The sequence below is a fragment of the Hymenobacter sp. UYCo722 genome, from assembly GCF_040547115.1.
Lineage (GTDB): Bacteria > Bacteroidota > Bacteroidia > Cytophagales > Hymenobacteraceae > Hymenobacter.
On sequence record NZ_JBEPPC010000007.1, the window covers coordinates 226,793 to 283,859 of the forward strand.

51 protein-coding genes and 1 pseudogene (2 of these 52 cut by a window edge) are annotated in these 57,067 nt (G+C 60.9%); 35 read left to right on the forward strand and 17 right to left on the reverse strand.

The genetic code is table 11. The features are described from left to right. A protein-coding gene (locus ABIB44_RS16575) for a YheT family hydrolase (protein ID WP_354585782.1) crosses the window boundary here: on the reverse strand, window positions 1-295 show its 5' end (the start). It extends 686 nt beyond the left edge of the window; only the first 295 of its 981 coding nucleotides appear in the window; the start codon lies at window positions 293-295; its stop codon lies beyond the left edge, outside the window. 276 nt (window positions 296-571) lie between these two features. Here ABIB44_RS16575 and rpsT point away from each other — a divergent pair, with 276 nt between their 5' ends. Both rpsT and ABIB44_RS16585 read left to right on the forward strand, forming a co-directional pair. Further along, window positions 572-823 (forward strand): 30S ribosomal protein S20, encoded by a 252-nt coding sequence (gene rpsT, locus ABIB44_RS16580; RefSeq protein WP_168674786.1) that lies wholly within the window; start codon window positions 572-574, stop codon window positions 821-823. 201 nt (window positions 824-1,024) lie between these two features. Further along, window positions 1,025-2,530, forward strand: coding sequence for a hypothetical protein (locus ABIB44_RS16585; protein WP_354585783.1), 1,506 nt, complete (start codon window positions 1,025-1,027; stop codon window positions 2,528-2,530). A 100-nt stretch (window positions 2,531-2,630) separates the two neighbouring features. On the opposite strand, the gene pyk is transcribed toward ABIB44_RS16585, so the two are convergent. After that, window positions 2,631-4,070, reverse strand: coding sequence for a pyruvate kinase (gene pyk / locus ABIB44_RS16590; protein ID WP_354585784.1), 1,440 nt, complete (start codon window positions 4,068-4,070; stop codon window positions 2,631-2,633). A 264-nt stretch (window positions 4,071-4,334) separates the two neighbouring features. Next, window positions 4,335-4,763, reverse strand: coding sequence for an IPExxxVDY family protein (locus tag ABIB44_RS16595; protein ID WP_354585785.1), 429 nt, complete (start codon window positions 4,761-4,763; stop codon window positions 4,335-4,337). A 170-nt stretch (window positions 4,764-4,933) separates the two neighbouring features. Here ABIB44_RS16595 and ABIB44_RS16600 point away from each other — a divergent pair, with 170 nt between their 5' ends. From ABIB44_RS16600 to ABIB44_RS16655, 12 genes are all read left to right on the forward strand, one after another. Further along, a complete protein-coding gene (locus ABIB44_RS16600) occupies window positions 4,934-5,170 on the forward strand; it encodes an acyl carrier protein (RefSeq protein ID WP_019948606.1) in 237 nt (78 codons plus the stop codon). Between the two features lie 164 nt (window positions 5,171-5,334). Then, on the forward strand, window positions 5,335-6,585 hold the full coding sequence (gene fabF / locus ABIB44_RS16605) for a beta-ketoacyl-ACP synthase II (RefSeq protein ID WP_354585786.1): 1,251 nt from the start codon (window positions 5,335-5,337) through the stop codon (window positions 6,583-6,585). 168 nt (window positions 6,586-6,753) lie between these two features. Next, window positions 6,754-7,479, forward strand: a complete 726-nt coding sequence (gene rnc / locus ABIB44_RS16610) for a ribonuclease III (protein ID WP_354585787.1) — start codon at window positions 6,754-6,756, stop codon at window positions 7,477-7,479. A 136-nt stretch (window positions 7,480-7,615) separates the two neighbouring features. Further along, a complete protein-coding gene (nadE, locus tag ABIB44_RS16615) occupies window positions 7,616-9,535 on the forward strand; it encodes an NAD(+) synthase (protein WP_354585788.1) in 1,920 nt (639 codons plus the stop codon). 195 nt (window positions 9,536-9,730) lie between these two features. Next, window positions 9,731-10,372, forward strand: a complete 642-nt coding sequence (locus ABIB44_RS16620; protein WP_354585789.1) for an RNA polymerase sigma factor — start codon at window positions 9,731-9,733, stop codon at window positions 10,370-10,372. Continuing rightward, window positions 10,365-10,643 carry a hypothetical protein gene (locus ABIB44_RS16625; RefSeq protein WP_354585790.1) on the forward strand — a complete coding sequence of 93 codons (279 nt, stop codon included), beginning with the start codon at window positions 10,365-10,367 and terminating at the stop codon, window positions 10,641-10,643. The genes ABIB44_RS16620 and ABIB44_RS16625 overlap by 8 nt, the downstream gene beginning before the upstream one ends. A gap of 98 nt (window positions 10,644-10,741) precedes the next feature. Then, window positions 10,742-11,743: a prolipoprotein diacylglyceryl transferase gene (lgt, locus tag ABIB44_RS16630; RefSeq protein ID WP_354585791.1), complete on the forward strand. Its 1,002-nt coding sequence runs from the start codon at window positions 10,742-10,744 to the stop codon at window positions 11,741-11,743. 126 nt (window positions 11,744-11,869) lie between these two features. Continuing rightward, the gene (gene eno / locus ABIB44_RS16635; protein ID WP_354585792.1) at window positions 11,870-13,141 is read left to right on the forward strand and encodes a phosphopyruvate hydratase; all 1,272 of its coding nucleotides are present in this window, start codon (window positions 11,870-11,872) and stop codon (window positions 13,139-13,141) included. Window positions 13,142-13,348: 207 nt separating this feature from the next. Beyond that, the gene (locus ABIB44_RS16640) at window positions 13,349-13,630 is read left to right on the forward strand and encodes a hypothetical protein (RefSeq protein ID WP_354585793.1); all 282 of its coding nucleotides are present in this window, start codon (window positions 13,349-13,351) and stop codon (window positions 13,628-13,630) included. A gap of 18 nt (window positions 13,631-13,648) precedes the next feature. Continuing rightward, window positions 13,649-14,431 carry a CARDB domain-containing protein gene (locus ABIB44_RS16645; RefSeq protein WP_354585794.1) on the forward strand — a complete coding sequence of 261 codons (783 nt, stop codon included), beginning with the start codon at window positions 13,649-13,651 and terminating at the stop codon, window positions 14,429-14,431. 45 nt (window positions 14,432-14,476) lie between these two features. Next, entirely contained in the window at window positions 14,477-14,791 is a 315-nt protein-coding gene (locus ABIB44_RS16650; protein WP_354585795.1) for an FtsB family cell division protein, read from the forward strand. 216 nt (window positions 14,792-15,007) lie between these two features. Beyond that, window positions 15,008-15,517: a hypothetical protein gene (locus ABIB44_RS16655; protein WP_354585796.1), complete on the forward strand. Its 510-nt coding sequence runs from the start codon at window positions 15,008-15,010 to the stop codon at window positions 15,515-15,517. Between the two features lie 51 nt (window positions 15,518-15,568). Here the strand turns inward: ABIB44_RS16655 and hscA are convergent, their stop codons facing one another. Then, a complete protein-coding gene (hscA, locus tag ABIB44_RS16660) occupies window positions 15,569-17,440 on the reverse strand; it encodes a Fe-S protein assembly chaperone HscA (RefSeq protein WP_354585797.1) in 1,872 nt (623 codons plus the stop codon). A 322-nt stretch (window positions 17,441-17,762) separates the two neighbouring features. Here hscA and ABIB44_RS16665 point away from each other — a divergent pair, with 322 nt between their 5' ends. From ABIB44_RS16665 to ABIB44_RS16690, 6 genes are all read left to right on the forward strand, one after another. Then, the gene (locus tag ABIB44_RS16665) at window positions 17,763-19,934 is read left to right on the forward strand and encodes a DUF4331 domain-containing protein (RefSeq protein WP_354585798.1); all 2,172 of its coding nucleotides are present in this window, start codon (window positions 17,763-17,765) and stop codon (window positions 19,932-19,934) included. 111 nt (window positions 19,935-20,045) lie between these two features. After that, complete coding sequence (locus ABIB44_RS16670; RefSeq protein WP_354585799.1) at window positions 20,046-21,380, forward strand: tetratricopeptide repeat protein; 1,335 nt, start codon at window positions 20,046-20,048, stop codon at window positions 21,378-21,380. 48 nt (window positions 21,381-21,428) lie between these two features. Beyond that, entirely contained in the window at window positions 21,429-22,094 is a 666-nt protein-coding gene (locus ABIB44_RS16675) for a HupE/UreJ family protein (protein ID WP_354585800.1), read from the forward strand. Window positions 22,095-22,172: 78 nt separating this feature from the next. Beyond that, window positions 22,173-22,562 (forward strand): hypothetical protein, encoded by a 390-nt coding sequence (locus tag ABIB44_RS16680; protein WP_354585801.1) that lies wholly within the window; start codon window positions 22,173-22,175, stop codon window positions 22,560-22,562. A gap of 152 nt (window positions 22,563-22,714) precedes the next feature. Further along, window positions 22,715-22,954 carry a hypothetical protein gene (locus tag ABIB44_RS16685; protein WP_354585802.1) on the forward strand — a complete coding sequence of 80 codons (240 nt, stop codon included), beginning with the start codon at window positions 22,715-22,717 and terminating at the stop codon, window positions 22,952-22,954. 86 nt (window positions 22,955-23,040) lie between these two features. After that, entirely contained in the window at window positions 23,041-25,353 is a 2,313-nt protein-coding gene (locus ABIB44_RS16690; RefSeq protein WP_354585803.1) for a TonB-dependent receptor, read from the forward strand. A gap of 91 nt (window positions 25,354-25,444) precedes the next feature. Here the strand turns inward: ABIB44_RS16690 and ABIB44_RS20540 are convergent, their stop codons facing one another. Both ABIB44_RS20540 and ABIB44_RS20545 read right to left on the reverse strand, forming a co-directional pair. Further along, window positions 25,445-26,701: a T9SS type A sorting domain-containing protein gene (locus ABIB44_RS20540; protein WP_502916501.1), complete on the reverse strand. Its 1,257-nt coding sequence runs from the start codon at window positions 26,699-26,701 to the stop codon at window positions 25,445-25,447. 6 nt (window positions 26,702-26,707) lie between these two features. After that, window positions 26,708-27,832, reverse strand: a pseudogene (locus ABIB44_RS20545) (alpha-amylase family glycosyl hydrolase); the annotation flags it as partial. Window positions 27,833-28,198: 366 nt separating this feature from the next. Between ABIB44_RS20545 and ABIB44_RS16700 the strand changes: the two are divergent. Next, complete coding sequence (locus tag ABIB44_RS16700) at window positions 28,199-29,047, forward strand: murein L,D-transpeptidase catalytic domain family protein (protein WP_354585805.1); 849 nt, start codon at window positions 28,199-28,201, stop codon at window positions 29,045-29,047. 137 nt (window positions 29,048-29,184) lie between these two features. After that, window positions 29,185-30,033 carry a murein L,D-transpeptidase catalytic domain family protein gene (locus tag ABIB44_RS16705; protein ID WP_354585806.1) on the forward strand — a complete coding sequence of 283 codons (849 nt, stop codon included), beginning with the start codon at window positions 29,185-29,187 and terminating at the stop codon, window positions 30,031-30,033. Window positions 30,034-30,108: 75 nt separating this feature from the next. Here ABIB44_RS16705 and ABIB44_RS16710 read toward each other — a convergent pair whose 3' ends face one another. The 5 genes from ABIB44_RS16710 to ABIB44_RS16730 form a co-directional block, all read right to left on the reverse strand. Continuing rightward, window positions 30,109-30,894, reverse strand: a complete 786-nt coding sequence (locus tag ABIB44_RS16710) for a T9SS type A sorting domain-containing protein (RefSeq protein ID WP_354585807.1) — start codon at window positions 30,892-30,894, stop codon at window positions 30,109-30,111. 134 nt (window positions 30,895-31,028) lie between these two features. Then, on the reverse strand, window positions 31,029-32,090 hold the full coding sequence (locus tag ABIB44_RS16715; RefSeq protein WP_354585808.1) for an Ldh family oxidoreductase: 1,062 nt from the start codon (window positions 32,088-32,090) through the stop codon (window positions 31,029-31,031). Window positions 32,091-32,201: 111 nt separating this feature from the next. Further along, on the reverse strand, window positions 32,202-33,146 hold the full coding sequence (locus tag ABIB44_RS16720; RefSeq protein ID WP_354585809.1) for a Ppx/GppA phosphatase family protein: 945 nt from the start codon (window positions 33,144-33,146) through the stop codon (window positions 32,202-32,204). Window positions 33,147-33,160: 14 nt separating this feature from the next. Further along, window positions 33,161-33,691 (reverse strand): GNAT family N-acetyltransferase, encoded by a 531-nt coding sequence (locus ABIB44_RS16725; protein WP_354585810.1) that lies wholly within the window; start codon window positions 33,689-33,691, stop codon window positions 33,161-33,163. A 98-nt stretch (window positions 33,692-33,789) separates the two neighbouring features. Further along, complete coding sequence (locus tag ABIB44_RS16730; RefSeq protein WP_354585811.1) at window positions 33,790-34,674, reverse strand: class I SAM-dependent methyltransferase; 885 nt, start codon at window positions 34,672-34,674, stop codon at window positions 33,790-33,792. Between the two features lie 160 nt (window positions 34,675-34,834). Between ABIB44_RS16730 and ABIB44_RS16735 the strand changes: the two genes are divergently transcribed. Continuing rightward, entirely contained in the window at window positions 34,835-36,664 is a 1,830-nt protein-coding gene (locus tag ABIB44_RS16735; protein ID WP_354585812.1) for a peptidoglycan D,D-transpeptidase FtsI family protein, read from the forward strand. 42 nt (window positions 36,665-36,706) lie between these two features. After that, window positions 36,707-37,504 (forward strand): diaminopimelate epimerase, encoded by a 798-nt coding sequence (gene dapF, locus ABIB44_RS16740; RefSeq protein WP_354585813.1) that lies wholly within the window; start codon window positions 36,707-36,709, stop codon window positions 37,502-37,504. Between the two features lie 111 nt (window positions 37,505-37,615). Here dapF and ABIB44_RS16745 read toward each other — a convergent pair whose 3' ends face one another. The 3 genes from ABIB44_RS16745 to ABIB44_RS16755 all read right to left on the reverse strand — a co-directional run bounded on the left by ABIB44_RS16745 (window position 37,616) and on the right by ABIB44_RS16755 (window position 39,323). Then, window positions 37,616-38,296, reverse strand: coding sequence for a type 1 glutamine amidotransferase domain-containing protein (locus tag ABIB44_RS16745; protein WP_354585814.1), 681 nt, complete (start codon window positions 38,294-38,296; stop codon window positions 37,616-37,618). Between the two features lie 105 nt (window positions 38,297-38,401). Further along, entirely contained in the window at window positions 38,402-38,836 is a 435-nt protein-coding gene (locus tag ABIB44_RS16750) for an organic hydroperoxide resistance protein (RefSeq protein ID WP_354585815.1), read from the reverse strand. A gap of 34 nt (window positions 38,837-38,870) precedes the next feature. Next, window positions 38,871-39,323, reverse strand: coding sequence for a MarR family winged helix-turn-helix transcriptional regulator (locus ABIB44_RS16755; RefSeq protein ID WP_354585816.1), 453 nt, complete (start codon window positions 39,321-39,323; stop codon window positions 38,871-38,873). Between the two features lie 185 nt (window positions 39,324-39,508). Here ABIB44_RS16755 and ABIB44_RS16760 point away from each other — a divergent pair, with 185 nt between their 5' ends. The 4 genes from ABIB44_RS16760 to secA all read left to right on the forward strand — a co-directional run bounded on the left by ABIB44_RS16760 (window position 39,509) and on the right by secA (window position 46,479). After that, complete coding sequence (locus tag ABIB44_RS16760; RefSeq protein ID WP_354585817.1) at window positions 39,509-40,012, forward strand: GNAT family N-acetyltransferase; 504 nt, start codon at window positions 39,509-39,511, stop codon at window positions 40,010-40,012. 187 nt (window positions 40,013-40,199) lie between these two features. Further along, on the forward strand, window positions 40,200-41,501 hold the full coding sequence (locus ABIB44_RS16765; RefSeq protein WP_354585818.1) for a glycosyltransferase family 1 protein: 1,302 nt from the start codon (window positions 40,200-40,202) through the stop codon (window positions 41,499-41,501). Between the two features lie 66 nt (window positions 41,502-41,567). Further along, on the forward strand, window positions 41,568-42,803 hold the full coding sequence (gene glf, locus ABIB44_RS16770) for a UDP-galactopyranose mutase (RefSeq protein ID WP_354585819.1): 1,236 nt from the start codon (window positions 41,568-41,570) through the stop codon (window positions 42,801-42,803). A gap of 265 nt (window positions 42,804-43,068) precedes the next feature. Further along, window positions 43,069-46,479, forward strand: coding sequence for a preprotein translocase subunit SecA (secA, locus tag ABIB44_RS16775; protein WP_354585820.1), 3,411 nt, complete (start codon window positions 43,069-43,071; stop codon window positions 46,477-46,479). Between the two features lie 71 nt (window positions 46,480-46,550). On the opposite strand, the gene ABIB44_RS16780 is transcribed toward secA, so the two are convergent. Then, entirely contained in the window at window positions 46,551-47,006 is a 456-nt protein-coding gene (locus ABIB44_RS16780; protein ID WP_354585821.1) for a hypothetical protein, read from the reverse strand. Window positions 47,007-47,201: 195 nt separating this feature from the next. Here ABIB44_RS16780 and deoC point away from each other — a divergent pair, with 195 nt between their 5' ends. The 7 genes from deoC (at window position 47,202) to amaB (ending at window position 55,683) form a co-directional block, all read left to right on the forward strand. Next, a complete protein-coding gene (gene deoC, locus ABIB44_RS16785; RefSeq protein ID WP_354585822.1) occupies window positions 47,202-47,870 on the forward strand; it encodes a deoxyribose-phosphate aldolase in 669 nt (222 codons plus the stop codon). Further along, window positions 47,851-48,408: a hypothetical protein gene (locus ABIB44_RS16790; RefSeq protein ID WP_354585823.1), complete on the forward strand. Its 558-nt coding sequence runs from the start codon at window positions 47,851-47,853 to the stop codon at window positions 48,406-48,408. Before deoC ends, ABIB44_RS16790 begins: the two co-directional genes overlap by 20 nt. Window positions 48,409-48,558: 150 nt before the next feature. Further along, on the forward strand, window positions 48,559-49,746 hold the full coding sequence (locus tag ABIB44_RS16795) for a M20 metallopeptidase family protein (protein WP_354585824.1): 1,188 nt from the start codon (window positions 48,559-48,561) through the stop codon (window positions 49,744-49,746). Between the two features lie 97 nt (window positions 49,747-49,843). After that, on the forward strand, window positions 49,844-50,659 hold the full coding sequence (locus tag ABIB44_RS16800; RefSeq protein ID WP_354585825.1) for a hypothetical protein: 816 nt from the start codon (window positions 49,844-49,846) through the stop codon (window positions 50,657-50,659). Window positions 50,660-50,951: 292 nt separating this feature from the next. After that, the gene (locus ABIB44_RS16805) at window positions 50,952-52,457 is read left to right on the forward strand and encodes a S1C family serine protease (RefSeq protein WP_354585826.1); all 1,506 of its coding nucleotides are present in this window, start codon (window positions 50,952-50,954) and stop codon (window positions 52,455-52,457) included. A gap of 328 nt (window positions 52,458-52,785) precedes the next feature. Beyond that, window positions 52,786-53,982: an AAA family ATPase gene (locus tag ABIB44_RS16810; protein WP_354585827.1), complete on the forward strand. Its 1,197-nt coding sequence runs from the start codon at window positions 52,786-52,788 to the stop codon at window positions 53,980-53,982. Window positions 53,983-54,078: 96 nt separating this feature from the next. Continuing rightward, window positions 54,079-55,683 carry an L-piperidine-6-carboxylate dehydrogenase gene (gene amaB, locus ABIB44_RS16815; protein ID WP_354585828.1) on the forward strand — a complete coding sequence of 535 codons (1,605 nt, stop codon included), beginning with the start codon at window positions 54,079-54,081 and terminating at the stop codon, window positions 55,681-55,683. A gap of 91 nt (window positions 55,684-55,774) precedes the next feature. Here the strand turns inward: amaB and ABIB44_RS16820 are convergent, their stop codons facing one another. Then, entirely contained in the window at window positions 55,775-56,320 is a 546-nt protein-coding gene (locus ABIB44_RS16820) for a hypothetical protein (RefSeq protein ID WP_354585829.1), read from the reverse strand. Between the two features lie 56 nt (window positions 56,321-56,376). Beyond that, window positions 56,377-57,067, reverse strand: the final stretch of a protein-coding gene (locus ABIB44_RS16825; RefSeq protein ID WP_354585830.1) for a TSUP family transporter. Its footprint extends 833 nt past the window's final position; 691 of the gene's 1,524 nt are visible here — the last part of the coding sequence; the start codon falls outside the window, past its right edge — the gene reads right to left on this strand; the stop codon is at window positions 56,377-56,379.

Here is a 57,067-nt window from a genome sequence, read left to right on the forward strand (position 1 = left end):
TCCAGGCCAGGGCATCGAGGCCGGCAGCATTGAGGGCGCGCACCATGCCCCGCATATAGGGCCGCGAGGCATCGCCCTCGAGGCCGTGCGACACGATGGCCAGCCCGTCGGTGGGCCGGGGCGCAGGCAGGCGGCTCCAGTCCAGGTTCAGGAAGTCGCCGTCGGGCAGCTCCAGGCGCTCGCGCTGGTAGGCCACTTCGGGCACCGTGCGCCACAGGCTAGGCACAATGGTCTGCAAATGGCCGTTGAACAGGTAAAATGGCGATTGATAGCGGGAATCGGCAACAAGGGGCATGGCGCGGGATATTGAACAACGAGTGGCAGCGCGCTGGGTGGGATTGGATGGTGAGTAAAGTTCGCACATAATCGGCATGCATACTAATTTATGCTGATGAAAGTGGATTTGTTGGGAATGCGGCCATCTTTCTGCGTCGTTATCCTCACAGCTATTTACTTGTGAGGGACTGAAGCCAATATTTTTCCGCAAGGGTTTGAATTTGTCAGCCATATTCGTACCTTTGCCCTCCCAAACACAGAACTCATAGCATAACGCTCCTATATATTCCAACTCATGGCAAACCATAAGTCGGCCCTCAAACGCATCCGCAGCAACGAAGCCAAGCGCGTGTTGAACCGTTACCAGCACAAATCCACTCGTACGGCTATCAAAAAGCTGCGCACGACCACCGACAAAACGGCCGCTCAGGAGTTGCTGAAGAAGGTGACTTCGATGCTGGACCGTCTGGCCAAGAAGAACATCATCCACAAGAACAAAGCTGCTAACAACAAGAGCAAGCTGACAAAGCTCGTCAACGCGCTCTAAGTGCGAGACGAGTTTAGGAGGGCCAGACTGCGCCGCCCCAAGGTCTGGTTCTCCGCTCATCACAGAAGCCCCGCTCGGTTCCGAGCGGGGCTTCTTGCGTGTATGTCAGACTGCGTGCGCGGTGGAGTATAGGTTCGTTCCAGGATAATTAGAATAGGATATCTACCTTACGGGTGTCGTTCCACGTCAATCTATCCAACCATGAAACACGCCTACGCCTGGGCGCGGCCGTTATTGGCCGCGCTATTCCTATTTAGTGGTTTTGGGGCCAGCGCGCAGCAGGCGTGGCGGCCGTTTCGGCCGGGGCTGCTATATGCGTTCAGTGCCCCAGGCAGCAGCAGCGCCCACATGCTGCGGCTCGATTCGGTGTACCGCACCCCCGCCGGCGACTCGGCCTGGACCTTCGGGCGGCTATTGAAAACCACCGATGGCCACGAGCAAAGCACCAATCCCTACGGGACCTATCGCAAAAGCCGCAATAACCTGTTCGGTGCGCGCCTCATCTGGCACCGGGCTTCGTCGGCCTTTCTGCTTGAAAATCTGGCAGAAGGCAACTTTCAGGTGGCTGTGACGCTGGAACTCCGCCCGCAGGCGGTGGTGGGCAGCTCCTGGACAGCCAGCACGGTGCCGGCGCTCACGGCTACGCTCACCAGCCGCAGCCTACAGCAAGTACAGGGAACAGCCGATTCGGTATCGGTTATCACCCTCAGCTCGGGGCAGGTGGTGCGCCTGAGCCGCAGCTACGGGCTACTCGAAGGCCCACAGTGGCTGGGTACGAGCTCGGCCGCGCCCCAATGGACGCAGGCCCGCTTGCCCCAGACCCTAGCGCAGTCGCCTTACAATCCGTTGGCGCTGTTTGCGATGCAGCCCGGCGACGAAATGGGCTATTTGGTGGAGCCGTTCACTATTTCGCCCTTTCCTAGCTATCGGAGCCACATCCTGCGCCGCATTCTTACACGCCAGCAAACGGCCGACAGCCTGGTGCTCACTTATAAGGAGCAGACGCGCACGGAGAATTTTGGAACACCCACCGGCGGAATGCCGGGCATTCAGATTTCTCCGGTTTCCACGCGGCGGTGGGCTTTTTCACTGCGTACGGGCCGCTCGACCCAGTACCCGGCAATGGGGCTGCTGACCGGCGAGTACGTGCCTGCTGCTCCTAATTTGCCGCAGTTGGCAGGACGGGGCATTGTTGGATATAACGGTAGCGGTTGCGGACCGAGCGGCCAGTACCTGGCTTACATCATGATGTTTCCAGGCTTTGGCGCGCCCGCCGGGCAGTTTCACACGGGCATTGACATTGGTTGGCAGCAGTGGTTTTCAGTAGCCTTGGGAATGGGCGACGTTTTTACCGATGATGGGCAAAGTTTGGTGTATTACCGGCGCAGTACGGGCAGCCCGCTCACCTGCGGCTCGCCGATGGATTTCATCAACCTGCTGCCCACCCGCGCTGCGCAGGCCGCCGTGGCCACCCTCGCGCCCAATCCGGTCGCCGAAGTTGCTACGCTCACCCTGATGCAGCCCGCCCGCCCCGGCACCACCCTGCGCCTGACCGATGCGCTGGGCCGCACAGTATGGAGTGCCCCGGTAGCGACCGGCCAAACGGCCGTGGCCGTGCCGCTGGTGGAGCAGCCCGTAGGTATGTACCTACTGCACCTGAGCGGACCGGAGGGCCTGGCGGCTAGTTGGAAGCTGAACCACGAATAGAAGCGCAAAAAATCAGCCCCAACAAACCAGCAAGGGCCCGCAACAGTTGTTGCGGGCCCTTGCTGGTTTGTTGGGGCTGATTATCGCAAAGCAGCTAAGCTTACGCAATGCTCACCTTCACCATGTTGGCTTTGCCCTGTTCCTGGATGGGCATGGAGCCGGTGGTGATATACACGTCGCCGGTTTCGAGGTGGCCGGTGGTGGTGAGCACGTAGCGGATATCGGCCACGGTGCTGTCGGTGCTGATGAGGCGGTCGTAGTAGAAGCCGCGCACGCCCCACACCAGACTCAGCACGGTGAGCAGAGGGCGATTGTTGGTGAAGATGAAAATGTTGGCCTTCGGGCGGTACTTGGCCAGCTGGAAGGCCGTGTAGCCCCGGTGCGTCATGCCGGTAAGGGCTTTCGCGCCGGTATTCTTGGCCAAGTGGCACGAAGCTGAAATTACGCTGTCGGCCATGAAGTTGGGGCCGTCGGGGTCGACAGGCCACCACTTGTGGAACAGCTGCGGGCTGCGGCTTTCCACGCTCAGGATGGTGCCCACCATCGAGCGAATGACCTCGGCGGGGTAGGCCCCCACGGCGGTTTCGGCCGAAAGCATCACGGCATCGGCCCCGTCGAGCACGGCGTTGGCCACGTCGCTGGTTTCGGCGCGGGTAGGGCGGGGGGCCGTAATCATCGACTCCATCATTTGGGTGGCCACGATGACGGGCTTGCCGGCCGCGTTGCATTTGGCGATAATCATCTTCTGGGCCATGGGCACCTCCTCCATCTTCACCTCCACACCGAGGTCGCCGCGGGCCACCATCACCGCGTCGGTGAGGGCGATGATTTCGTCGATGTTGCGCAAGCCGTCGGGTGTTTCAATCTTGGCGATGACGCGGGTGTTCTTCCCGGCCTCCGCAATCAGGTTTTTGATGAAGCGGATGTCGTCGGCCTTGCGGGCGAAGCTCAGTGCTACCCAGTCCACGTCGTGCTCCAGGCCGAATTTCAGGTCCTCGATGTCCTTTTCGGTCATGCTCGGGGCCGACACTTCGGAGTCGGGCAGGTTGATGCCTTTGCGGGGCTTCACGAGCCCGCCGTACACTACTTCCACGTCCACTTCCTTGTCGCGGTCGGTGCCCAGTACTTTGAGCTCAATCTTGCCGTCGTCAATCAAAATCTGGTCGCCGGCCTTCACGTCGCGGGCCAGGCCCAGGTAAATCGTGCTTAGGCGGGTAGCCGTGCTGGTTTCCTTTTCGCCGCACACCAGCTTGATTTTGTCGCCGGCTTTAATTTCCACACCGCCGCCCTCTACTTCACCGAGGCGGATTTTTGGCCCCTGCAAGTCCTGCAACAGGCCCACCGATGTTTTCATGTCCTTGTTCAGGCGCCGCACGGTGTTAATCACCGACAGGTGGTCTTCGTAGGAGCCGTGCGAGAAGTTGAGGCGGAATACGTCGACCCCTTCCCGCATGAGAATGCCGAGGCGCTCGTAAGTATTGGAGGCAGGGCCGACGGTGGCCACAATCTTGGTTTTGTTGAACGAGGGGAGGGTTTCCATGCGAAGCGGAATACAGAAATGTCAGTACAAAAAAACACCCCGCCCGAGCCAGGAGGGGATGCTGGCACCACGCGCCAACTAGGAATATCAGCGAATGGGCACAGGCGCTAATGGCCGCCAACCTGACGGCCAGCCAGGGCAAAAGTCGTTTAATTAAACCGAAAACCCTATGGTTTTTGGTGCCAGTTACCGGTCTTTCTTCGGGCAAACGTTTGTATCGGAGAAGAAAAACCCGCTGCCCGGCCGCCAGCGTCGCCCCCGTGCTCAGAGCAGTAGGTTTTCCTTGTACTTCAGCGTATTCGGGTCGAACTGGCAGGCGTACTGCACGGCATCGAGGGCGGTGAGGCGCTGGAGCAACTCGTCGTCGGCCAGCGCCCCGGCTCCATTCGTGACGGCCAGCAGGTAGTCGTACTCCTTTATATCGGGGGCCAGGAAGGGCTTCTTGAGGTTGGAAGGGGCAATAGAGCGGTTGCGCAACAGGCGGCAGGTGAGGGTTTCGGTGGTGTAGAGGTAGTGCGTGAACACCAGCCGGCCCCGGCTGAGCAGGTTGAGCAGCAGCTCGGGCTGCTTCACAAAGCGCAGGCGCAGGGCTTGGTTCAGCGTCCAGGCCAGGGTGTAGTCGCGGGTGCTGCTCACCAGCCCGAACAGGGCGAAGTCGCACTCATAGTCAACATCCAGGGTAAAGGTCTTCATGGGAGCGGCCGCCAAAAACGGAGGCATCCGCAGGCAGGCAGGGGGCAAAGCTACGGCCCGCAACGAGCAGCCGCCATAATGTTATACCCGTGATTCGAAAGCACGGCCGTGGGTTAGATGAAAATTCTCTCGTTACTTTGCGCAGTAGTTTTCCCTAAACCCCCACGGAAATGTCTGAAATCGCAGAAAAAGTAAAGGCCATTATTATTGATAAACTGGGCGTTGAAGCCTCCGAGGTTACCCCCGAGGCCAGCTTCACCAACGACCTGGGTGCTGACTCGCTGGATACCGTCGAGCTGATTATGGAGTTCGAAAAGGAGTTTAACGTGAGCATCCCCGATGACCAGGCCGAGAACATCGGCACCGTGGGCCAAGCCATCAGCTACCTCGAAGAGCACGCCAAATAGTTTCTTCCATTCCTAGCCCAGCGCGTTATTCGAGCCGATTCTACTCGTCCGTTTTCCCGCTTTGCCCGGAATAGCTCCCTCATTCTGCGCATACCGGCCGGCTAGCCGCCGGCCGGTTTTGCTGTTTATTCCCTTCTCATCTTTCGCGCCCCTGGCGCTTGCTTATGTCGTCCATCCGACGCGTTGTCGTTACCGGCCTTGGGGCCATCACGCCACTGGGCAATACGGCCCCGGCTTACTGGGAAGGCCTGCGCACCGGCACGAGTGGGGCCGCCACCATCACGCGCTTTGACCCGGCCAAGTTCAAAACCCGCTTTGCCTGCGAGGTCAAGGACTACAATCCTGACACCTATTTCGACCGCAAGGAGCACCGCAAAATGGACCTGTTCACGCAGTTCGCGGTCATTGCGGCCGACGAGGCCATCGCCGATGCCGGCCTGCTCAACGGCAGCGTGGATAAGGACCGGGTGGGCGTAATTTGGGGTTCCGGCATCGGCGGCCTGAAGTCGTTGCAGGAAGAATGCTTCGCCTTTGAGAAAGGTGACGGCACACCCCGTTACTCGCCGTTCTTTATTCCGCGCATGATTGCGGATTCCTCGTCGGGCAACATCTCCATTAAAAACGGCTTTCGTGGCCCGAATTTCGTGACCACGTCGGCCTGTGCCTCGTCGAACGATGCCATTATCGCAGCCTTCAACAACATTCGCCTCGGCCTGGCCGATGCGGTGGTAACCGGCGGCTCCGAAGCCGCTATTACCGAGTCGGGCGTGGGCGGCTTCAATGCCCTCAAGGCCATGAGCGAGCGCAACGACGACCCGGCCTCGGCCTCGCGGCCTTACGACCAGGACCGCGACGGCTTCGTGCTGGGCGAGGGTGCGGGCGCGCTGGTGCTCGAAGAATACGAGCACGCCAAGGCCCGCGGGGCCAAAATGTACGCCGAGCTGATTGGTGGCGGCATGTCGTCGGACGCCTACCACATTACTGCGCCCGACCCGAGCGGCGAAGGCGTGGTGCTGGTGATGAAAAACGCGCTGCGCGACGCCGGCATCCAGCCCGAAGACGTGGACTACATCAACACCCACGGCACGAGCACGCCACTGGGCGACGGGGCCGAAATCAAGGCCATCGAAAAAGTGTTTGGCGCGCACGCCGAGAAGCTGAATATCTCTTCGACCAAAAGCATGACCGGCCACCTGTTGGGCGGGGCCGGTGGCGTAGAAGCCGTCGCTTGCCTGATGGCCATGCAGCACGGCTTGGTGCCACCCACCATTAACCTGCACACGCCCGACCCGGAAATTAACCAGGCACTGAATTTTACGCCCAACGTGGCGCAGAAGCGCGATGTGCGTGTGGCAATGAGCAACACGTTTGGCTTCGGCGGGCACAATACGTCGGTGATTTTCCGCAAGTTGTAGGTTTGCCGGTTATCGTTTTTTGTAGAACGTCATGTTGAGCGTAGCCGAAGCATCTCTACCGCGTAAGTAACTCTATCGATTAGATTACTATTGCACGCGAGATGCTTCGGCTACGCTCAGGATGGCGTTCTTTATTTCTGATTTCTTCATCATTTCCCTTCCCACCCTTTGTTCAGCTTCGTTTCCCGGCTTTTTGCTTCCGATAAATCGTTTCGGCAGGCGGTGGCGACCGTGACGGGCCAGACGCCCAAAAATGCGCGGCTCTACCGGCTGGCGTTCACGCACTCGTCGGCGGTGCGGCAGCTGCCGGGCGTGGGCAAGCACCAGACCAACGAGCGGCTGGAGTTCCTCGGCGATGCCGTGCTGGGTACCGTGGTGGCCGAGTACCTGTTCAAGAAATACCCCTACGAGCAGGAGGGCTTTCTGACGGAGGTGCGCTCGCGCATCGTGAACCGCGAAAGCCTGAATGGCATCGCCCTAAAGCTAGGCCTCGATAAGCTGGTGCAACTGGATGCCGCGCAAGGCCGTGCCGCCCGCTCGCGCTCGGTGAATGGCAACGCGCTGGAGGCGCTGGTGGGCGCGGTATACCTCGACCTGGGCTACAAATCGGCCCGAAAATTCATTCTCACGCGTCTTGTGAAGGGCTTTGTGGATGTGCATACCATCACGACTACCACGGCCAATTTCAAGAGCAAGCTCGTGGAGTGGGCTCAGCGCCAGGGCAAAGTCCTGCGCTACGACATCGCGGGCGAGGCCCGGCCGGGCGGCATGATGGAGTTCACGGCCTCGGTGCTGTTGGATGAGGAAGTGGTGGCCACCGGCATGGGCCTGAGTAAGAAGCAGGCGGAGCAGCTGGCGGCGGAGCGGGCGCTGATGGAACTGGGCGTTTCTTAAATTAAAAGTTAAAAATGATGAATTGAAAGGTGGGGGCGGGTGGCTGTAGAACCAGCGTGGAGTGTTGCCATTGGTGCTGCTTCGCAACAAATGCCCTGATTTTTAATTTTTAATTCATCATTTTTAATTCAGACCAATGCGTATTGCTGGAGCCGCCCTCAACCAGATTCCCATCGACTGGGAAAATAACCTGCGGAATATTAAAACTGCCATCGAGCAGGCCAAGGCGGCGGGCGTGGAGCTGCTGTGCCTGCCCGAACTGTGCCTGACCGGCTACGGCTGCGAGGACTTGTTCCTGAGCGAATGGATGCCCGAGGCGGCCCTGGCGCATTTGCAGCAGGTGCGGCCGTGGACGCAGGGGATTTGCGTGGTGGTAGGCCTGCCGGTGCGCCTGCCAGGCCGCACTTACAACACGGCGGCAGTGCTGCGCGACGGGCAGATTCTGGGTTTCGTGGCCAAGCAGTTTCTGGCCAACGACGGGGTGCACTACGAAACGCGTTTCTTCGCGCCGTGGGTGGCGGGCGAAACCAGTTCCGTGAGTTGGGAGGCGGAGACGTGGCCGCTGGGCGACCTGATTTTCGAGCACCATGGCGTACGCTTCGGCTTCGAGATTTGCGAGGATGCCTGGCGGGCCGATGACGTGCGCCCCGCCTGCCGCCTCAAGGGCCGGGTGGATTTGATTGTGAACCCCTCGGCCAGTCACTTTGCCATGAGCAAAACCGACGTGCGCTACCAGCTGGTGATGAAGGCGTCGCGCACGTTCGACTGCACCTATCTCTACGCCAACCTGCTGGGCAATGAGGCCGGCCGCATCATCTTCGACGGTGAAATTTTGGTGGCCCGCAACGGCCATTTGCTCAAGCGCAACCAACTGCTGAGCTTCAAGGAAGTGGATTTGGAATGGGTGGACGTGGATTTCACCACGCCACCGGAGCCGGCGGCCGAAATTGTGCCGCTGCCCGCGCCCGATGAGTACAAGGAGCTGAACCAGGCCATGAGCCTGGCCCTGTTCGACTACCTGCGCAAGGCGCGCAGCCGCGGCTTCGTGCTGAGTTTGAGCGGCGGGGCCGACTCCAGCTTCTGCGCCGTGGGTGTGGCCGAAATGGTGCGCCTGGGTGTGGAGGAACTGGGCCTGGCCGAATTCAAAAGACGCAGCGGCTGCTTTCAGGAAGCAAAAAAAGAAGTGGTACAAACCGGCGCAGGCGGCGCGGCGGCGCAAGTAGTGCAGGATGAACCTCACGAAAACCAGCAACCAGTAACTAGTAATCAGGAACTGGTTAACCAGCTGCTTACCTGCGCCTACCAGGGCACGGTCAATTCTTCCGACGACACCTTTATCTCAGCCAAAGAGCTGGCTGACAGCATCGGAGCGCGCTTCTTTAACTGGGAGATTGATGAGGAAGTAGCTGGCTACGTGGGCAAAATCCAAGGGGCGCTGGGCCGGGAGCTGACTTGGCAGACCGACGATTTGGCCCTGCAAAATATTCAGGCGCGGGTGCGGGCCCCCGGTATCTGGATGATGGCCAACGTGCTGAACTGCCTGCTCATCACCACTTCCAATCGCTCGGAAGCCAGCGTGGGCTACTGCACCATGGACGGCGACACAGCCGGCAGCATCTCGCCCATTGCGGGCGTCGACAAGGACTTCGTGAAAAAGTGGCTGCGCTGGGCCGAAACCGAGCTGGGCTACGCCGCCCTGCGCCACGTGAATGCCCTGCAGCCCACTGCCGAGCTACGCCCACTGGCCGACAAGCAGACCGACGAGCGCGACCTGATGCCCTACACGCTACTGAACCGCATCGAGCGCCTGGCCTTCTACAACCGCCTGAGCCCGCGCCAGGTGCTGGCCACACTGGACGGCGAAGAAACAGGTTTCGACCACGAGCAACTGCGGGTTTTCGTGCGCCGCTTCTACACGCTCTGGAGCCGCAACCAGTGGAAGCGCGAGCGCTACGCCCCCAGCTTCCACCTCGACGACTACAACGTGGACCCGCGCTCCTGGCTGCGGTTTCCGATTCTCAGTGGCGGCTTCGCGGAGGAGTTGGCGGGCTTGTAGCGTATGCACCAGCTTACACTGGTGACGGAACGTGCGAAAAACATGTTGTAAATCAGTAGATTATGCGGGTTATGGCGATGGTGGCGCAAGTTTTTGGCGCTAAACGGTCCTAATCCCATGTAACCTTAATGAGCACGGCAATCATCCATGCCGTGCGTTGCAAAGGCCCGTTTTTAACTTCCTGTTCCGGCTTCCGTGGCTTACACCATTCCGCAGTTTATTGCTTCTGAGTTGTCGGATTGCGCCCACATGCCCATACCGGCTACCGATGCCGATGCTGACCTAGTGGCGCAACTACAGCGCGGGAGTGAAGCGGCGTTTCGCACGTTGGTTGAGCGCTACCAGGCCCGCATTTACCGCACGGTATTCGCCTTGCTGCGGAACCCGGAGGAGGCCGAGGACGTGGCCCAGGAAGTCTTCGTGGAGGTGTACCAAACCATTGGCCGGTTTCGGGGCGAGGCCTCTCTGAACACCTGGCTTTACCGCCTGGCTACCTCGCGCGCCCTGAAAAACCTGCGGCGCGCCCGGACTAAAAAGCGGTTTGCCTATTTCACCAGCCTGTTGGGTTTCGACAACGACGTGCTGCATGAGCCGCCCGACCACGCCCACCCGCTGGCGCTGCTCGAGGGCCAGCAACAGCTTCGGTTGCTACTAGCCCATATTGCCCGGCTGCCCGACCAGCAGCAAGTCGCCTTCACCCTGCGCCACGAGCAGGAGCTGAGCTACGAGCAAATCGCGGCCGTGCTCGGCACCACCGTGGCCGCCGTCGAATCCCTGCTGTTCCGGGCCCGGCACACCCTCCGCAAACACGTTCAACCGTCTTTTCGCCATGTCTGATTCTGCCGCCCGCCCCGATACCGACCAGGAATGGGAAGCGCTGATGCGCCAGCTGCGCACTCAGCCCCCGGCGCAGCCCCGGCCGTTCTTCTACAACCGCGTGCGGGCCCGGCTCGCCACCGAGGCTCGCCGCCCCTGGCTGCCGGGCTGGGTACGCCGGCCCGCCTACGCCGTGCTGCTCGGCGCACTGGTGCTGGCCCTGAGCGGCGACGACGCGGGCCTTACTTCGGGGGCCGCCCCGCCAGCAGCCCACGCGCCAGCGCCGCGCTGATTTCGCTACCGCCGCCAACGCCCCAACCACCTTTTTGGCTGCCCGGTGTCAAGGCGGGGGCTGAGTACCTTTGACCTTCTATTTCATTTTCGCTCCGCATGCATCCTGTTCTCGACGCTATTCTTTGGAATGTAAACCCCATCATTGCTCATATCGGCTGGCTTACGCTGCGCTGGTACGGGCTGTTTTTCATGCTGCCCTTCGTAGTGGGCACGTTCGTGCTTACGCACATCTATCGCTCCGAGCGGGTGTCGCCGCAGTGGGTCGATGTGATTACGATTTACATGCTCATCGGCACCATTGTGGGCGCGCGGCTGGGCCACATGCTGTTCTATGACTTTGAAGCGCTCAAGGCCGACCCCCTGGTGGTGTTCAAAATATGGCAGGGCGGGCTGGCCAGCCACGGCGCAACCATCGGTATCCTGCTGGCCTGCTGGCTTTTTGCCCGCAACAACAAGTTCGACTACCTGTGGGTGCTCGACCGCATTGTGATTGTGGTGGCGCTGGGCGGAGCCTGCATCCGCACGGGGAACCTGATGAATTCTGAAATCGTGGGCAAGCCGAGCAGCGCGCCGTGGGCCTTCACCTTCCCGCGCGATACCGACCACCTGCTGCCCGTGACGCGGCCAATGCCGGCCGGTGCCGTGCAGGTGGCCGCCGTGCCGGTGCGCTTCCGCGATGGCACTACCAGCTACCAGCCGCAACCCGAAGGCACGCCCGTATCCGCCGATTCGCCGATGGCCGTACCGCGCCACCCTACCCAGATTTACGAGGCCCTGTTCTGCGTGTTTCTACTGGCGCTGCTTTACGCGATGTGGAACCGGACGAAGGAGCGCACGCCGCGCGGGCAGCTGTTCGGGCTGTTCGTGGTGCTGCTCTTCACGCAGCGTTTTCTGGGAGAGTATTTGAAGGAAAACCAGGTAGCTTTTGAGAATGGCCACCTCTTCAACCAGGGGCAGTTGCTGAGTATTCCGCTGATTTTTATTGGTATCTGGGTGCTGTGGCGGGCTGGCAAAGACCCCGAAAACCCCTACGGCTACGCCCCGCGCGATTTGGGCAAGGCCGGCGACTCGCCGGCCCCGGTCGCGACTGCCCGGTAGCCGGCCTGCCGACTTCGCGCACACGTTTGCCTAGAAAGCGGGCCTGAAATTGCTGCCGGAATTCCCCGAATCCCGTCCGATTCCCGTAGGTTTGTGGCTCATTCAATTGATTAAAACCGAAACGCTATGAGCTTCATTTCGCAAATTCACGCTCGCCAGATTTTTGATTCGCGCGGTAATCCGACCGTAGAAGTAGACGTCACGCTCGACTCGGGCGTGGTGGGCCGCGCCGCCGTGCCTTCGGGTGCCAGCACCGGCAAGCACGAGGCCGTGGAGCTGCGCGACGACGACAAATCTATGTACATGGGCAAGGGCGTGCTCAAAGCCGTGGAGAACGTGAACAGCAAGATTGCCGCCGAGCTGGTGGGCTTCTCGGTGTACGAGCAGTCGCTGCTCGACAAAATCATGATTGAGCTCGACGGCACGCCCAACAAGGCCAACCTGGGGGCCAACGCCATTTTGGGCGTGAGCCTGGCCGCCGCCCGCGCCGCCGCCCAGGATGCCGGCATGCCGCTCTACCGCTACGTGGGTGGGGTAGGGGCCAGCACGCTGCCCGTGCCGATGATGAACATCCTGAATGGCGGCTCGCACGCCGACAACTCGATTGACTTCCAGGAATTCATGATTATGCCCACCGGCGCTTCGTCGTTTTCGGAGGCGCTGCGTTGGGGTACCGAGATTTTCCACCACCTGAAAGATGTGCTCAAGAAGCAGGGCTTCAGCACCAACGTGGGCGACGAGGGCGGCTTTGCGCCGAACATCAAGTCGAACGAGGACGCCATCAAAATTGTGTTGCAGGCCATCGAAAAGGCCGGCTACCGCCCCGGCGAGGACGTGTTCATTGCCATGGACGCGGCTGTGTCGGAGTTCTACGAAGATGGCGTGTACCACTTCAAGAAGAGCACCGGCGACAAGCTGACCTCCTCCCAGATGGTGGACTACTGGGCCGACTGGATGAAAAAATACCCCATCATCAGCCTCGAAGACGGCATGGATGAGGACGACTGGAGCGGCTGGAAGAGCCTGACCGAGCGCGTGGGCCAGCAAACCCAGCTGGTGGGCGACGACCTGTTTGTAACCAATGTGGACCGTCTGCAGCGCGGTATCGATGAGAACATCGCCAATGCCATCCTCATCAAGGTGAACCAGATTGGCACCCTCACCGAGACGATTGCCGCCGTGAACCTGGGCCGCCGCAACGGCTACAAATCCATTATGAGCCACCGCTCGGGCGAAACGGAGGACAGCACCATCGCCGACCTGGCCGTGGCCCTGAACACCGGCCAGATTAAGACCGGCTCGGCCTCGCGCTCGGACCGGATGGCTAAGTATAACCAGCTGTTGCGCATCGAGGAAGAGTTGGGCGAAGTAGCCTACTTCCCCGGCAAGAAAATGTAGCAACAAAGCCGACGAATTTGCCGGCGCAAAGTCCACCCAATGCTTATTGGGTGGGCTTTTTTGTGGCGCTGCCACTGATGGCTGGTTAGTGTAAAATTGAATGTCGGAACTCGCCATATACTTTTGACGCAGCAATAGTTGTCTGCGCGGGCGGCGTATTTAACCATTGCCCTTGCCCGACATATAAGTCCTTCTCGTCTACTCCCGATGAAAAAAATGATTACCCGCAGCCTATTGCTGTTGCTGAGCTGGCTACCCATGCTGGCCGCCGCCCAGACCCGGCCAGATTTGGTGATAGTAGCCCCGTTCAGCTTGCCCGCCAACGTGCTACCGGGCGGCAGCTACCCGATGTCGGCCGTGATTAAAAACCAGGGTGCCGGAGGCTCCCAGTTCAACTGCATTGGCTATTATCTGTCGGCCGATGCCGTGTGGGATGCCACCGATGCCTATCTCGGGGCGAGCTGCCAGGGCCTGATTTTTACGGGGTAGTCGGGCACGTGCAGCATCATGGCCACTATTCCGGCGCTGACGCCGGTGGGCAACCGCTACCTCCTGCTGGTGGCCGACCCGCTGAACGCGGAACAGGAATCCGACGAAACGAATAACGTGGTCAGCTTCGCGGTGACGATAGCCGGTGGCAGCAATCCTTCGCTGCCCGATTTGGAATTGTGGCGGCCGTCGTTGTCGTTTGCCGCCGTGCCGGCCGGGGGCAGCACCGGGGCCTTCACCTTCATTTTCAACCGGGGCCCGGGAGTTGCGGGGCCCTATGAAATTGGCTATTACCTATCGGCTGACACGGTATTCAGCGCCAGCACCGATGTGTTTTTGGGCCTGGTAACGGGCAGCCTGACGACGCCCGGCGGCACCATCCATTTTGCTCCCGTGCTCACGGTGCCGGCCACGACTGTCCCGGGCAACTACTACCTGGTGCTGATGGCCGACCCGCGCAATGTCATCACCGAGACCAACGAAAACAATAATTCCCGGGCCTTGCCCTTGCGTGTTACCGGCCTGGCTACGGCCGTGGCTCAACCGGCCGCCGCCACCCTGGCCCTCTACCCAAACCCCGCGCCCCGGGGCAGCGCCCTTCGCATCGTGATGGCTGATTGCAGCAGCCCGCGCCTGGAGGCAGCTTGCTACGACGCCATGGGACGCTTTGTAGGCCGCCAGTGGGTGGGGGATGTTGGTCGCAATCTAGCTTTTGATACGAGCCAACTGCCGGCCGGCGTGTACATGCTACGCCTCACGGGCAGCGGACTGCATCTGACGCACCGCATACAAATTGAATAGGGCTCTGGAAGTGCGAAAAAACTTATCCTTCTTATCTTTAGCCCGATGAATCTACCTCCCTATGTGATGCCGGTGCTGCGCGTGGTGCGCAGCTTTTATTTTCTGACCGGCGTGGGCTTTCTCGTGTGGATGCTCGTGTTTGATGCCAACGACTTGGGCAAGCAGGCCGACATCTACCGCAAGTGGCAGGACCTGCGCGGCGAGAAGCAGTACTACCTCGATAACATTGAGGTAGTGAAGAAGGACCGTGCCGAACTAATGAGCTCGCCGGCCCTGCTCGAAAAATTTGCCCGCGAGAAATACCTCATGAAGCGCCCCGGCGAGGACGTGTTCGTGCTGGTGCCCGCTACCACCGAATAATCTCCGCTTAAGTCCGCGCCCGCCGGGAGTAGCAGCGCCGCGCATACGGCGCACTTATTACGTGCTTTTCGTGGTCGGCCCGATGATTATCGTGGCCGAAAGCAACGAAACCAAACTGGCTCGGCGGCTGGTCCCGCCGGCTGGTTGTTACAGTCTAGTGGCGGGGGGGAAGGGTGATTTTCAGCTAAAACCACTGCCGCCGCTTAATTTTTAGCCATGGTTACCCGAACTATTTGTCTGCCGCGCACCGTGGCGGGCCGCGTCTTTGGGGCGCTGTTGGCCGGAGGGCTGCTGGCTCATTGGCCGGCCAGCGGCCAGCAAGTGCCGGCCGCGCCGAAGCATAGTCAGGCGCAGGTGGCCGGACAGTTTTTGCGGGCGGTGCTACGGGCCGAGTACGTTGCGGCCTACCGCCGGCTGGCTCCGGAAGTGCGGCGGGCCGTAAGCCCAGCCGCCTTCGGAGCCGCCGCCCGGCCCTTGTGCAAGATGGGCCGCCGCGCCGCGCCCCTGGAGCTCTACAAGCTGGGGGTGCGGCTGGGCGACGGCGGGGCTTCGCGGCTGTTCTACAGCTTCGCCTTCGCCGCCGACTCGGTGCTACCGCAGCCTTCGGTACTATTCGAGGTCACGTTTCGCGACACCGCAACGCGCAACATTCTGGGGTTTGGGCTGGGGCGCGTAACGCGCCGGACAGTGCCCGAACCAGGCCCGCGCCCCAGTCCGCACCGGTAGGTCGTCCCTTCAAAAAGGGGGCTGTTAAAAGGACGAACCTCCGACAGGCATTTAGCCGATTTTCTTGCCAGCCATAGCCTGCTGAATGGAAATATTCATCACCCGCTCGGCGTAGGGGCGGGTCAGTTCGTCGAGCTCGTCCATGGCTTTCAGAATCGGGTCGCGGTCGGTGCCGGCCAGTGCCGTGCGCACGGTGGCCACTTGGGTTTCGGTAGCAGCCAACTCTTCGGCAGTGAGGTGCGGGCGGTTTTTGCGGGTGAAGCTATCCACCTGGTACAGCAGCTGCTCGGCGGCGGTGCGCGCCTCGATAAGCAGGCGGGCGGCCACATCTTCCTTTGCATTCACCAGCGAGTCCATCAGCATCTGCTCCACCTGCTCGTCGGTAAGGCCGTACTGGGGTTTGATTTCGACTTGCTGACGGGTGTTCGAGCGCAGCTCGATGGCTTCGACCTGCAGAATGCCGTCGGCGTTTAACAGGAAGTTTACGTCGACCTTGGGCAGGCCCGCCGGCATGGCTGGCAGGCCCGTGAGCGTGAATTCGCCCAGCTTGCGGTTCTGGCTCACGAGGTCGCGCTCGCCCTGGTACACGGCCACTTTCAGGTTCACCTGGCCGTCGACGCTGGTCGTGTACTGGCGGCCGGCTTTGGTCGGAATCTTAGAATTACGCGGAATGATGGGGTCCATCAGCCCGCCTAACGTTTCGATGCCCAGCGTAAGCGGCGTCACATCCAGCAGCAGCACATCGCGGCGGTTGCCGGCCAGAATATCGGCCTGGATAGCCGCGCCCAGGGCCACCACCTCATCCGGATTCAGCGAACTGTTGGCCGGCTGGCCGAAGAACTTCGACACCTCGTCGTACACCAGCGGCACGCGCGTAGAGCCGCCCACCAGCAGCACGGCGTCGAGCGGGCTCGTCAGCTTTGCATCGGCCACGGCTTGGCGGCATGCCGCGATGGTACGTGCCACTAGCGGCCCGATAAGGTCATTGAACTGTGCCCGCGTCAATGTCACGGTCGTATTCCGGCCGGCCTCATCGGTGAGATGGGTCGTGAAATCGTCGTGCTGGCTGAGGTATTTCTTGGCCATTTCAGCCGCCAGGCGCAACTGCTGTTGCAGGTGCGGGTTGGTCCGGAAAGCTTCCGGCAGACCGAAGGTGGCCATCCAATGGTCTGCCACGGCGCGGTCGAGGTCATCGCCACCGAGGTACGTATCGCCGTTGGTACTCAGTACCTCAAAAATACCCTGCTGAATACGCAGAATGCTGATGTCGAAAGTACCCCCGCCGAGGTCGTATACGGCCACCGTTTTTTCCTCCTCGGGGCTTAGGCCGATGCCGTAGGCCAGGGCGGCGGCGGTGGGCTCGTTCACGATACGCAACACCTCCAGCCCGGCCAGACGGCCGGCGTCGCGAGTGGCCTGGCGCTGCGAGTCGTTGAAATAAGCGGGAACCGTTATCACGGCGCGGTTGACGGGCGTTTTCAGGGCGTGTTCGGCGCGGGCGCGCAGCTCGCGCAAAATGTCGGCCGATAGTTCGATGGGGGAGTAGAACCGGTCTTCGACCCGGATTTTTACCAATCCCTCGGCGTTGTCATCAATCACTTTATAGCCCAATTGGCTGGCATGCGTGCCTAGGTCGCGGTAGCTTTTGCCCAGCAGGCGCTTCACCGAATAAATGGTGCGGGCCGGGTCGGTGAGCAGAAACTCACGAGCCTCATTGCCCACTACCGGCGCGGCCCCGTCGGCCGGGAAGTGCACTACCGAGGGCACGATGGTGCCGCGGCCCAAGTCGTTGATGGCGGCCGGCTGGCGGGTTTCGGGATGCACGTAAGCCACTAAGCTGTTGGTAGTACCGAGGTCGATGCCCACGATAATTTCTTCCTGTTGGAAGCTGCCGGTGGCAAGGTTGATAGCTACAGTAGCCATATAGTTGTGGGGCCATTCTGGCGAAGGGCTCGAAAAGAGTAAGTGAAAATAGCGCGCTGAAGCGCGCTACAAAAGTAACGCCTAATGGCCCGGGCAGTGGAACGCGGGGCCTTTGCCGCCAGAACGAGTTGGCAGGCCAAAATTTTATCTGCCGAATCCTGAAAAATTTCAAACCGCAAACAAAGCTCCGCTCGTAAGCAAATAACAGAAACGGATTCAGAAGACCTGTTAGCGGATTTGTAGAGGAATATATGCCTTTACACTTTCGCTTAAATTCCCCCCTAATTTCCATTTCATCCCAAACCCCCACTTTTCCTTTTTTATGAAAAACCTACTTACTCGCCCCCTTTTCCAGGCAGCTCTGCTCGCAGCCTCGGCAGGAGGAGTGGTGGCCCTGAGCGGCCAGCACAACAAGCTGGAGGCCTCAAGCCACCGCGAAGCCCCGCTCATCGCCGACGACCCTCTTGCTGACAATACCGACCTGTACGCGTTTCGCTCGCCCGATTTTGCAACGAACGATGCCAACGCCAAGGTAACCATCATCGCCAACTACATTCCGTTAGAGATTCCTCAGGGTGGTCCTAACTATAACACGTTCGGTGAGAATGTTCGTTACGAAATCCACGTAAAAAACAACCAAGCTACCGCCGGTGACAACATCACCTACCGCTTTACTTTCACCCGGACCAACGAAGACCCCACCACGTTCTTCAACATCCGGTTGGGCAAGCAAAACCTGAAAACCACGTACATCGTCGAAAAAAGCCTCGATAACGGTGCTACTTTCACGAACGTAACCGTTGGAACGGGCATTGTACCTCCTACCAACATTGGGCCGCGCTCTATCTCGCAGACTACGCCGGTGGCCGTGGGCCTCGGTACGCCTTACAACACGCTGATGACCAACGCCATCATGACGCTTGGTGACGGCACGAAAGTTTTCTGTGGTCCGACCGACGACCCGTTCTTCGCCGACCTGGGTGGCATATTCGACCTGGGCGGTATCCGTACTCCTAGCGCCGCTCGCGACGGCCTCGCCAAAAAGAACACGCACGCCATTGCCCTGCAGATTCCGGTATCGGTTTTGCAGAAAACCGGCACCCCGGCGCTGACCACTACCACCAGCATCCTGGATTCAAACTTCATCATTGGGGTCTGGGCTTCGGCCAGCCGTCCGGCCGTCCGTACGCTGTCGGCCACTGGCGCAGCACCCACGGTATCGGGCAACTACGTGCAGGTTTCGCGCTTGGGTATGCCGCTTACCAACGAGGTTATCAACAACATCGGTGCTAAGGATGCCTGGAACGCCGTGACGCCTTATGCCGAAGCAGCCGTAACCGACGACTACCTTTCGAACCCCGAGCTTGGCCTGTACATGGCTGACAATACTCCCGTAGCTCCGGCAGCGCCTAAAGTGGCCGGCCAGACTTACTACGGCGAAGCCATCCCCGGCCTCGGCCCGCTGCGCATTCAGACCAAATCGCTGGCTGGCCAGACGGGTCTGCCCGCCGCTGGTTTCGACTTCCGTAACGGTGCTAATGGCTTGAGCATTCTGCCCAACTCTGCTCTGACTGGTACGGCGCTTGCGCCTGCGCCCGCTGGCTATGGTGCATACCTGCTGCGTACTGGCAAACCCCGCTCCGTTGATATTCTGCCCATATTCCATACAGGGGTGCCGAATGCTATCCCTTACCAATTGGCGACCGGCAAAGCCGGCAACCCGCTGGCTGCAGGCAAGCCGTTCATCAACAACTTCCTGCTGGCCAATGCTACTGCTGCTAACCCCGGTGGCGACATGCTGCGCCTGAACATGGCCGTACCCCCTACGCCCCGTAACTCGGCCGCGTTTAGCTCGGAAGGCCTGTTGGCCGCCGCCGTGGCTGGTCTGACGGTAGCACCTTACAAGGACAACTCGAACATCGAGTTTATCCCGAACATGGACGGCTTTCCTAACGGCCGCCGTCTGGAGGATGACGTAACCCGCATCGAACTGCAAGCAGTAGGTGGTGTAGTGCTGGCCGCTATCGGCCTCTGGTACGATGATTACACGCCTACTACTACCAGCCCGGTAACTGCGCAATTGGGCAACGTGCTTGGTTTCAATGCCGGCATCACGGCCAACGATACCACGTTCAAAGCGGCTTTCCCTTACTCGCAAACCCCTTGGAGTGGTACCAATGCCCAGCGCACGGTGCTGTCGCAGCGTTCAGGTCTCGGTTTGTCGCCAAACGCGGTTAAAGCTCAGGCTTATCCGAACCCCTTCCTCGACCGCACCACCCTGCGCTTCGAGTTACCAGCTAAAGGCAGCATGACGCTGATTATCAGTGATGTGACCGGCCGTAAGGTTGCTACCATTGCAAAGGACAAGGCTTTTGCCCAAGGGGTAACGGAACTGACCTGGCAGCCCGGCCGCGACATTGCACCCGGCCAGTACATCGGCACGCTCTACAACGGCAAAACCGTTGTGCAGTCGGTACGCATTGAGCGCCAGTAGTTCGCTGCTAGCTTTTAACTGAAAAAGAGCCGTCGTTAAGTCCTGATTAGGGCTGGCGGCGGCTCTTTTTGTTATTTTTGATTTTCTAACCATCCATCTTCCTTTGCTGTTTTGAAAAAGTATCTATACCCCATCTTACTTGTAGTCTTCGGTGGACTGGCGGCAGCTATTTTCTTCTTTAAAAAACCCGCCGTGCGCACGCCCGAATTCATCGAACGTCAGGGCAGCCTTGCCGCCGGGAAGGAGTGGCTGAATACCAAGGCTGCCATCGAAGGCTTGCTGGCTAAGCTGCGCAGTAATCCCTACGACCAAAAAAGCCGCCTGCTGCTAGCGCAAGCCTACATGCAGGAAGGCCGGGTAACCGGTAATCACCCTTACTACGATGGGGCCGCGACAGAATTGCTGGACCAAGTCCTCAAAGCTGAGCCCGAGAATTTTGAGGCATTGTGCTGCAAGGCCTCTTTGAGCCTTACTCAGCATCATTTTGCACAGGGCCTGGGCCTGGCCGAGCAGGCCGTGAAGCTGAACCCCAACAGCGGTTTCGTATATGGCCTGCTAACCGATGCCAACGTGGAAATGGGCCACTACGACGAGGCCGTGAAGATGGCCGACAAGATGAATGCCGTGCGCCCCGACCTACCCGCCTATGCCCGCGTGAGCTACCTGCGCGAGATTTACGGGGACATGCCCGGCGCAATTCAGGCGATGGATATGGCAGTGAAGGCTGGCTACATTGGCCTGGAGCAAACGGAGTGGACCCGCGTGGCACTGGCCCATCTCTACGAGGTGAGCGGCGACACGGCCAAGGCCCGGGGATACTACCAAATGGCTTTGTATGCCCGCCCCGGCTATGCCTATGCCCTGGCCGGCCTGGGCCGCATGGCCGCCGCCCGCAAAGACTTCCCGATGGCCATCAAGCTTTATCAGGAAGCCCGCATCACGGTGAAAGATTATGCTTTTGCCGATGAACTGACTGACCTGTACCGCCAGAACGGCCAGCCTGATGAGGCGAAGAAAATGGCCGATGAATCCATCGATATGCTGGCCAACGCCGCCAAGGAAGCCGATAGCAACGAGCAAATGGGCCACTACGCTGACCGCGAGCTAGCCTACGCCTATTTGAAAACCAACGAGCTGGACAAGGCACTGGAGCACGCCAAAATAGAGTACGCCCGCCGGCCCGATAATATCGACGTGAATGAAACCATGGCTTGGGTACTCTACAAGCGCGGCCAGTACGCCGAGGCCCACAAATACATGCAGGTAGCCCGCCGCACGGGTTCAAAAAATCCGGTGCTGTTGGGCCGTGCCGGCCTCATTCTGACCAAGCTGGGTAAAAATGCCGAGGGGCAGGTCCTAATTGAAAAATCGCTGAAGACGGCACCCTACCTCAACCCCGAAGTAGAGGCCGAAGGCAAGAAGCTGCTGGCGGTAGCGGCGCGCTAGCAGCGTGCGCCGCCCGGTGTTTTGCTATTTTGCCATCAGCTCATGACAATGTCTCGTTTCCTGCGAAGTACGCGGCTTTTGCCGCTGCTGGTGCTGCTGGCAGTGCCGGCCGCCGCGCATGTGCTGAACACGGACCTGAGCAAGCTGTCGCGCACCGAGATATTTGGTACTTACCTACAGCTGGGCTTCACGCACATCATTCCGCTGGGGTTCGACCATATTCTGTTCATCATCAGCCTCTACATTCTGGAGCCGCGCCTGAAGCCGGTGCTCATGCAGGCCACGGCCTTCACCGTGGCGCACTCCATCACGCTGGGGCTGGCCATGTATGGGCTGATTTCGCCGCCTTCGGCCATTATTGAACCGATTATTGCGCTGTCCATTCTGTTCGTGGCCATCGAGAACATCATCACCGATAAGCTGAATCCGTGGCGGCTGGTTATCGTGTTTGGCTTTGGGCTGGTGCATGGCATGGGGTTCGCCAGCGCCCTCACGGGGCTGGGACTGCCGCAAAAGGACTATTTCGGCTCGCTCATTTCCTTTAACGTGGGCGTGGAGTTGGGCCAGGTTTCGGTGATTTTGCTGTGCTGGGCGCTGGTCGGCCGTTGGGCCGCCGGCAAAAGCTGGTACAAGCAGCGGGTGGTTATTCCGGTGTCGGTAGTGATTGGGCTGGTAGCGGCTTACTGGACGATAGAGCGCGTGTTTTTTGCCTAAATAAATAATCGAGAATCTTTACATCCTTGCCGGGCCATTTCGCCGTAGATTGTGCGAATCCCGGTCCGGCCTGCTCCCATGATTTCGCGCCCCTTCCTCACGCTGCTGCTGCTGCTCAACTACCTACTGGTAGTGGGGGCCGGCCTCGTGGAGCGCCCGGCGCGGGTGATTGACCGGCCCTTTGCCTACGTGCACAGCCACGATTGCCAATTGCGCCACACGATGCGCCTGGGCTGTTTCGATGATTGTAATGGTGTGCAGTACACGGTGAGGAAAAATGGCGAGCGTCTGCCTTTGCAGCAGCTGCTCACCTCTTTTAAAGGCTTGGATACGCACTGCCTGGCCGATTGCCGGGTCGTGTTCGAAAGGCCCTTTTTCACGGCCTCTGAGGTCCGGCAGGTGGCCCGTGGGCTAGCCGTGCCGGCTGGCTACTGGGGCCAGATTGAGTTGCCGCCCCGTCGGGGATAAGTTGGGTTTTGGGTTCGTTTGGGGTTCGGTTTGAATCCAGACGGGGCCACGGAATACGGTTGCTATTCGGTAGCCGTGCCGCTTCATCTTATCCAGTAATCCGACGCGGCTTGCCGGGCCATTGTGCCTGGGCGCGTTCAACTCCTCATTCCATGATTTTTCGGGCCAACTCCCTCCAACCCGTAGCGGGCGCTACGGGCGTTATCTCCCGCGTGCAATTGCCCACGGCGGGCCGCATTGCCATTTCTTTGTTCGATGCGGTTAGTAGCCGCCCATTGCCGCCCCCAGTTGATAACGCCCTGCGCGGCCAGCAGCGCGGCCACCTGGCGCGGCAGCAAGGCCAGCACCGGGCGCAGTGCCGCGCCAACTGCATGAGCAAGGCCAATTTCTAGTCGAAACAACCCTCTCCCAACTTAAATGTGCCGCTTGGGGGCCACGCTTCGGCGGGGCTCTCGGGTAGCCTTGGTTTCGAACTAGTATGAAAAAAATCACTACTTCTCTAGGCGCTTGGGGATTGATTCTCGGGCTGCTTTTATGGACAAACTTCGCCCACGCACAGGGCACAGCTACGTTGCGCGGCACCGTAGCCGACTCGCTGTCGGGCCAGCCCCTGGCGGGCGTGAGTGTGGGCTTGGATGGCCAGCCGGGTGGCACGGCCACCGACGCGTTGGGCAACTTTAAGCTGAGCGGCATAGCTGCCGGTACCTACACGCTGCGCGTGGGGGCGCTGGGCTACGGGGCGCAGGCCCTGCCGCTGCCGCTGGCCGCTGGCGAAACCCGCCGCGTGGCCGTGCGCCTGGCATCGGCGGTGCTGCGGCTCAGCGAAGTGACCGTGAGCCAGCCGCGCGACCCCAACCAGAGCCTGGCCGCCATCTCGCACATCGACCAGCTGTTGCGCCCCGTGAACTCGGCCCAGGACCTGCTGCGGCTCGTGCCGGGCCTGTTCATCGCTCAGCACGCGGGGGGCGGCAAGGCCGAGCAGATTTTCCTGCGCGGCTTCGATGTAGACCACGGCACCGATTTCGCGGTGAGCATCGATGGGCTGCCGGTGAACATGGTGAGCCACGCCCACGGCCAGGGCTACGCCGACTTTCACTTCGTGATACCCGAAACGGTGGAGCAGCTGAAAGTGTATAAAGGCCCTTATACGGCGCGATTTGGTGACTTTGCTACTGCCGGCGCGGGGGAATTTCTGACTAAAACGCGCCTGGAGCACAGCCAGGTGAAGCTCGAATTAGGCCAGTTCGATACCCGCCGGGCGCTGGTGATGCTGGACCTGCTGGGCCCAAGCCGACACGTGCTCAGCAAGCGGCCCGAAAGCGCCTACGTGGCCGCCGAGTACTACTTCACCAATTCGTATTTTGACGCGGCCCAGCATTTCAAGCGCTTCAACGGCATAGCCAAGTACACCGGGCAGCTGTCGGATAAAACCTCGCTCACGCTGCTGGGCTCGCACTTTACCTCGAACTGGGACGCCAGCGGGCAGATACCCGACCGGGGTATCCGGGAGGGCATCATCTCGCGGTTTGGCAGCATCGATAACAGCGAAGGAGGCCGCACGAGCCGCACCAATGCTTCGGCAATTCTGACCACGGCGCTGCCCCACGATGCCGTATTGCGCCAGCAGGCGTACTATTCCAAATACGATTTCAGCCTGTTTTCCAACTTCACCTTTTTCCTCCGGGACCCCGTGAACGGCGACGAAATCAACCAGACCGACGACCGGCACATTCTCGGCTACACGGCCACTTACGACCAGGACGCGCAGCTGGGGAGCCGCAACTTGCACACCACTCTGGGCGTGGGCACCCGCAACGACTTCTCTCACCTTAACCTGTTTCACGCCGCCAAGCGGCAGATTCTGGACACCACCACCACGGGCCGCCTCTACGAGCGCAACCTAAACGCCTATCTCGACGAAACCCTGACCCTGACCGACCGTCTCACGGTAAATGCCGCCGTGCGGGCCGACGTGTTCACATTCGACTTCCGGGGCCTGCTCGCCGATACGGCCCAGGTCCTGCAGCCGCTGCGTGGCCGTGTGACCCACGCCCTGGTGTCGCCCAAGCTGAACCTGTACTACCAGCTTTCTCAGGGCGTGCAGCTTTTTGCCCGTTCCGGCTTTGGCTTTCACTCCAACGATGCCCGCGCCGTGGTACGCGATGCCAACGCCCCGGTGCTGCCCCGGGCCCTGGGCTACGAGGTGGGCAGCACCTTCAAGCCCGCGCCGAGCCTGGTGGTGAACGCGGCACTGTGGTCGCTGCATTTGCAGGATGAACTAGTGTACGTGGGCGACGACGGCCAGACCGAAAGCACCGGCCCCACCCAGCGCTACGGCCTCGACCTGGCCGCCCGCTATCAGCTCACCCAGCGCCTGTTTCTGGATTTGGACGTGAACTACAACCACGGCCGGCAGATTGACGCCCCCGCAGGAGCCAACTATATTCCGCTGGCTCCCACCTTCACCAGCATCGGCGGCATCACTTATAAGCAGCCCAATGGGTTTAGTGCCAGCCTGCGCTATCGGGGCATCGATAGTCGCCCGGCCAACGACAACGGCAGCATCACGGCCCGTGGCTACTTTCTCCTCGATGCCGTGGCCAGCTATACCCGGCGGCGTTTCCAGGTGGGAGCTACCGCCGAAAACCTGCTCAACGTGAAGTGGAACCAGGCCCAGTTCGCCACCGAAACCCGGCTGCGCACCGAGCCCATGGGCACATCAGTCGATGAGCTGCACTTCACGCCCGGCACCCCGTTTTATGCTAAGCTAAACGTGAGCGTATTCTTTTAAAAATGTTGCGCATGAACAAAAGAAGCCTCTCCCATCAATTGGGAGAGGCTTTTTGTTGAAATCGGCGTGCCAGGCAGCCGACACAAGCGGCTTACTGCACCGCCACCTTCTGGCTCACGTGGAATTCAGGCACGCTCAGTTGGTAGATGCCGGCCGGCAGCACCTTCTTCACGCCCAGGCGCAGCTCGTTCGAGCCGTGGTAGAGGCGCACGGTTTCCTGGTGCACCAGGCGGCCCGTCAGGTCGTGGAGCTGCACGGTGGCGGCCTGCTCGCGGTTGGCGGTAATCACCACGTCGATGCGGTCGGCGGCCGTGGGGTTGGGGTACACCAGTACTTCGGCGGTTGGAGCTTCCTGGGCGGTGGCCAGCACGTTGGCATCGCGGCGGCCGGTCATGGCCCCGGTTACCACGGTGGGGGCGGTGTAGGTCACCTTCACGAATGCGCCCTGCGTGGGGTTGGCGGTGCTGGCGTTTTTGGCCTTGAGCGTGTACCAGCCCTCGGTGGTGGGCGTGTAGGTGCCCGTGAGGGTACCCGTGCCCGTGAGGCTGCTCACCACGGTGCCGGTGCTGTTGAGCACGGCCACTGTGAGGCTGCGGGTGGCATCGGTCGGGAAGAGGGTATAGGTGACGGTTTTGTTGGCTGCGCCGTAGATGCGGCCGGCCGTGCGGTAGGCCGTGCTCGCGGCGGGCAGCGCACCGCCCTGCATCAGGCTACGGCTGTCGGAATCGCCGAGGTCGTTGGCCAGCTCCCACTCCTGGGTGGTGGCCAGGGCCGGGCGGGTGTAGCCGGTTACGGCATTGGTGGGGGCCCACACCGAGTAGCCGCGGCGGCCGCCGGCCGCCGTGCCGTTGCATGGCGGCGTATTAATGGCCACGGTTTGGGTACTACTCACGGTTACGGTGGCGGTGCCATTGGCTCCCGAGTAATCTTTCAGCACGGTGCCGGGGGCGAAATCGCAGCTTACCGTGCTGTTTTGCCAGGTCGTGAAGTTGTCGTTGATGCCGATGATGGCCTTCGTGCTGCGCTCAATCACGAGGTGGTCGGCGGCCTGCCAGCGCACTTTGTACGCGCCGTCCTTAAAGTGCAGGTTCTGGTGGCACCACACCAGGTTCACGAGGTCGTCGCGGGTGGGTAGGTCGGTGGTGCTTTTGGGGCTGTGCACGTAGCGTTTGCTGGTGTTGCCCACGTTGAATACGTCCTCAAAAAAGAGCATCGGCGAGCCATCCAGGGCCAGCGCGGCGGCATACACGGCCGACAGGCGCGGGTCGAACGGGTCGATGTGCGGGGCCAGCTCCGAGCCGGTGTTCCAGCCGGTGTAGTTGCCGTTGGCATCCACCTGGGGCCGCATGGTGTCGTGGTTGTTCACGAAGGGTACCGTGCGGTGCACGTAGGTGCCGCCAATGTTTACCACCCGCGTGCCCTGCTGGTAGCTGGGCAGCGTGCCAATATCGAAGTTGCCGCCCTGGCTCACGATGTTGTAGAGGCCGTTGCGCAGCGAAAAATCGAACGTGCCCGCACGATTATTGACATTAGCCACCCAGCCATCCATCTGGCCCGACGAGCCCACCCACTCGCCCACGGCGTACATGGTGGCCCCGCCGTTGGCCCAGCCGGCGTTGCTTTGCAGGTTATACAGAAAGTCCTCGCTGGCGAAGTCCGGGAAGTGTTTCACGGCATCCATTCGTACGCCATCAAAGCCGACTTGCTTCTTGTACCACACCAGCCAGTTGCGGTTGCCGGTGCGCATGTAGTCGCTGGCCTGCACCGGGTTGTAGGTGGTGGCGTTGGCGCTTTGGCCGTAGGAGCCCGGGTAGTAGCTGATATCGGGGCCGAAGAAGGGGGCGTTCCAGTCGCCGGTGGTGGAATTGTTGCCCTGGTTGGGATTGAAATTCTCCCAGTTTTTCGAGAAGCGGCCCGAGCGGCCGAAGTAATCTGCGGCACTCTCATCGGTTACGGGCTTGGCGTAGCTCACGTAGCGGAAGTTCTTGTACTTGCTGGTCGTGCCGTCTTCCCAAGCCCCGGGGTCCTGCCCGCCCGCACCGGTCGAGGAGCCGGCTCCATCGTTGTGGTTCAGTACCACGTCCTGAATAACTTCTACGCCGTTGGCGTGCAGCACGGCCACGGCGCGCAGCAACTCATCCTTGGTGCCCATGCGGGTAGCCAGGAAGCCTTTCTGCCACTTATCACCCAAGTCGTAGTTGTCGAAAGGGGAGTAGCCATTGCCCTGGTTGGCGTTTTTGATGGTCGGCGGAATCCAGACGGCGTCTACGCCCATGCTTTTTAGGCGCGGGGCCAGGTCGGCGAGGTAGTTGGCCCAGCCATTAGGATAGTTCGAGTTCCAGAAATCCCACCAGAAGCCCTGCATCACTACTTTTTGGGCGTGGGCCGATTGGTTACCGGCTCCCAACAAGGCCAAAGCCAGGGCCAGCGTGAACCGGAATCGTTTGCGGAACGGAAAATGAGGGGAAAAGTGCAGCATGGTGTGGGAATTGGGTTTTGTGAAGAAAAAATGAAGTGTGGCTATTCAATAAATGACAAGCAAAAATTCTCCGTTTTGCCACTCAATGAGCTATTAAGGTATGAGAAATGGGCTGCATAGCCGCGCGATGCCAAAATATTATCTGTGCATTCGATTGCATTTTTCTGATAATTGTGTTGTGCAAATATTTATTATTTATTAAGCGGGAGCCGGAGAATGGCATCGGGCTCAGGTGCTACTATGGGTCTTCAAATAAGCCCGACCTAATGTTGAAACTGCCTGGCCGGTATTGGCCGCTGCCGTGCTGCGCAGTAATTTCAGTCCATGGTTAAGTGGCGCATGAGGTGGGAGATTTTCAGAACGGGCATGAGAAAGATGTCGCCCATTGCGTGCTTGGCGACGGTGCTGCTTGCCGCCGGCTGCCAGCTGCGAGCCGAGGAGGCGCAAACGCCGGCTAAAAACCCCAGTTTGACTTCCGTAGCGCTTGTTCCGGCAGTTGCCTCGGCTCCGGTGGCTGTTGCCGCGCCCACCCCCGACTCACTGCGCCCTTCACCGGTGCGCCCCGTTGCCGCCGTGCCCGACACCCTGCGTCAAGTTATCCGCCAGCTGCACGTTGCCCTAGGCCCCGCCGCCGCCGCCCTGCGCCCCGAGGTGCTGGAACAGGCTTGCGTGGGCTACCTCACGCTGCACCCCACGGGCCGCATCGAGCGGGCCGGCCTGCTGGCCGTAGCCGATATGGACCTGCCCAACACCACCGAGCGCCTCTGGGTTATCGACCTGAAAAACGCCAAAGTGCTGCATCGTAGTCTGGTAGCTCACGGCCAAGGCTCGGGTCACCTCCGGGCCCGCCGTTTCTCCAATGAGGAGTCTTCGGCTTGCACCTCGCTGGGCTTCTACCGCACGGCCGGCACCTACGATGGTATTCATGGTTACTCGCGCCGCATCGAAGGCTTGGATAAAGGCCAGAATGCCAATGCCTTCGACCGTTACGTGGTGCTGCACGCGGCTGATTATGCCAGTCCGAACTACGTGCGCCAATACGGCCATCTGGGCTACAGCCGGGGCTGCCCGGCCCTGCCGCCCGAGCAGTTCAAAGCCATTATTGCCACGTTGCGGGTGGGCAGCATGCTGCTCGTGAGTGGCCCCGGCCTGGCCTCACGCTGGCTGGATGGCGGCGCGGCCGGCCGGCGGTTTGTGCAGCGCGGCTGGCGCTAGCCGGGCCCGCCACGGAATCATTTGGCCCGGGGCAGGGTTTAAGCGTAGCCATCGGGGTTGCAACCCCGTATAAGGTACCAGAAGCAGCTGTCGCGCGTGCGGCAGCTGATTTTGTTTCTTCATCAGCTACTTCGATTATGCACCAGCATCAGCCCAGCATCGTTCAGCGCAAACGCCAAAGTCTGCGCCGTCAGCGCCTGACTCGTCGCGTACTGCCCTTCCTGGCTTCGTTGTTTTTGGCCACCCCTTTGGCCGGCAACATTCAGCAGTCGATGGCCGGTACCGCCCGCAATGAGCTGAAGATGCTCAAAATGGAATTTTCGCCCAAGGCCCAATTCGACCAGACCCTTCGGGCTACTTACACAGCCCTCGGGGCCGAGCAGGAAGGCCTGCGCTTTGAAACCTTTGCCAAGGCCATGACCGGTTACCTCAACCTGCGCCAGGATGGCAAGCTGGCCGAGGGCAAGCAACTGCTGACGGTTATTGATTTCGACCTGCCCAGCACCGAAAAGCGCCTTTGGGTGCTCGATTTGGGCAAGAAGGAAATTCTCTTCCACACGCTCGTGGCCCACGGCCATAACTCGGGTGAGAACGAGGCCACCAGCTTCTCCAACACCGACCAAAGCAACATGAGCAGCCTCGGCTTCTATGCTACGGGTAGCGAGTATGAGGGCAAGCATGGGCACTCGCTGCGCCTCCAAGGCATGGACGAAGGCGTGAATACGAATGCCGCCGCCCGCTCCATTGTGATGCACGGGGCTGATTATGTGAGCGAGGATTTTATCAAGCAGAATGGCCGCCTCGGCCGTAGCCTCGGCTGCCCTGCTTTGCCAATGGACCAGTATTCGCAGATTATTGATGCCGTGAACGGTGGCACTTGCTTGTTTTTGAATAAGTCGGACGCTGGCTACACGTCGCAGTACCTGAACCAGAATGTGGCCATTGCGGCATTGCTGCCCCAGGCGACGGTCGATGGTGTTTCCTGAATTTAAGCCATAACGACAAAAAAGGCCCTCCGCTTAGGCAGAGGGCCTTTTCTTATTTAGCCAGATAGAGAAAAATCAGCGTTTTACCACCTTTTGGCGCGTCAAGCGGCCGTCGGCACCGCGCGTTTCTAATAAATAGAGGCCGCACGGCAAGGCATTTACATCGATTGCCGAAACCGGCACGCTGAAGCTGCTGCTCTGCAAACGGCCCTGACAGTCGAACAGCTGGTAGGCCGCAGCTCCGGACAGGGCCAGGTGCGAAGTGGTGGGGTTGGGAAACGCCTGAATGGCGGCAGCTGGCGGGCCAGGGGTGCCAGCCGCCAGCGCCACGGAGCTGCCCGAGTAATACACCACCCATTCGCTGCCCGGCGCGGCGCGCGGGCCAATGTAGAACCACCAATATCGCATCTGGTTGCCCACGGCTTTGCCAATGGTCACGAAGCCATCGGCATTGTTGCGGAAAAAGCCGCGGCCTCCCGTTCCACCATTGCCCGTTACGATATAGGCCAGGTAGGTGCTCCCGCGCTGCCACCGCAGGCCGGGGCCAATGGCGTCGCCGGCCGCAAAGCGGTGCGCGCTATCGAATTCGTTGTCGTCGATGGCTATTTCGGCACTGCTACGGGCCGTGGTGCCGGCCACAAAGTTGGTGAACGAAGGCATCCCTTGCCCGGTAGGCGAGGTGTTGGTGTTCTTGAATCGTACATCGGGCACGGCATCGCCGTCCACGTCGACTAGCACCGAATCGGCTGCTGCCATAGGGTGCCAGTTCACCGGCACATTTACCGACCCGGCAGGCTGCACAACCTGCGCGTGGGCCAGCGGTGGAATCATCAAAAACAGGAGGATAGCCCAGGTTTTCATACGGCCCTATGGGAAGGAATGGAAAGTAGAAAACTGCGCTGTCGCCGGAGCTGCCGGGTCCTAAGCGGGACTTGTTCGCACACGGGTAAATATAGCAAAAAGCAAACCCAGGATTGCGCTAAAGCACTCAAAAATCAGAGTTTCACGCCAAACTTAGCGCCCAACCCTTCCAAATCCTTCACTACGGCATCCAGCAGCGGAATGCCTTCCAGCAGGCGGTGGGCGGCCATTTCGCGCTCGGGGTCACCGGGGATGAGGACCTTTTTGTCCTCCACGGCCTGCGCGTTGCGGAAGGTCGTCACCCAGTTATCCATATGCGCCTTAAACTCGTCGGCGGGCCGGAACGCATCCACGCGCATGGCTCCGAAGAAGTGGCCCAGGCCCTGGCCCACCGGGTTGGCCGAGGGCTGAAGAAACGCCACGAACGGTGGCACCCACGGCCCATAGTTGGCCCCGGAAAGCACCGCCGAGAAAATATCGACCACCGCGCCTAGTCCGTAGCCTTTGTGCGAGCCGGTAGCCCCACCGAGGGGCAGCAGTGCGCCACCGTTTTTCACGGCGTTGGCGTCGGTGCTGGGTTGCCCGTCGGCGGTTTGGGCCCAGCCTTCGGGCAGGGGCAGGCCCTTGCGCTGGGCAATTTCGAGCTTGCCGTTGGCGGCGGTGGTAGTGGCCATGTCAAGCACAAAATCGGGCTGCTCGCCGGCGGGCACGGCCACGGCAATGGGGTTGGTGCCGAGCAGGCGGTCGAGCGAATACGTGGGGGCCACGAGCGGCGAGGCGTTGGTCATGGCAATGCCAATCATGTCGTGCGCCAGGGGCAGCATGGCGTGGTAGCCGGCAATGCCGAAGTGGTTGGAGTTTTTCACTGAGACCCAACCGGTGCCCACTTGACGGGCCTTTTCGATGGCCACGCGCATGGCCTTGGGGCCGACTACGAGGCCGAGGCCGCCGTCGCCGTCGACTACGGCGGTGCTGGGCGTTTCGTAGGTGACGCCTACGCGGGGCGTGGCATTAATGCGGCCGGCTTCCCACAGCCGCACGTAGCCCACGAGGCGGGCCACGCCGTGCGAGTCCACGCCCCGCAAATCGGCGGAGAGCAGGGTTTCGGTGGCGAGGGTGGCATCCTCTTCGGAACAGCCGATGCTGCGGAAGACGCTTTCGGTGAAGGTGAAAAGCTGGCTGTAAGGGAAGGTCATGGAGGGTAAAATTACGGCTGTGCCGTGGACTCTGCGAGTCCTCAAGTTGAACAAAACCCGCCCGGTTTCCACCTGCACGCGGCCTCGAAGAAGCCACACTACAAATAGCTGCTACGCCAGCATTTCGGCCAGCAGCCCTTCCTTGAGCGCGTAGGCCGATGTGCGGATGCGCGTGATTTCGCTGATGCCCAGCACGAAATCAATGAGTACAGCCGCTACCACCAGCATGTCGGCCCGCATGGGCAGGATGCCGGGCAGGGCCTTGCGCTGCTCGTGGTTGCCGCTGAGCAGGTGGCGGTAGCTGCTTTGGAAAGAATCCAGGGCCAGCTCGGTGCAGGGCGGTAGCTGGCTTTCGGCGCGCAACTGGCCAATTTGCATATCGGCCAGGCTGTCGAAGCTGCCCGAAGCGCCCACCAGGCTGGCGGGCCGATAGCGCCGCACGGCTTCGATAAGTGGCTCGAGTACCGTGCTGAAGTAGCGCTGCTCGGCTTCCACGGCCTCGGCCGGAAATACGCCGCTGGGGTCGGGGAAAAACTTGTCGAGCAGGCGCTGGGCCCCGATTTCAAAGCTCTGCTTCCAGAAAATGGTGTGGTGGTTGGCAATGATGAACTCGACCGAGCCGCCGCCGATGTCCATAATCAGCTGGGCTTCCTCGCCCAAATCTACGGCTTGGCGCACGCCTTCACAAATGAGCTCGGCCTCGCGGTCGCCGGCAATGACGTTGACCTGAATACCGGTTTGCTCGAAAATGTCGCGCACCAAATCGGGGCCGTTTTTCGTCACGCGCATGGCGCTGGTGGCCGTGGCGCGCACTTCCGTTACTTCGTGCAGCTCCATTTCTTCCTTGAAGCCGGCCAGCGTGTGCAGGGCGCGGGCATACGCCTCGGGCGCGATGATGCCTTGGCTGATGCCGCCTTCGCCGAGGCGCACGCCGGCTTTGGTGCGCAGCAGCACGTGCGGCTTTTCGCCGGACGTTTGCGAGATTTCCACGATGAGCAGGTGGAAGGTATTGGTGCCCAAATCGATGAGGGCGAGGCGGCGGGGGAGGGCGTGCATGTGAGACAACGGGTTTAAATCAGAAGTTTGTGCATGCGGACAATCGGGAGCGATTGGCCGTCGGGGAAGGGGATGCTCGTCCGTTCGTCGGGCGTGTACCCCAGAGCGCGGTACAAGGGTTCGCCGGGCAAGGTAGCTGCCAACTCCAGCTGCCGGAAGCCGGCATGCTGGGCCGCCGCTTCGCAAGCCGCCAGAATAGCCTGGCCCACGCCCCGGCGGGCAAAGCGCGGGTGTACGAAAAAGGCCCGAATGCGTCCGGCCTCGCGAGTAGGGTCGAGGATTTGGTCGGCGGCTGTTTTGCTCTGGTCGCCGCCGTACAGGGTGCGGCGGCGGCTCCAACCTCCACAGCCGGCCAGCTGGCCATCCATGTCAGCCACGTAGTAAGTGCCGTCCTGAATCAGCTGCGTATCGATGCCAAACATATAGCGCAGAGCACTGTCAATTTGCGCCGGGGAATAATAGCCAATGCTCAGCTCACGCACAGCCCGCTCCACCAGTCCGTTCAGCGCATCGGTTTCAGCAAGCGTGGCGAGGCGGATGTTCATGGCAATAGAAGAGGTATCCAGGGATATGCTGTAGCTCAGTTGATAACAGGGCCTGAGCCTTTGTAGCTGCAGGTTACAAGCTAGCGCAAGTGCTGCTATTAGGTGGCGAACCGGCAGAACGTGCCCAGCGGCAGCTTGCGTTGGCCGGCATCGTGCAGGTAAATCTCGCCCAGCTCGCGCACGGCCTTCTCGCCGGGGAAAATGGCGGTAGTCAGGTTGTCGAGAATCAAGGCCGAGAAGCCCAGCGAATAGAGGTTCACCACGAAGAAATGGTCTTCCGGGTCGAGTAGCTGCTGGCTGAGCTTGAGCATCTCATTGAGCTCGTCTTCGAGCTGCCATTTCTCGCCGTTGGGGCCGCGGCCGTAAGCGGGCGGGTCGAGGATGAGGCCCTGGTACTTGCTGCCGCGCTTCACTTCGCGGCGCACGTACTTCATGGCATCTTCTACCAGCCAGCGCACGCCGTCGAGCTGGCTGGCTTCCATGTTGTCGCGGGCCCAAAAGTTCACCTGCTTCACCGAATCGAGGTGCGTGACGTCGGCCCCGGCGGCGCGGGCGGCCAGGGTAGCCGCACCGGTGTAAGCAAACAGGTTGAGCACGCGCGGCAGCTTGGCGCGGCGCTTTCGGGTTTGGTTGTAGATGAACTGCCAGTTGGGGTCCTGCTCTGGAAACAGCCCGACGTGCTTGAACGACGACAGGCCCAGCCGGAATTTCAGCTTCAGGCCGTCGGGCCGCTGGTAGTCGATGACCCATTGCTCAGGCATGCTGGGCTTGAGACGCCACTGGCCCTTTTCGGTGGAGCCGGGGGCGCGGGCAAAAGCGGCATCGGCTTTTTCCCACTCTTTGAGCGGTAGGTGCGGGTCCCAGATGGCTTGCGGCTCGGGGCGGGCCAGCACGAACTGGCCGAAGCGTTCGAGCTTCTGAAAGTTGCCGGAATCAATCAGCTCGTAATCGGGCCAGGGGGAGGTGGTGAGGAAGTCGTACATAAGCAGGCCGCAAAGGTAGGGGCCGTGCCCGGCAGGGTCGTACCCGGCAGGGCCGTTTGGGTAAAGTGCCCGACCCGTAGTTTACCGGATTCGTACAGTATCCGTAGGTGTCCATCGAAGTGGGGCCGTGCCGCCCAGCATAAATCACGAGCTTTACCGAATGCTTAAATCCGCTAACGACTGGAAAATGAGCCTTATTGGAACGTTAATGCTACTGGTAGCGGCCTGCTCTTCGCCCAATCTGCAGCAGGAGCAAGCAGCCGCGCCGGCCCCGGATACCAGCACGACCTACACCCACCGGCGCGTGCTGGTGCCCAACAACTCGGCGCGGGGGCGGGTGCTCGACCGTAACGACTCGGTGCTGGTGGCCACCCGTCCGCAGTACCTGCTGAGCCTGCCCCGCCGCCCGCCGCTCGATACCCTGGCGCTAGGCAAACTGCTGGGCTGGGGCCCCGTGGCCACCAAACAGCGCATTGCCGATGCCCTGCCCTACGAGGAAGCCCCCGCCGGCTACCCCGTGCAGCTCAGCCTGAGCAAAGCCGAGGCCGAACGCGTGAAAGCGCATCAAAAAGAGTGGCCTACCCTCAAGCTCACCGAGCGCATGCGGCGCGTGTACACTACCCGCGCCGGGGCCCCCGCGCTGGGCTACATGACTTCCGAAGCCCAGGCTTTTCTGCGGCAGGCCGGCCGCTACCGGCGGGGCCGGTTTCTGCGGCTGCGCAACGGCGGCGTGGAGGCATACTACAGTGGCCTGCTCACGGGCCATGGCGGCATATTGCACCCGTTGCTCGACTCGGCTGGCCAGGAGCACGGCACTTGGGCGGCCGATACTCTCCAGCAGCCCGGCCAGGACCTGCACCTCAGCCTCGACGCCCGGCTGCAGGCCTACGCCGAAAGCCTGATTGGCGGCCGCAAAGGCTACCTGGTGGCGCTCGACCCTCGCACCGGCGAAATTCTCTGCTTCGTATCCGGCCCCACGTTTGCGGCCAACACCCTAACTGCGCCCGACCAGGCCGGGGTGCGCGCCAAGCTGCTGGAAAGCGAAGACATGCCCCTGCTGAGCCGCCCCGCCATGCTGGCCAACCCGCCGGGCTCGGTTTTCAAGCTCGTGAATGCCGCCGTGGCGTTGCAGTTGGGAGCCATCACCCCCCAAACCGGATTTCGCTGCGACCAGTCGCTCATTAGTTGCGTGCACCACCATCCAATGGGTAAGAACCTCACTATCGGCCTGCAATACAGCTGCAACCCCTACTTCTACCAGGTGATGCGCAATATCATCGACCGCGTGCCCGACAGCCTCGCCACCGATACCGTGGCCGCCCGCCACGCCAACCTGGCCCAGTGGCGCCGCTACGTCCGGTCGTTCGGGCTCGACTCTGTGCTGGGGGCCGATATACCGCGTGAAGCGCCCGGCTTCCTGCCCACTCCGGCTTACTACGACAAAGTGCGCCGCACCAGGCACTGGACCTACCGCTCCATCTATTCGCTCAGCATCGGGCAGGGCGAGATTAACCTCACCGGCCTGCAAATGGCCAACATGGCCGCCATCATTGCCAATCGGGGCTGGTACATCCGGCCGCACCTAGTGCGCAGCGTGGGCGACCGCGGCCCGCTGGCCCGCTTCACCGAGAAGCACTATACCCTCGTCGACAGCGCCAATCTGGCGGCCCTCGTGCCCGGCATGATTGCCGTAATGCAGCGCGGCGGCACCGCCGAAACTTCCAGCCTGGCCGATGTGGGCATAACAGTGGCCGGCAAAACCGGCACCGTACAGAACGACGAAGGCGACGACCACGCCACCTTCGTCGGGTTCGCCCCGGCCAACAACCCCCAAATTGCCGTGGCCGTGTACCTCGAAAACGCCGGCTTCGGAGCCACCGCCGCCGCCCCCTGCGCGGTTATGGTGATGGAGAAATACCTGAAAGGCAGTATCGCGCCCAAGCGCAAGCATTGGGAGTCGCGCATCAAGCGCCGCGCCAAGCTGGACTGAGGCACTTGGGCAAGGTCTTCGTTGAACATTACTTTTGCACTCATGCACTTTCACAAATACCAGGGTACGGGCAACGACTTCGTCATGATTGACGACCGTGCCCGCGCCTTCGACGAAACCGACCAGCCCCTAATTGCGCACCTCTGCGACCGCCGGTTCGGCATCGGAGCCGATGGCCTGATTCTGCTGCGCAACAAGCCCGACTTCGACTTTGAGATGGTGTATTTCAACGCCGACGGCCGGCCCAGCTCCATGTGCGGCAACGGTGGCCGCTGCACGGTGGCCTTCGCCAAATACCTCGGCCTCATCAACGCCGAAACCCATTTCCTGGCCGTGGATGGCCCTCACGACGCCCGCGTGGAACCCGACGGAACCGTGCGCCTGCGCATGATTGACGTGAATGCCCCGCAGGAAGCCGGGGTAGGGGAGAACGACGTGTTCCTGCACACCGGCTCGCCCCACCACATTCATTTTCTCGACCCCGAAGAGGGGCACAGCTTGGCCGAATTCGACGTGTCCGGCACCGGCCACGACATCCGCTACGACCAGGCCTACGACCCTGCCGGCACCAACGTCAACTTCGTGGAAATTCCCGCCGACCCCGCACATGCCTGGCCTGTGCGCACCTACGAGCGCGGTGTCGAAAACGAAACCCTGAGCTGCGGCACCGGCGTCACGGCAGTGGCCCTGGCCGCTTCGCAGCGCGGCGCGACCTCGCCCGTACGCCTGCAAACCATGGGCGGCGAGCTGGAAGTAAGCTTCGAGCCCCGCCCCGATGGCGGCTTTGCCAACGTGTGGCTGAGCGGCCCGGCTACGCGCGTGTTTGGCGGCGAGGTGTAAAAAAGGGTAGGAGGGTGCGGAGGTAAGAGGGCAAGAGTGAAATAGCTCAGCGCCACTTCCAACTCTTACCCTCCTACCCCCGCACCCTCCTACTCTTTACCAGAGACACCTCTACTTCTTCAGCATGTCCAGCAGCTCCTCGGCGGCTTTCTCCGACGAGGCCGGGTTCTGGCCCGTAATCAGGTTGCCGGCCGATACTACGTAAGGCTGCCAGTCGGCCCCTTTCGAGTAGGTGCCGCCGTTCTCCTTCAGCATATCTTCCACCAGGAAAGGCACGACGTTGGTCAGCTGCACGGCCTCTTCTTCGGTGTTGGTGAAGCCGGCTACCGACTTGCCTTTCACCAGCGGCTCGCCGTTGGCAGCTTTGGTGTGGCGCAGTACGCCGGGGGCGTGGCACACCAGCGCCAGTGGCTTGCCAGCGGCAAAAGTGGTTTCGATGAGCGCGATGGAGTGCTTGTCTTCGGCCAAATCCCACAGGGGGCCGTGGCCACCGGGGTAAAACACCGCGTCAAAGTCCTCGGCCTTGATGGTGTCGAGCGTCACCGTATGGGCCAGCGCTTTCTGAGCGGCGGTATCGGCCTTGAAGCGCTTGGTAGCATCGGTTTGGGCACCGGGCTCGTCGCTTTTGGGGTCGAGGGGGGGCTGGCCACCTTTGGGCGAAGCGAGCGTAATATCGGCCCCGGCGTCAACGAACGTGTAGTAAGGCGCGGCGAATTCCTCGAGCCAGAAACCGGTTTTGTGGCCGGTGTTGCCGAGCTGGTCGTGCGAGGTCAGAATCATGGCAATTTTCATAGGATTGGGGGCAAAAAAGTGAATGGCAATACTTGCCGAAAAAGACAAGGCCCCGGCGTAGACCAAGGCCCTGTCAGAACGAATTAAAAAGGGAACCGGCCGTACCTAGGCGTTGGTCGTCGTGGTCAGGTTTACCTCGATGTTGCCGCGCGTAGCACGCGAGTAGGGGCAGATGCCGTGGGCGGCTTCCACCAGCTCCTCGGCCTGCTGCTGCTCGAAGCCGGGCAGGTTCACGTGCAAATCGGCCGAGATGCCGTAGCCACCATCCTCCGCTTTGCCGAAGCCGATGAGGGCTTCCACGGTCACGTTGTTCAGGCGCACGTTGGCCTGGCGGGCTGCCACGCCCAGCGCACCCTCGAAGCAGGCAGCGTAGCCGGCGGCGAAAAGCTGCTCGGGGTTGGTAGCGCCGGCTTTACCAGGGCCGCCCATTTCCTTGGGGGTGCTCAGGGTCAGGTCGAGCACGTTATCATTGGTGGTGACGTGGCCGTCGCGGCCGCCTTTGGCCAGGGCCTGGGCAGTGAAGATTTTTTCGATTTTCATCGGTAATAGGAGAAAAAAAGTAAAGCGCCGGCCGCTAGGCCAACTGGGTAAGTAAATGGGTGAGGTGGGTGCGCAGGGCCGTTATTTCGGCCTCCGACATCTGCATCTTGTCAAGCATCTGCACCGGTATCTGCCCGGCCTGGGCTTCCAGTGCCCGGCCGGCCGGCAGCAGCGCGATAATAACCGACCGCTCGTCGCGCGGGTCGCGGCGGCGGCTTAGCCACTGCTTGTGCTCCATGCGCTTGAGCAGCGGCGTGAGGGTGCCCGAATCGAGCAGCAGCTTCTCGCCCAGCTCCTTCACCGTCAGCTGCTCGTGCTCCCACAGCAGCAGAAAAACCAGGTACTGCGGGTACGTCAGGTCCAACGCCTGCAATAGCGGCTGGTAGGCCTTCGTTAGCAGCCGCGACACGGCATAGAAAGGGAAGCAAAGCTGGTTTTCCAGCTTCAGCAGCGAGTTTTTGGTGGATGGGGGGGGAGCAGTTGCCATGTGGTTTCGCAAGGGTAAACGGGTAATGGTTGTGCAATGTTCGATTGCGCACAACTTATTTTTCAATCTTTCCAAATTGTATTGCGTGGAGCAGTTGCTTTAGCTTGTGCGGCGGAATTCTCACCTTGCCAATCGCTGCCCAAGGTGAGGCAAGTGCTACCGGCATACGATACTTTTACCCGACCATGCACCTGCGCGCCCTCGAACCCGACGACCTCGACTTCCTTTACGCCCTCGAAAACGACCCCGACATCTGGGGCGTGTCCGACACGCTCGCGCCGGTGTCGCGCCACGCCCTGCGCGAATACCTCGAACACGCCCGCGCGGATTTATACGTAGTTCGCCAATTACGCCTCGTCATTACTACTGAGATTGGCAGCCCGGCCGTGGGGGTTATCGACCTGTTCGACTACGACCCGCTGCACCAGCGGGCCGGCGTGGGCATCACCATTCTGGCCCGCGAGCGCCGCCACGGCTACGCCCGCCAAGCCCTGGCGCTGCTGAAAAGCCACGCCCGCGCCGTGCTGCGGCTACACCAGCTTTACGCGACCGTAGGGGCTGCTAATGCTGCGAGTATGACACTGTTTCGGGCGGCGGGCTTTCGGCGGGTGGGCACTCGGCACGGCTGGCTACGTACCGCGCAGGGCTGGCAGGATGCCGTGGAATGGCAGTGCCTGCTCGATGGCTGAACATTGGCGTAGGGTTATATCTGATTGATGAAGGATTGATAAACGGAAGAATTGACTAGGTTTTAGCAAAATAAGCTGGGCTATATCCTTTGGCTGAATGGCTCCGTATAGGATAGCAAGCGCCCCGGCCGTGGAGGTTGAGAGTTCACTCGGTGCGGCGCGAAACCCCATTTTCCTGCCATTCTTCATGCCCCCTTCTTCGACGGTGGAAGTGCCTTCGCGCGCCTCCGCCACTGCTGCCCGGCCCAGCGAATCAGCCGCCGAAACCACCGCTACTTATGCCTTGCCCGACTTGGTGTGCTTCGCGCACCTGCACTGGGACTTTGTGTGGCAGCGGCCGCAACACCTGCTGTCGCGTTTCGCTCAACAGGAGCGGGTGTTTTACGTTGAAGACGCCTTCTACCACAACGACAATCTGGTTGAGCCGCACGTCGAGATAAAAAACCGTGACAACGGGGTGAAAGTCGTCGTCGTGCACCTGCCCCAGCGCCTGCGCGCCGATGAAGCCGCCGCCGACCAGGCGCAATTTGAAGTCCTGAGCCATTATTTCAACGAGCAGGGCGTAACGAACTACATGTTCTGGTACTACACGCCGATGGCGCTGGGCAAGTCGCGCCAGTTCGCGCCCAAGCTCACCGTGTACGACTGCATGGACGAGCTGGCCGCGTTCAAATTTGCCCCGCCCGAACTCAAAATCCGCGAGCAGGAGCTGTTCCAGAAGGCCGACCTCGTATTCACCGGCGGGCACACGCTCTACGAAGCCAAGCGCGAGCAACACCCCGACGCGCACCCTTTCCCGAGCAGCATCGACAAGGCCCATTTTGGCCAGGCCCGAGGCCCCATGGCTGAGCCCGCCGACCAGGCCGGCATCGCGCACCCGCGCATCGGTTTCTTTGGCGTGGTGGACGAGCGACTGGACATTGAGCTGTTGCGCCAGCTGGCGCAAAACCACCCGGAATGGCAATTTGTCATAATTGGGCCCGTAGTGAAGATTGACCCCGCCACGCTGCCCCGCCCGGCCAACGTGCACTACCTCGGCGGCAAGGATTATAAGGAACTGCCGGCCTATTTAAAGGGTTGGGATGTGGCGACGCTTTTGTTCGCTGATAACGAAAGCACGAAATTTATTTCGCCCACTAAAACTCCCGAATATCTCGCCGCTGGCAATCCCGTGGTGAGCACGCCCATCCGCGACGTGGTGCGGCCCTACGGCGACCTGCAGCTTGTACACATCGCCGACAATGCCGCCGATTTCGGTAAGGCCATTGCGAAGGCGCTCACGCAGCACACGGATGCCGACTGGCGCCAGCGCACCGACGACTACCTGGCCACCATTTCCTGGGACCAGACCTGGCAGCAAATGGTGGCCTTGATGCAGGCCCGCCTCAGCGCCAAAACTCCCGACGCGGCTACCACCACCCAGGCCCACCAGCCACTGATGGCCGCCAAAGTGTCGGAAGTAACCCTACCGCCAATTGCGCGAAGCTGAGTAGGCGGTATAAAATTAGTGAGGCTGTCGTGCTGCGCCGCGGCAAATTGCCTCACTACCAATTGCTTGATACCAATACTAAATAACACGTCACTTCCTTACCTCATCACCATCACTACGCACATGTTCGACTATCTCATCGTTGGGGCCGGTTTTGCCGGCAGCGTGCTGGCCGAGCGGCTGGCCACCCGCAGCAACAAAAAAGTTCTCATCGTCGATAAGCGTAGCCACATCGCCGGCAACGCCTACGACCATTATAACGAAGACGGCATTCTGGTTCACAAGTATGGCCCGCACATCTTTCACACCAATTCGAAAGACGTATTTGACTACCTCGGCAACTTCACCGACTGGCGACCCTACGAGCACCGCGTGCTCGCTTCCGTCGATGGCCAGCACGTGCCGATGCCCATCAACCTCGACACCATCAACAAGCTCTACGGCCTGAGCCTGACCAGCTTTGAGGTGGAAGAATTCTTCGCCTCGGTGGCCGAGCAGGTCGACGTTATCAAAACCTCGGAAGACGTGGTGGTGAGCAAAGTAGGCCGCGAGCTCTACAACAAGTTCTTCAAGAACTACACCAACAAGCAGTGGGGCCTCGACCCTTCGCAGCTCGACAAATCGGTGACCTCGCGCGTGCCTACCCGCACCAACCGCGACGACCGCTACTTTACCGACACCTATCAGGCCATGCCCCTGCACGGCTACACCCGGATGTTTGACAACATGCTCAACCACCCAAACATCAAGGTGATGCTGAACACCGACTACCACGAAATCATGGATTTTATTCCCTTCAAGGAGATGATTTTCACGGGTCCGGTAGACGAATACTTCGACTTCCAGTTTGGCAAGCTGCCTTATCGCTCGCTCGAGTTTAGGCACGAAACGCTGAACAAGGACAAGCACCTCGCCGCTCCCGTGGTGAATTACCCCAACGAAAACCTTTACACGCGCATCACCGAGTTCAAGGCCCTCACCGGCCAGGAACACCCTAAAACGGCCATCGTGTACGAGTACCCGCAGGCCGAAGGCGACCCCTACTACCCCATTCCGATGCAGGAAAACGCCGAGCTGTACAACAAGTACAAGAAGCTCGCCGATGAGACGCCCAACGTACACTTTGTGGGCCGCCTGGCTACCTACAAATACTACAACATGGACCAGGTAGTGGCCCAGGCCCTGACGCTGTATAAAAAACTGACGGAGAAGGAAAACGCTGCCAAGCCCACCCGCCCGGCCATTTCGGGCAGCACCGCGCTGGTGGATAAGCTGGTGAGCCGCTCGCCGCAGCAGCAGTAGCCAGTACGAACGAAAAGCACGTCATGCACGCATCTGGCGTCCGCGCAGCCGAAGCATTCGCGTGGGGTAGTAACTCGACCGATTGAGTTGCTATTGCCCGGGAGGCGCTTCGACTGCGTGGACGCCAGATGTGAGCATGACGTTCCGGATAACCGTGTCTCCAGCCCCGCCAATTTGGCGGGGCTTTTCGTTTTGGGACGGTTTTAGCGGAACGCTCCGTAAATTTGAGGTGCGCCCCGGCGCGTTTCGCTATAAAAACTACCTGATGTTTGACTTCCTAGGCAAGACCGTCGCCAAAATATTCGGCTCCAAGTCGGAGCGTGATTTAAAGGAAATCACGCCCTACGTGGCGTTGATTAATGCCGAATATGCCAAACTGGCCGGCCTCACCGATGACCAGCTGCGCGAGCAGACCGATGTGGTGCGCGCCCGCATTGCCGAGCGCCTCGCCGGCCTCGACGGCCAGATTGCCGGCTTGCACCAGCAAATCGAGTCGCAACCCCAGCTCGATGTCGCGGCCAAGGAAGCCTTCTTTGAACAGATTGACGCGCTGGAAAAGCAGCGCAACAAGGACCTCGAAGCTGTGCTGCTGGAGGTGCTGCCCGTGGCCTTCGCCATTGTGAAGGACACCGCGCGCCGCTATAAGGACAACGGCCAGCTGGTGGTAACCGCCAATGCCCGCGACCGCGAGTATGCCGCCACCCACCCCAACGTAACCTTTAATGGTGACCAGGCCATCTGGAGCAACAAGTGGACGGCCGCCGGGGCCGAAATCACCTGGGACATGGTGCACTACGACGTACAGCTGATGGGCGGCGCGGTGCTGCACCAGGGCAAGATTGCCGAAATGGCCACTGGCGAAGGCAAAACGCTGGTTTCGACCCTGCCCTCGTTCCTCAACGCGCTGTCGAAGCGCGGCGTGCACCTCGTGACGGTGAACGACTACCTGGCCAAGCGCGACTCCGAATGGAACGCGCCGCTGTTCGAGTTTCACGGCATCACGGTGGACTGCATCGACAAGCACCAGCCCAACACGCCCGAGCGCCGCGCCGCCTACCAAGCCGACATTACCTACGGTACCAACAACGAATTCGGCTTCGACTACCTGCGCGACAACATGGCCCGCGACCCCGAGGAGCTGGTGCAGCGCAAGCACCACTTCGCGATGGTCGACGAAGTGGACTCCGTGCTGATTGACGATGCGCGGACGCCGCTTATCATCTCCGGCCCGGTGCCGCGCGGCGACGTGCACGAGTTTTACCAGCTTAAGCCGCGCATTCAGCGTTTGGTGGACGAGCAGAAGAAAGTGGTGCAGGCCTACCTGGTGGAAGCCCGCAAACAGATTGCCGCCGGCAAAACCGGCGTGGAGGAAGGCGACAAGAACGGCGAGGGCGGCCTGCTGCTGTTCCGCGCCCACCGGGGCCTGCCCAAGAGCAAGCCCCTCATCAAATTCCTGAGCGAAAGCGGCAACCGCGCCGTGCTGCTGGCCACCGAAAACCACTACCTGGCCGACAACTCGCGCCAGATGCCCAAGGCCGATGAGCCGCTGTTTTTCACCATCGACGAGAAGAACAACCAGATTGAGCTGACCGAGAAAGGCCTCGATTTGATTACGGCCCAGGGCGAAGACCCGCAGCTGTTCATCATGCCCGACATCGGGATGGCCATCGCGGATATCGAGAAAAATGCCGCGTTGTCGGCCGAGGAGAAGCTCCATCAGAAGGACAAGCTGATGAGCGACTACAACGAAAAAAGCGAGCGGGTGCACACCGTGAACCAGCTGCTGAAAGCTTACACGCTGTTTGAGAAGGACGACCAGTACATCCTGACCGACGACGGCAAGGTGAAAATCGTGGACGAGCAAACCGGCCGCGTCATGGAGGGCCGCCGCTATTCCGACGGCCTGCACCAAGCCATTGAGGCCAAGGAAAACGTGCGTGTGGAAGACGCAACGCAGACCTACGCCACGGTAACGCTGCAGAACTACTTCCGCATGTACCACAAGCTGTGCGGCATGACCGGCACGGCCGAAACCGAAGCCGGCGAGTTCTGGGAAATCTACAAGCTCGATGTGGTGGTGATTCCGACCAACCGCGGCATTCAGCGCAACGATTCCGACGACCAGGTGTACAAAACGGTGCGCGAGAAATACAACGCCGTGGCCCTCGAAATCCAGAAGCTGGTGGAAGCTGGCCGCCCGGTGCTGGTGGGTACCACGTCGGTCGAGATTTCGGAGCTGATGTCGCGGATGCTTAAGCTACGCGGCATCCAGCACCAAGTGCTCAATGCCAAGCAGAACCAGCGTGAAGCCGAAATTGTGGCCGCCGCTGGCTACCCCGGCACCGTGACCATCGCCACCAACATGGCCGGCCGCGGTACCGACATCAAGCTGCGCGAAACCTCTAAGGATTCGGGCGGCTTGGCCATCATCGGCACCGAGCGCCACGAGAGCCGGCGCGTCGACCGCCAGCTGCGGGGCCGCGCCGGCCGCCAAGGCGACCCGGGCACTTCGCAGTTTTTCGTATCGCTCGAAGACAACCTGATGCGCCTCTTCGGCTCGGACCGGATTGCCAAGCTGATGGACCGCATGGGCATGGAAGAGGGCGAAGTGATTCAGCACTCGATGATTACTAACTCCATCGAGCGGGCCCAGAAGAAGGTGGAGGAGAATAACTTCGGCACTCGCAAGCGCCTGCTCGAGTACGACGACGTGATGAATGCCCAGCGCGAAGTGGTGTACAAGCGCCGCCGCAACGCCCTGCACGGCGACCGCATGGAAGTCGACATCCTCAACATGATTTACGACGTGAGCGAGGACATCGCCGCCGGCCACAAAATCACGGGCGACTTCGAGGATTTCAAGCTGAACGTCATCAAGGTTTTCGGCTACGACACCTACATCACGGCGCAGGAAATGAATTCGCTGCAGTTGCCGACGCTCACCCAAAAGCTGTACGAGGAGGCCCTGGGCTACTTCCAGAGCAAGAACGAGCACATCGCTACCAATGCGATGCCGCTCATCAACGACCTGCTGAGCCAGGACGCGCCTTACGAAAACCTTGCCGTGCCCTTCACCGATGGCAAGAAGCAGGTGCAGGCCATTGCCAACCTGCGCCGCGCCCAGGCTACCGGCGGCCACGATATTCTGCGCCAAATGGAGAAAGTGGTGGTACTGAGCGTGATTGACACCGCCTGGACCCAGCACCTGCGCCAGATGGACGACCTGAAGCAGGTGGTGCAGAACGCCGTGTACGAGCAGAAAGACCCGCTGCTGGTGTATAAGTTCGAGAGCTTCGAGCTGTTTAAGCGCATGATTGGCAAGGTGAACGAGGAAACCACCACCTTCCTCTTCCACGCCGACGTGCCGGTGAACACCAGCATGGTGGGCACCAACGACGAGCCCGACTACTACCTCGAAGACGAGGAGCCCCAGCCCCAGCTCACCGTGGAGCACGAGGACATGCTGCATTCGCTCGGCGCTGGCCCCGAGGACATGGGCCCCGACTACCAGTCGCCCCAGGTCGCCGAGAAGCAGGTGCCCGTGCGCAGCCAGAAAGTAGCCAACCGCAACGATAAAGTGAACGTGCAGTACATGGACGGCCGCATCCTGCGCGACGTGAAATATAAATCGGTCGAGCAGGACGTGACGAGCGGCCGCGCCGTGCTGGTGGACTAGCTAACCCCGTTTCTGAATTAAAGAAGGCGGCCTTCCCATCGGGGAGGCCGCCTTCTTTTGTGGCGTTTCCGCTACCGCCAGAGCTTGCTGTTCTGGTCCATCACGTCGGCCACGAACACGGCCAGCTCGCGGTAGGCGGCGGGCTGGGCCTGCTTGATGGCGTGTAGTAAGCGAATCAGGTGCGGGTTGTCTTCGGCGTCTTCGCCTTTCATTACCTCAATGAAAGCCGTCAGGGTGGCGGGTAGTTTGAAATTGGTCGGGTCCAGCCCGGCGGCGTGGGCGGCCTCGAAAATACAGGTATCGCAGGCGGGTTCCAGCACGATGAGGAAGTGGTGGGCGTGCGCCGGGTGCTGATGGATAGCGTAGCGGCAGTCGGGGCCGGAGCGGGCGGCCACCGGCGGCTCCTCGTAGCGGATGAAGCTGCCCATGAATTTCTCGGTCTGTTCGTAGGTGATGCCGCCCAGCAGCGTCATTGCCTCCAACAGGTTCGATTTGCCCACGTTGGGCTCGCCGATAATTAGGTTCACGCGGCGCGGGTGAAGCGTGACATCCTTAAATGGACTTGAAATTCTGGATGCGCAGAAACTTGACGTCGTTTTCCATGACGGGCCGTGGTTTGTTCAAAAGTTAGGGCAAAGCGCACGGTTGAGGCCGGAAGCAGCACCGCCACCTGTCGCCTCGTGGTGGAATAGCCACGCCGTATCTGGCGCTACCTTTGCCCCATGACGCTCGCCGCCCGAATTGACCACACCCTGCTGCGCCCCGACTGCACCGAGGCACAAATCCATCAGCTTTGCGAGGAAGCTACTGCCCACGGCTTCGCCACCGTGTGCGTGCCGCCCTGCTACGTGGCCCTGGCCGCCGGCAAGCTCGAAGGCACGGGGGTGGGCATCTGCACTGTGGTGGGGTTTCCGCTGGGCTATGCCACCTCGGCCGCCAAGTTCAAGGAAGCCGAAGTGGCGCTGTACGACGGCGCGACTGAGTTGGACGTGGTTATCAATATATCGGCCCTGAAATCGGGCAAGACGGTGGCCATTCAGGATGAGATTCTCGACCTGGCCGACCTCTGCCACGTACACCAGGCCTTGCTCAAGGTCATCATCGAAACCGCCCTGCTCACGGAGGCCGAAATTGAGCTGGCCGCCGGCCTGTGCGTGGCCGGCGAGGCCGACTTCGTGAAAACCTCCACCGGCTACGCCAGCCGGGGCGCGTCGGTAGCCGATGTGGAACTGCTGCGCCGCGTGCTGCCCGAAACCATGCGCATTAAAGCGGCCGGCGGCATTCGTACCCGCGCCGCCGCCGAGGCGCTGGTAGCCGCCGGGGCCGACCGTATCGGCTCGTCCAATAGCGTAGCCCTGATTGCTGAATCCGATGAACCGACTGCTGCCTAAGATGCTGTTTGCAATTCCGCTGCTGGCCCTGGCCGCTTGCGCCGGTACGGCCGCGCAGGCCCCCCGCGCCAGCGCCCCAGCCGATACCACGAAAAAGTCCGCAGCCACCGCCGTGCCGATGCCGGCCGAAGACGTGACGAAATACCGCCCGGTTTTCGCCGCGCCTAAAATGGTGCCCGTGGCCGCCGCGCCCGCCGCCAAAACGGCCGTGCCACCCACCAACTCGGTGAATACCCCGGTCGAGCAGCGCCTGCGCGACCAGGCCTACACCAACCAGAACGTGAAGTACGCCCAGGGCTACCGCCTGCTGGTGTACCTCGGCATCGAGCGCGAGCAGGTAATGGCCATCCGGCGCAGCATCATCGGCCGCTACCCCGACGAAACGGACTACATCACCTTCAAGTCGCCGGTTTATCGCCTCTATATCGGCGATTATCTCACCCGGCTCGATGCCGCCCGTGCCATGGCCCGTCTACGCGGCCTCACCCCCAAGCTGGAGCTGGAAGCCACGCAGGTGCTGCTGAACAAGAACCCGTAGGGCACAGTTGAAGTGCGCCATCGGAACAGTCATGCTAAGCGTAGTCGAAGCAACTTTGCCGCCGAAGTAATTCAATCAATTGGTCTGCTATTGCAGTAGAGATGCTTCGGCTGTTTTACTCCCTCATCATTTCGCTGCTTCCCCCGCCCCATGTCTAGCCTCATCCCCCGTATTCAGGCCCTGGCTGCCGCCCACGCCGCCGATACCGTAGCCCTGCGCCGCCACCTGCACGCGCATCCCGAGCTCTCGTTTGAGGAAGTGAACACGGCCGCCTTCGTCACCAAGGAGCTTGAGAAGCTGGGCCTGACCCCCCAGCCGCTGGCCAATACCGGCGTGGTGGCCCTCATCGAAGGCTTGCCCGGCGGCCCCACCATTGCCCTGCGGGCCGATATGGATGCGCTGCCCATCATCGAAGCCAACGACATTCCCTACAAATCGACTACGCCCGGCGTGATGCACGCCTGCGGCCACGACGTGCACACTGCCTCGCTGCTGGGCGCGGCCCGTATCCTCACCGAGCTGAAGGGCGAGTTCAAGGGCAATATCAAGCTCATGTTTCAGCCCGGCGAGGAGCGCCTGCCCGGCGGCGCGTCGCTGATGATTAAGGAAGGGGTGCTGGAGAACCCGGCCGTGGGCCGCGTACTGGGGCAGCACGTTTTTCCGCACCTGCCGGCCGGTAAAATCGGCCTGCGCCCCGGCCGCTACATGGCCAGCACCGATGAGCTATACCTGACGATAAAAGGCAAAGGCGGCCACGGTGCGATGCCCGAAATGAACCTCGACCCGGTACTGGTGGCCGCCCACATCATCGTGGCCGCCCAGCAAATTGTGAGCCGCCGCGCCAATCCCAAGCTGCCCTCGGTGCTGAGTTTCGGCAAAGTCATCGCCAACGGTGCCACCAACGTCATCCCCAACGAAGTCTACATCGAGGGCACTTTCCGCACCCTCAATGAAGAGTGGCGCGCCGAGGCCCACCGGCACCTGCGCAAGCTCTGCGAGGGCCTGGCCGAGAGCATGGGCGCGGTGTGCGAGCTCGAAATCCGGGTAGGCTACCCGTATCTGGAGAACGAGCCGGCCCTCACCGCTCGCGTGCGCGCCGCCGCCGAGGCTTATCTGGGGCCGGAAAACGTGGTCGAGCTCGACCAGTGGATGGCGGCTGAGGATTTTGCTTACTTCTCGCAGGCCGCACCCTCGTGCTTCTACCGCCTCGGCACCCGCCACGCCGATGGGCGGTTTGCCTCGTCGGTGCATACGCCCACGTTCAATATCGACGAGCAGGCCCTCACCACCGGCCCCGGCCTCATGGCCTGGCTGGCGATGGAGGAGCTGGGCCAGTAACTCCGTGGCGCGGTCGTATCCGGTAGCGGCTTTCTAGTCCGCTAGTGACCGCATTTTATCCATTGCACTCGCGGCCGTGCCAAGTCCGCGCTACTCTATGAACCGTCTGCTCTCCCTGGCCATCTTGGCCGCTGCCCTAGTAGTCCGCCCCGCCGCCGCCCAGACCCGTCGCACCGTGTTTGGGGTGCAGCTTTGGCCCGAGGCCCAGGCCGAAGTAGCCCTCGACGGCTCCGACTACCTGCTTATCTCGGCGCGCGGCCAGCAGAACACCGACAACAACGGCTACGCCAATCCCAACCGCTTCTTGGGCTTCGACCAACGCCGCATCAGCGTGGGCTACGAGCATTTCCTGAGCGAGCACTGGAGCATTGGCGGCACGTTGCCCTACATTGGGTTTGGCAAAACCTACGTGCTGCTGCCCGAGGTACTACTGCGCCACCGCAGCCCCGTGGGGCCGCTCACCTTCGGCCAGCGACTGAGCCTGGAGCACCTTTTCCCGGGCCAAACGGGGGCCAAAGGCTCGACCTACGCCCGCCTGCGCGCCGACTTGGAAAAAGCATTTGCCGTGGGCAGCACCGTAGCCCTGCGCCCGCGCCTGAGCTACGAGGCTGCCACCCACCTACGTGCCTTCTCGGCCGACGACAACCCCGACGCGGAGGAACGCACCATCCAGTTCACCAGCCTGCGGGCCGAAATGGGCGTGCGCCTGAGTCCGGCTTTTGATTTCACGCCCTGGTTCGCCTACCAGACCCAGTATAGCTTTGGTCTGGCCCAGACCGATGCTTTGGGCAACATCACCATCCCGGGTGGGCGTGTCAATTCCGTGGCTCCCGTGCTAGGGCTCGACCTGCGCTATACCTTCCTGAATGGCAAGGATGCCGCCACCCGTCAGCAACTGCCCACCCAGCACTAGCACCGCTCTTGAGTGGGCCGGCAATACATCGAAATCCGCTGATTTGGCGGGGTTTCTGCAAAAAAGGCACCTTCCGGGGTGCCTTTTTTGCAGAAATGGTTGTTGTAGTTTAAAATCGTCCTTCAGCTACTCCATTGGCCTGTTTTCTGCTAGAAGCAACCCGGAGACGCTAAAGTGAATCTTTGCTTCGTTGTGGGGGCTAACCGGCCCGGCGCATCATGCGGCGTTCATCCTAGGACCGTTAATTTAGAATTGTCAATCACTCAATCACTTTTTCATTTTTCCCTTACCCATGCAAGCAAAACAAATGATGCTCGGCCTGTTCGGTTCTGCCATTTTGGGCGGCGGCGTGGCCGTGGGGGGGTACAAGCTGCTGGAGCCCGCCATTGTGGCTCCGCAGACGATGGCCGCCAACCCCCAGGTGCGTTACACTTCTGAGATGCGGAGCACGCCCTACACCGTGCCCGAAGGCTTGAACTTTGTGGCCGCCGCCGCTGCCGTAACCCCGGCCGTGGTGCACGTAATGACCGAATACGCTGCCGCGCCCGCCGACCAGCGCCAGCAGCAGATGGACCCCTTCCTGCGCCAGTTTTTCGGCGACCAGCTCGACCAGTTCCACGGCCAGCAGCAGCCCCAGGGCGGCGGCCAGGGCTCGGGCTCGGGTGTAATTATCGCCGCCAACGGATACATCGTAACCAACAACCACGTTATCGACAAAGCCTCGAAGATTGAGGTGGTGCTCGACGACAAGCGCAAGTTTGATGCTGAGCTGGTGGGGGCCGACCCCAACACCGACCTGGCCGTGCTGAAAGTGAAGGCCGACAACCTGCCCTTCATCAAGTATGGCAACTCCGACGACGTGAAAGTGGGCCAGTGGGTGCTCGCCGTGGGCAACCCGTTCAACCTGAACTCGACCGTAACGGCCGGTATTATCTCGGCCAAGGGCCGCAACATCGACATCCTGCGCCGCAAGGACAACATGGGTATCGAGTCGTTCATTCAGACCGACGCCGTGGTGAATCCCGGCAACTCGGGCGGTGCCCTCGTGAACCTGAATGGCGACCTCATCGGCATCAACTCGGCCATTGCTTCGCACACGGGCAGCTACGAAGGCTACTCGTTTGCCATTCCCAGCTCGCTGGCCAGCAAAGTGGTTGATGACTTGCTGAAATACAAGGTCGTGCAGCGCGCGCTGCTTGGGGTGCAGATTCAGGAAGTGGATGCCCGGCTGGCTTCCGAGAAGAAGCTGAACACGCTGAACGGCGTGTACGTGCAAGGACTCACCGACGGCAGTGCCGGTGCCCAGGCTGGCTTGAAAACGGGTGACATCATTACCCAAATCAATGGGGTAGCCGTGAATACCTCCTCGCAGCTGCAGGAGCAGGTGGCCCGTTTCCGCCCTGGCGATAAGATTAAGGTCAGCTACCTGCGCGGCAGCTCGGCCAGCACCACTGAGGCGGTGCTGCGCAATGCCACCGGCACCACCGGTGTGGTTCGTGAAGATGCCGTCGCGGCCGCCATCAAGTACGAGGGGGCGACCATTGCGGCCGTGCCACCGCGCGACTTGGCCAAGCTGGGTCTGGAGGGCGGTGCCAAAATCTCGGGCATCAAGGGCAGCAACTTCCGCGAGACGGGTATGGCCGACGGGTTCATTATTACGCGCATCGATAAAAACGCGGTAACCAAGCCTTCGGACGTAAGAAATTACCTCGACCAGGCGCGCAATAGTTCGGGCGCGCTGGTAGAAGGTGTGTACCCCGACGGGCGCAAAGCCTATTACCCCATCGGGCAGGAATAAGCTCAAAATAGCACCACGTATCGACTTAGAAGCCGCTGCCGTCAGGCAGCGGCTTTTTTTGTGCGAGCGCAATAGGACTAGGCAATTAATCCCGATTTGGGAGTTGATTCAAAGCGTTGAAAAAGTGCTATTATGCTAGACTGGCCAATATTATGATTGCGCAATATGGCGTTGATTTTCAGATTGGATGCACAAAATAAATTGCAAAATAAGGTGTAATTGTAGAAGCCATTCTTTGTAGATTGCCGTACATACAATCCCAAGCCGGGACTTTTTTTCCGGCCGCAGCTCTGAACTGGTAACCCGGGCAGGCTGCCTCAATCCGCGCATGGAAAACGTCATCAATACCCTGGTCATCCAAAACTTCAAGTCCATTCGCCATGCAGTGCTGCACCCCCGACGCGTTAACCTGATTATCGGCGAGCCAAACGCGGGTAAATCGACGGTGCTGGAGGCAATGAGTTTGCTGGGTTCGTTACCATTCGAGCGCAAAAAGAAGTTCATGCGCAGCTTTATCCGGTATGATGAGCCGGCGCAGCTTTTTCACGATAATATAACGGCCCACCCGATTCGTATCGAGTCGGACCACGATGTATGTTTGCTGGCCCGCCAGGCCAAGGGAAAGGGGCGGGGCAAGGGATTCCAGTACGGGGTGTTCAGCCAGTCGGCCTACCGCTTACTGCGTGTGCAGCTGGGTCTGCCATTTTTGGAAAGCCGTCCTAAAAGCCGTGCTATGGATGATGCCAGCCTGCTGAGCCGGCTGCAACAGCGGTTCGACGTGTTGGGAACCCTGCCTGAGCCGGGCTACCGCTACCTCGAGTTTGGCGCTAAAGGTCGCCTGCGTGAGCTGCCCGGCGGGGCTCCGGGCTTGGCTTCGACTCCCGACTGGCAGCCCCGGCCGGTGAAGCCCTTCCGGTTTAAAAGCACGGGCCGGATTGACCGGCGCTTTGCTGATACAACGTTGTTTCCGCCGCACGGGAGCAACCTGGTGCATGTTCTGGAAGCGAACACGGCCCTGCGCCACCAGTTCAAGGCCCTCTTCAACGAGCAGCACCAGCAGCTGCGCGTGCGCGCCGACGCCCGCCGCCTGGAAGTGATGAAGGACGTAGACGGCCTGAGCGTGGCCTATCCCTACTCGGGCGCGGGCGACACGCTGCGGCGCTTCGGATTTCACATGGCCGCCATGGATTCGAGCCGCGAGGCGGTGATATTGCTGGAAGAGCCCGAGTCGCACTCGTACCCCGGCTACATCATGCAGCTGGCCGAGCGCATGGTGGCTCACGACAGCAACCAGTTTTTCGTGACCACGCACAGCCCGTATTTCTTCGATAGCGTGCTCGAAAACATGGTTCCCTACGAAAGCCTGATGCCTGAGCTGGCAGTATTCGTGGTGTATTACAAGGATTTCCAGACCAAAATCCGGCAGATGAGCGACGAGGAGGTACGCAACCTGCAGCGCGACAGCCTCGACGTGTTCAACAACCTGCACCATTTGGCGCACGAGTCGTCCGGTCGCAAAGTGTAGCGCGGGCCTGGGACACGCCATTGGAAAGGCAATGACCGGCCAACTCCGCGCCGGCCCGTAGCTTTGCGGGCGCAACATCCCACCCCCCGTATCCCCATGAAGCAGGCCCTCGAAGAAGCTACCGCCGCCGACGTAACCGTTCCGCATCCTCACCACGACCCCCACGGCATACAGGACGTGCTGCGCCAGCTGGGCGTGCAGGCCGATAATGCCGCCTACAGCACCGGCCGCACCTGGGGCGGCGACCAGAACGCCGACCGCCGCGTTATCAACGCGCCCGCCGATGGCCGCCAAATGGCCAGCGTGGCCTTCGCCACGGCCGACGACTATGAAACGGTGGTGCAAGCCGCCCAGGAAGCCTACAAAACCTGGCGGCTGGTGCCCGCCCCCAAGCGCGGCGAAATCGTGCGTCAGATTGGCAACAAGCTGCGCGAGTACAAGGAGCCGCTGGGCAAGCTGGTGAGCGCCGAGATGGGCAAAATCCTCCAGGAGGGCCTGGGCGAAGTGCAGGAGATGATTGACATCTGCGACTTTGCCGTGGGCCTGAGCCGGCAGCTGCATGGCTTTACCATGCACTCGGAGCGCCCCGCGCACCGCATGTACGACCAATACCAGCCGCTGGGCATTGTGGGCATTATCTCGGCCTTCAACTTCCCGGTGGCCGTGTGGAGCTGGAACGCCATGCTGGCCGCCGTGTGCGGCGACGTGAGCATTTGGAAGCCTTCGGAGAAAACGCCCCTCACGGCCGTGGCCGTGCAGCACATCATCCGGGACGTGCTGGCCGAAAATGACATTGCCGAAGGCGTGTTCAGCGTGATTATCGGGGATGCGAAAATTGGGGCCGCTATGGCCGCCGACAAGCGCCTGCCGCTGATTTCGGCCACCGGCAGCACCCGCATGGGCCGCAAGGTGGGCGAGGTAGTGGGCGCGCGCCTGGGCCGCGCCCTGCTGGAGCTGGGCGGCAACAACGCCATTATCGTCACCAAAAACGCCGACCTCAAAATTGCCATCCCGGCCATTGTGTTCGGGGCGGTGGGCACGGCTGGCCAACGCTGCACCAGCACCCGCCGCGTCATCATCGAAGAAAGCATGTTTGAGGACGTGAAAAGCCGCCTGCTGGCCATCTATCCCAAGCTGCCCATCGGCCATCCCTTGCAGGAAGGCACGCTGGTAGGTCCGCTGATTGATGCCGACGCGGTGAAGATGTTCGAACAGGCGCTGGTGGCCGTGCAGGCCGAAGGTGGCAAGCTGCTCGCCGGTGGCGAGGTGCTAGCCCGCCCCGAGCTGAACGGCGGCCACTACGTAACCCCGGCCCTGGTGGAAGTGGAAAACCACTACCACACGGTGCAGGAGGAAACCTTTGCGCCCATTCTCTACCTCATCAAATACAGCGGCGACGTGGAAAAGGCCATCGAGCTGCAGAACGACGTGCGCCAGGGCCTGTCGTCGTCCATCTTCACCCTGAACATGCGCGAGGCGGAAGCCTTCCTCTCGGCCAGCGGCTCCGACTGCGGCATTGCCAACGTGAACATTGGCACGAGCGGGGCCGAAATCGGCGGCGCGTTCGGCGGCGAGAAGGAAACCGGGGGCGGCCGCGAGTCCGGCTCCGACGCCTGGAAAGTGTACATGCGCCGCCAGACCAACACCATCAACTACAGCACCGAACTGCCACTGGCGCAAGGCATCAAGTTCGACGTGTAGCGCGGGCATCAACTGGCGCTGGAAAAACAACAGGGGCTCCGCCGAGTAATATCGGCGGAGCCCCTGTTGCTTTTCCAGCGCAATGGGTTAGTTACTGTGGACTGTAGCGAATATCACCGTGGCCTTTGTACACCAGCCCACTAGCGTTGGATACCACGTAGTAAAGGCGGTAGAGCTCGTTGGGACTGAGGCCCAGTTGGACGCAATTAATTTCGTAATCAGTGTTTAAAATATTGCGTTGGGGGCCGAACCGTTGCTGCACGTTGTAGTTGCGGTCGACCAGTACACCGCTGACCGTGTAGCCGCCCGAGCCGCTGGTGAGCGCATTGGTTTGCAGTTTCCATCGCGCGTAATCACCCATCATTGGGTTCGGGTATAAGGTAATGTAGGCGACAGACGCAGGGCGCTGCGCACCATTGAGGTCGAGGCCGAGGTCGGCAAAAAGGGCACGCTCCCGCTTATTCCATTCGCCGTCGGAAGTCCAGTCGGTGTAATCGCGAGGGCCAATGGGAATGTTATTGGCAGTACGGTAGGTGATGCCTTCGCCCTCGCCAAAATCCATAATGGGATTGGAGTCGGACTTGCTGCACCCCAGCAGGGCGGTGAGCAACAGGGTAGATAGCAAACGCTGACGCATGAAAGGGAATTGAAGTTGCGAAGGCACTAAAGGTAAAGGCTAATACCAGCAGTATCCTACAGCAGCTTGTGCAGCTCCCAGAGGCTCCATACAATCACCATCAGGCCCACACCCACGAACATCCAGCGGGTGGGCAGGCGGCCGGCCAGCCGGGCGGCGATGGGTGCGGCGGCCACCCCACCCACGATGAGGCCGGCCACAATTTGCCAGTGCGAGAGCCCGCGCATGGTAAAAAACGTGAACGCGCTGGCAAACGTGACAAAGAACTCGACCAGGCTCACGGTGCCGATGACAAATTGCGGCGTGCGCCCGTTGGCAATGAGCGTGCTCGTGACCAGTGGCCCCCAGCCACCCCCGCCAAACGAGTCGAGGAAGCCACCGGCCCCGGCCAGCCAGCCGGCATTTTTTACCTTCTTGCGCCGCTGCAAAGCTTTGCTAAAGGCTTTGGCGATGATGCGCAAGCCCAAAAAGAGCAGGTAAACGGCCAGAACAGGTTTGAGGTAGCTGGCGTAGGTATCGCCGAAGTGGACCAATAAGAGGGCCCCGCTCACGGCCCCCGCGATGCCCGGCAGCAGCAGCACCCGAAACAGGCGCTTGTTGACGTTGCCGAACCGGTAGTGGTGGTAGCCCGACGCGCCGCTGGCAAACACCTCGGCCGTATGAATGCTGGCGCTGACCGATACCGGGCTCAGCCCCAGCGATATGAGGCTGATGGCCGATACCACGCCGTAGCCCATGCCCAGTACG

Bases quoted from the DNA above. Each gene is read 5' to 3' on its own strand.
- ABIB44_RS16745 (WP_354585814.1), bottom strand. From the start codon at position 38,296: ATGAAAATTGCCATGATTCTGACCTCGCACGACCAGCTCGGCAACACC.
- ABIB44_RS16595 (WP_354585785.1), bottom strand. From the start codon at position 4,763: ATGAAGACCTTTACCCTGGATGTTGACTATGAGTGCGACTTCGCCCTG.
- ABIB44_RS16655 (WP_354585796.1), top strand. From the start codon at position 15,008: ATGGTTACCCGAACTATTTGTCTGCCGCGCACCGTGGCGGGCCGCGTC.
- ABIB44_RS16765 (WP_354585818.1), top strand. From the start codon at position 40,200: ATGCCCCCTTCTTCGACGGTGGAAGTGCCTTCGCGCGCCTCCGCCACT.
- hscA (WP_354585797.1), bottom strand. From the start codon at position 17,440: ATGGCTACTGTAGCTATCAACCTTGCCACCGGCAGCTTCCAACAGGAA.
- ABIB44_RS16750 (WP_354585815.1), bottom strand. From the start codon at position 38,836: ATGAAAATCGAAAAAATCTTCACTGCCCAGGCCCTGGCCAAAGGCGGC.
- dapF (WP_354585813.1), top strand. From the start codon at position 36,707: ATGCACTTTCACAAATACCAGGGTACGGGCAACGACTTCGTCATGATT.
- eno (WP_354585792.1), top strand. From the start codon at position 11,870: ATGAGCTTCATTTCGCAAATTCACGCTCGCCAGATTTTTGATTCGCGC.
- ABIB44_RS16665 (WP_354585798.1), top strand. From the start codon at position 17,763: ATGAAAAACCTACTTACTCGCCCCCTTTTCCAGGCAGCTCTGCTCGCA.
- ABIB44_RS16675 (WP_354585800.1), top strand. From the start codon at position 21,429: ATGTCTCGTTTCCTGCGAAGTACGCGGCTTTTGCCGCTGCTGGTGCTG.
- ABIB44_RS16710 (WP_354585807.1), bottom strand. From the start codon at position 30,894: ATGAAAACCTGGGCTATCCTCCTGTTTTTGATGATTCCACCGCTGGCC.
- ABIB44_RS16690 (WP_354585803.1), top strand. From the start codon at position 23,041: ATGAAAAAAATCACTACTTCTCTAGGCGCTTGGGGATTGATTCTCGGG.
- ABIB44_RS16730 (WP_354585811.1), bottom strand. From the start codon at position 34,674: ATGTACGACTTCCTCACCACCTCCCCCTGGCCCGATTACGAGCTGATT.
- pyk (WP_354585784.1), bottom strand. From the start codon at position 4,070: ATGGAAACCCTCCCCTCGTTCAACAAAACCAAGATTGTGGCCACCGTC.
- ABIB44_RS16720 (WP_354585809.1), bottom strand. From the start codon at position 33,146: ATGCACGCCCTCCCCCGCCGCCTCGCCCTCATCGATTTGGGCACCAAT.
- ABIB44_RS16805 (WP_354585826.1), top strand. From the start codon at position 50,952: ATGCAAGCAAAACAAATGATGCTCGGCCTGTTCGGTTCTGCCATTTTG.
- nadE (WP_354585788.1), top strand. From the start codon at position 7,616: ATGCGTATTGCTGGAGCCGCCCTCAACCAGATTCCCATCGACTGGGAA.
- ABIB44_RS16790 (WP_354585823.1), top strand. From the start codon at position 47,851: ATGAACCGACTGCTGCCTAAGATGCTGTTTGCAATTCCGCTGCTGGCC.
- ABIB44_RS16645 (WP_354585794.1), top strand. From the start codon at position 13,649: ATGGCCACTATTCCGGCGCTGACGCCGGTGGGCAACCGCTACCTCCTG.
- ABIB44_RS16640 (WP_354585793.1), top strand. From the start codon at position 13,349: ATGAAAAAAATGATTACCCGCAGCCTATTGCTGTTGCTGAGCTGGCTA.
- ABIB44_RS16810 (WP_354585827.1), top strand. From the start codon at position 52,786: ATGGAAAACGTCATCAATACCCTGGTCATCCAAAACTTCAAGTCCATT.
- ABIB44_RS20540 (WP_502916501.1), bottom strand. From the start codon at position 26,701: ATGCGGCCCCAGGTGGATGCCAACGGCAACTACACCGGCTGGAACACC.
- ABIB44_RS16650 (WP_354585795.1), top strand. From the start codon at position 14,477: ATGAATCTACCTCCCTATGTGATGCCGGTGCTGCGCGTGGTGCGCAGC.
- amaB (WP_354585828.1), top strand. From the start codon at position 54,079: ATGAAGCAGGCCCTCGAAGAAGCTACCGCCGCCGACGTAACCGTTCCG.
- ABIB44_RS16705 (WP_354585806.1), top strand. From the start codon at position 29,185: ATGCACCAGCATCAGCCCAGCATCGTTCAGCGCAAACGCCAAAGTCTG.
- secA (WP_354585820.1), top strand. From the start codon at position 43,069: ATGTTTGACTTCCTAGGCAAGACCGTCGCCAAAATATTCGGCTCCAAG.
- ABIB44_RS16795 (WP_354585824.1), top strand. From the start codon at position 48,559: ATGTCTAGCCTCATCCCCCGTATTCAGGCCCTGGCTGCCGCCCACGCC.
- ABIB44_RS16625 (WP_354585790.1), top strand. From the start codon at position 10,365: ATGTCTGATTCTGCCGCCCGCCCCGATACCGACCAGGAATGGGAAGCG.
- ABIB44_RS16700 (WP_354585805.1), top strand. From the start codon at position 28,199: ATGAGAAAGATGTCGCCCATTGCGTGCTTGGCGACGGTGCTGCTTGCC.
- rpsT (WP_168674786.1), top strand. From the start codon at position 572: ATGGCAAACCATAAGTCGGCCCTCAAACGCATCCGCAGCAACGAAGCC.
- ABIB44_RS16755 (WP_354585816.1), bottom strand. From the start codon at position 39,323: ATGGCAACTGCTCCCCCCCCATCCACCAAAAACTCGCTGCTGAAGCTG.
- ABIB44_RS16600 (WP_019948606.1), top strand. From the start codon at position 4,934: ATGTCTGAAATCGCAGAAAAAGTAAAGGCCATTATTATTGATAAACTG.
- ABIB44_RS16800 (WP_354585825.1), top strand. From the start codon at position 49,844: ATGAACCGTCTGCTCTCCCTGGCCATCTTGGCCGCTGCCCTAGTAGTC.
- lgt (WP_354585791.1), top strand. From the start codon at position 10,742: ATGCATCCTGTTCTCGACGCTATTCTTTGGAATGTAAACCCCATCATT.
- ABIB44_RS16715 (WP_354585808.1), bottom strand. From the start codon at position 32,090: ATGACCTTCCCTTACAGCCAGCTTTTCACCTTCACCGAAAGCGTCTTC.
- deoC (WP_354585822.1), top strand. From the start codon at position 47,202: ATGACGCTCGCCGCCCGAATTGACCACACCCTGCTGCGCCCCGACTGC.
- ABIB44_RS16735 (WP_354585812.1), top strand. From the start codon at position 34,835: ATGCTTAAATCCGCTAACGACTGGAAAATGAGCCTTATTGGAACGTTA.
- fabF (WP_354585786.1), top strand. From the start codon at position 5,335: ATGTCGTCCATCCGACGCGTTGTCGTTACCGGCCTTGGGGCCATCACG.
- ABIB44_RS16685 (WP_354585802.1), top strand. From the start codon at position 22,715: ATGATTTTTCGGGCCAACTCCCTCCAACCCGTAGCGGGCGCTACGGGC.
- ABIB44_RS16680 (WP_354585801.1), top strand. From the start codon at position 22,173: ATGATTTCGCGCCCCTTCCTCACGCTGCTGCTGCTGCTCAACTACCTA.
- ABIB44_RS16760 (WP_354585817.1), top strand. From the start codon at position 39,509: ATGCACCTGCGCGCCCTCGAACCCGACGACCTCGACTTCCTTTACGCC.
- ABIB44_RS16820 (WP_354585829.1), bottom strand. From the start codon at position 56,320: ATGCGTCAGCGTTTGCTATCTACCCTGTTGCTCACCGCCCTGCTGGGG.
- ABIB44_RS16725 (WP_354585810.1), bottom strand. From the start codon at position 33,691: ATGAACATCCGCCTCGCCACGCTTGCTGAAACCGATGCGCTGAACGGA.
- ABIB44_RS16585 (WP_354585783.1), top strand. From the start codon at position 1,025: ATGAAACACGCCTACGCCTGGGCGCGGCCGTTATTGGCCGCGCTATTC.